This is a genomic window from Ruegeria sp. YTSA226 (genome assembly GCF_059609905.1).
Genome location: NZ_JBXWMQ010000017.1, coordinates 1 through 55,711, shown reverse-complemented (window position 1 = coordinate 55,711; position 55,711 = coordinate 1). Strand labels below are relative to the sequence as shown.

56 protein-coding genes, 1 tRNA gene and 1 pseudogene (1 of these 58 cut by a window edge) are annotated in these 55,711 nt (G+C 55.0%); 24 read left to right on the top strand and 34 right to left on the bottom strand.

The genetic code is table 11. The annotated features are described in order from the left end of the window. The 5 genes from mgrA to AC2FFF_RS17080 all read right to left on the bottom strand — a co-directional run. Window positions 1-853, bottom strand: the 5' portion of a protein-coding gene (mgrA, locus tag AC2FFF_RS17100) for an L-glyceraldehyde 3-phosphate reductase (RefSeq protein ID WP_142639603.1). The gene continues 215 nt to the left of window position 1, outside the view; 853 of the gene's 1,068 nt are visible here — the first part of the coding sequence; its start codon is at window positions 851-853; its stop codon lies beyond the left edge, outside the window. A gap of 125 nt (window positions 854-978) precedes the next feature. Then, window positions 979-1,503 (bottom strand): cysteine dioxygenase family protein, encoded by a 525-nt coding sequence (locus tag AC2FFF_RS17095; protein WP_246097323.1) that lies wholly within the window; start codon window positions 1,501-1,503, stop codon window positions 979-981. Between the two features lie 225 nt (window positions 1,504-1,728). Beyond that, window positions 1,729-1,998: an HlyU family transcriptional regulator gene (locus AC2FFF_RS17090; protein WP_281973667.1), complete on the bottom strand. Its 270-nt coding sequence runs from the start codon at window positions 1,996-1,998 to the stop codon at window positions 1,729-1,731. Window positions 1,999-2,295: 297 nt separating this feature from the next. After that, window positions 2,296-3,789 carry a DUF1254 domain-containing protein gene (locus AC2FFF_RS17085; protein ID WP_281973668.1) on the bottom strand — a complete coding sequence of 498 codons (1,494 nt, stop codon included), beginning with the start codon at window positions 3,787-3,789 and terminating at the stop codon, window positions 2,296-2,298. Window positions 3,790-3,821: 32 nt separating this feature from the next. Then, a complete protein-coding gene (locus AC2FFF_RS17080) occupies window positions 3,822-5,333 on the bottom strand; it encodes a DUF1214 domain-containing protein (protein WP_281973670.1) in 1,512 nt (503 codons plus the stop codon). Between the two features lie 111 nt (window positions 5,334-5,444). On the opposite strand from AC2FFF_RS17080, the gene AC2FFF_RS17075 reads away from it, so the two are divergent. The 3 genes from AC2FFF_RS17075 (at window position 5,445) to AC2FFF_RS17065 (ending at window position 8,047) form a co-directional block, all read left to right on the top strand. Further along, window positions 5,445-6,452, top strand: a complete 1,008-nt coding sequence (locus tag AC2FFF_RS17075; RefSeq protein WP_281973671.1) for a helix-turn-helix domain-containing protein — start codon at window positions 5,445-5,447, stop codon at window positions 6,450-6,452. Between the two features lie 250 nt (window positions 6,453-6,702). After that, on the top strand, window positions 6,703-7,062 hold the full coding sequence (locus tag AC2FFF_RS17070) for a YybH family protein (protein WP_281973672.1): 360 nt from the start codon (window positions 6,703-6,705) through the stop codon (window positions 7,060-7,062). A 205-nt stretch (window positions 7,063-7,267) separates the two neighbouring features. Further along, complete coding sequence (locus AC2FFF_RS17065; protein WP_281973673.1) at window positions 7,268-8,047, top strand: methyltransferase domain-containing protein; 780 nt, start codon at window positions 7,268-7,270, stop codon at window positions 8,045-8,047. A gap of 329 nt (window positions 8,048-8,376) precedes the next feature. Here the strand turns inward: AC2FFF_RS17065 and AC2FFF_RS17060 are convergent, their stop codons facing one another. Then, the gene (locus AC2FFF_RS17060; protein ID WP_271951927.1) at window positions 8,377-8,598 is read right to left on the bottom strand and encodes a hypothetical protein; all 222 of its coding nucleotides are present in this window, start codon (window positions 8,596-8,598) and stop codon (window positions 8,377-8,379) included. A gap of 22 nt (window positions 8,599-8,620) precedes the next feature. On the opposite strand from AC2FFF_RS17060, the gene AC2FFF_RS17055 reads away from it, so the two are divergent. Then, the gene (locus AC2FFF_RS17055; protein ID WP_142639591.1) at window positions 8,621-9,583 is read left to right on the top strand and encodes a LysR family transcriptional regulator; all 963 of its coding nucleotides are present in this window, start codon (window positions 8,621-8,623) and stop codon (window positions 9,581-9,583) included. Between the two features lie 164 nt (window positions 9,584-9,747). On the opposite strand, the gene AC2FFF_RS17050 is transcribed toward AC2FFF_RS17055, so the two are convergent. The 3 genes from AC2FFF_RS17050 to AC2FFF_RS17040 all read right to left on the bottom strand — a co-directional run bounded on the left by AC2FFF_RS17050 (window position 9,748) and on the right by AC2FFF_RS17040 (window position 12,099). After that, window positions 9,748-10,257 (bottom strand): MaoC family dehydratase, encoded by a 510-nt coding sequence (locus AC2FFF_RS17050; RefSeq protein WP_281996005.1) that lies wholly within the window; start codon window positions 10,255-10,257, stop codon window positions 9,748-9,750. Window positions 10,258-10,323: 66 nt separating this feature from the next. Beyond that, the gene (locus AC2FFF_RS17045; protein WP_281996004.1) at window positions 10,324-11,115 is read right to left on the bottom strand and encodes a class I SAM-dependent methyltransferase; all 792 of its coding nucleotides are present in this window, start codon (window positions 11,113-11,115) and stop codon (window positions 10,324-10,326) included. A 63-nt stretch (window positions 11,116-11,178) separates the two neighbouring features. After that, complete coding sequence (locus AC2FFF_RS17040; protein ID WP_142639587.1) at window positions 11,179-12,099, bottom strand: sulfurtransferase; 921 nt, start codon at window positions 12,097-12,099, stop codon at window positions 11,179-11,181. Window positions 12,100-12,365: 266 nt separating this feature from the next. Here AC2FFF_RS17040 and AC2FFF_RS17035 point away from each other — a divergent pair, with 266 nt between their 5' ends. From AC2FFF_RS17035 to AC2FFF_RS17025, 3 genes are all read left to right on the top strand, one after another. Next, window positions 12,366-13,646, top strand: coding sequence for a tetratricopeptide repeat protein (locus tag AC2FFF_RS17035; RefSeq protein WP_142639585.1), 1,281 nt, complete (start codon window positions 12,366-12,368; stop codon window positions 13,644-13,646). Between the two features lie 384 nt (window positions 13,647-14,030). Continuing rightward, the gene (locus AC2FFF_RS17030; protein ID WP_496883008.1) at window positions 14,031-15,677 is read left to right on the top strand and encodes a hypothetical protein; all 1,647 of its coding nucleotides are present in this window, start codon (window positions 14,031-14,033) and stop codon (window positions 15,675-15,677) included. A 186-nt stretch (window positions 15,678-15,863) separates the two neighbouring features. Continuing rightward, a complete protein-coding gene (locus AC2FFF_RS17025; RefSeq protein ID WP_496883007.1) occupies window positions 15,864-16,259 on the top strand; it encodes a rhodanese-like domain-containing protein in 396 nt (131 codons plus the stop codon). 57 nt (window positions 16,260-16,316) lie between these two features. Here the strand turns inward: AC2FFF_RS17025 and AC2FFF_RS17020 are convergent, their stop codons facing one another. Continuing rightward, window positions 16,317-17,189: a LysR family transcriptional regulator gene (locus AC2FFF_RS17020; RefSeq protein WP_185956738.1), complete on the bottom strand. Its 873-nt coding sequence runs from the start codon at window positions 17,187-17,189 to the stop codon at window positions 16,317-16,319. Window positions 17,190-17,375: 186 nt separating this feature from the next. On the opposite strand from AC2FFF_RS17020, the gene AC2FFF_RS17015 reads away from it, so the two are divergent. Further along, window positions 17,376-17,807 carry a GFA family protein gene (locus AC2FFF_RS17015; RefSeq protein WP_496883006.1) on the top strand — a complete coding sequence of 144 codons (432 nt, stop codon included), beginning with the start codon at window positions 17,376-17,378 and terminating at the stop codon, window positions 17,805-17,807. Between the two features lie 31 nt (window positions 17,808-17,838). Then, window positions 17,839-18,033, top strand: coding sequence for a DUF1059 domain-containing protein (locus AC2FFF_RS17010; RefSeq protein WP_271951912.1), 195 nt, complete (start codon window positions 17,839-17,841; stop codon window positions 18,031-18,033). A gap of 241 nt (window positions 18,034-18,274) precedes the next feature. On the opposite strand, the gene AC2FFF_RS17005 is transcribed toward AC2FFF_RS17010, so the two are convergent. Genes AC2FFF_RS17005 through AC2FFF_RS16995 form a run of 3 tightly spaced genes read right to left on the bottom strand, consistent with a single transcriptional unit; the run spans window position 18,275 to window position 21,065 of the window. Further along, complete coding sequence (locus tag AC2FFF_RS17005) at window positions 18,275-18,952, bottom strand: GntR family transcriptional regulator (protein WP_142639574.1); 678 nt, start codon at window positions 18,950-18,952, stop codon at window positions 18,275-18,277. Further along, window positions 18,949-19,980, bottom strand: coding sequence for a Gfo/Idh/MocA family protein (locus AC2FFF_RS17000; RefSeq protein WP_271951910.1), 1,032 nt, complete (start codon window positions 19,978-19,980; stop codon window positions 18,949-18,951). The genes AC2FFF_RS17005 and AC2FFF_RS17000 overlap by 4 nt, the downstream gene beginning before the upstream one ends. Then, window positions 19,977-21,065: an isocitrate/isopropylmalate dehydrogenase family protein gene (locus AC2FFF_RS16995; RefSeq protein WP_271951908.1), complete on the bottom strand. Its 1,089-nt coding sequence runs from the start codon at window positions 21,063-21,065 to the stop codon at window positions 19,977-19,979. The genes AC2FFF_RS17000 and AC2FFF_RS16995 overlap by 4 nt, the downstream gene beginning before the upstream one ends. Before the next feature lie 136 nt (window positions 21,066-21,201). On the opposite strand from AC2FFF_RS16995, the gene AC2FFF_RS16990 reads away from it, so the two are divergent. The 7 genes from AC2FFF_RS16990 to otnC are packed head-to-tail and all read left to right on the top strand — an operon-like array spanning window position 21,202 to window position 27,525. Beyond that, complete coding sequence (locus AC2FFF_RS16990; RefSeq protein WP_271951906.1) at window positions 21,202-22,209, top strand: Bug family tripartite tricarboxylate transporter substrate binding protein; 1,008 nt, start codon at window positions 21,202-21,204, stop codon at window positions 22,207-22,209. Between the two features lie 57 nt (window positions 22,210-22,266). Continuing rightward, window positions 22,267-23,016 (top strand): hypothetical protein, encoded by a 750-nt coding sequence (locus AC2FFF_RS16985; protein WP_496679665.1) that lies wholly within the window; start codon window positions 22,267-22,269, stop codon window positions 23,014-23,016. 4 nt (window positions 23,017-23,020) lie between these two features. Beyond that, window positions 23,021-24,532: a tripartite tricarboxylate transporter permease gene (locus tag AC2FFF_RS16980; protein WP_271951903.1), complete on the top strand. Its 1,512-nt coding sequence runs from the start codon at window positions 23,021-23,023 to the stop codon at window positions 24,530-24,532. Beyond that, window positions 24,532-24,819, top strand: a complete 288-nt coding sequence (locus AC2FFF_RS16975; protein ID WP_142639562.1) for a putative quinol monooxygenase — start codon at window positions 24,532-24,534, stop codon at window positions 24,817-24,819. The genes AC2FFF_RS16980 and AC2FFF_RS16975 overlap by 1 nt, the downstream gene beginning before the upstream one ends. Continuing rightward, entirely contained in the window at window positions 24,816-25,613 is a 798-nt protein-coding gene (locus AC2FFF_RS16970) for an N-acyl homoserine lactonase family protein (RefSeq protein WP_281973683.1), read from the top strand. The genes AC2FFF_RS16975 and AC2FFF_RS16970 overlap by 4 nt, the downstream gene beginning before the upstream one ends. Then, a complete protein-coding gene (gene otnK / locus AC2FFF_RS16965) occupies window positions 25,610-26,887 on the top strand; it encodes a 3-oxo-tetronate kinase (protein ID WP_496883005.1) in 1,278 nt (425 codons plus the stop codon). The genes AC2FFF_RS16970 and otnK overlap by 4 nt, the downstream gene beginning before the upstream one ends. Beyond that, entirely contained in the window at window positions 26,884-27,525 is a 642-nt protein-coding gene (otnC, locus tag AC2FFF_RS16960; RefSeq protein ID WP_281973685.1) for a 3-oxo-tetronate 4-phosphate decarboxylase, read from the top strand. The genes otnK and otnC overlap by 4 nt, the downstream gene beginning before the upstream one ends. A 435-nt stretch (window positions 27,526-27,960) precedes the next feature. Here the strand turns inward: otnC and AC2FFF_RS16955 are convergent. Further along, window positions 27,961-28,619 (bottom strand): annotated as a pseudogene (locus tag AC2FFF_RS16955) (transposase); the annotation flags it as partial. 215 nt (window positions 28,620-28,834) lie between these two features. Next, complete coding sequence (locus AC2FFF_RS16950) at window positions 28,835-29,203, bottom strand: hypothetical protein (RefSeq protein ID WP_142639554.1); 369 nt, start codon at window positions 29,201-29,203, stop codon at window positions 28,835-28,837. A 621-nt stretch (window positions 29,204-29,824) separates the two neighbouring features. On the opposite strand from AC2FFF_RS16950, the gene AC2FFF_RS16945 reads away from it, so the two are divergent. Together AC2FFF_RS16945 and AC2FFF_RS16940 are read left to right on the top strand one after the other, a co-directional pair. Next, on the top strand, window positions 29,825-30,421 hold the full coding sequence (locus AC2FFF_RS16945) for a TetR/AcrR family transcriptional regulator (RefSeq protein WP_281973686.1): 597 nt from the start codon (window positions 29,825-29,827) through the stop codon (window positions 30,419-30,421). A 122-nt stretch (window positions 30,422-30,543) separates the two neighbouring features. Beyond that, on the top strand, window positions 30,544-31,650 hold the full coding sequence (locus AC2FFF_RS16940; RefSeq protein ID WP_281973687.1) for an alkene reductase: 1,107 nt from the start codon (window positions 30,544-30,546) through the stop codon (window positions 31,648-31,650). A gap of 471 nt (window positions 31,651-32,121) precedes the next feature. On the opposite strand, the gene AC2FFF_RS16935 is transcribed toward AC2FFF_RS16940, so the two are convergent. The 7 genes from AC2FFF_RS16935 to AC2FFF_RS16905 all read right to left on the bottom strand — a co-directional run bounded on the left by AC2FFF_RS16935 (window position 32,122) and on the right by AC2FFF_RS16905 (window position 39,659). After that, complete coding sequence (locus tag AC2FFF_RS16935) at window positions 32,122-33,633, bottom strand: mannitol dehydrogenase family protein (RefSeq protein WP_496883004.1); 1,512 nt, start codon at window positions 33,631-33,633, stop codon at window positions 32,122-32,124. Then, window positions 33,633-34,406 (bottom strand): L-iditol 2-dehydrogenase, encoded by a 774-nt coding sequence (locus AC2FFF_RS16930; protein ID WP_281973689.1) that lies wholly within the window; start codon window positions 34,404-34,406, stop codon window positions 33,633-33,635. The genes AC2FFF_RS16935 and AC2FFF_RS16930 overlap by 1 nt, the downstream gene beginning before the upstream one ends. Further along, window positions 34,403-35,407: an ABC transporter ATP-binding protein gene (locus AC2FFF_RS16925; protein WP_281973690.1), complete on the bottom strand. Its 1,005-nt coding sequence runs from the start codon at window positions 35,405-35,407 to the stop codon at window positions 34,403-34,405. The genes AC2FFF_RS16930 and AC2FFF_RS16925 overlap by 4 nt, the downstream gene beginning before the upstream one ends. Before the next feature lie 12 nt (window positions 35,408-35,419). Next, window positions 35,420-36,250, bottom strand: a complete 831-nt coding sequence (locus AC2FFF_RS16920) for a carbohydrate ABC transporter permease (RefSeq protein ID WP_142639541.1) — start codon at window positions 36,248-36,250, stop codon at window positions 35,420-35,422. Between the two features lie 12 nt (window positions 36,251-36,262). Beyond that, window positions 36,263-37,129, bottom strand: a complete 867-nt coding sequence (locus AC2FFF_RS16915) for a carbohydrate ABC transporter permease (RefSeq protein WP_142639539.1) — start codon at window positions 37,127-37,129, stop codon at window positions 36,263-36,265. Window positions 37,130-37,236: 107 nt separating this feature from the next. Next, window positions 37,237-38,538, bottom strand: a complete 1,302-nt coding sequence (locus AC2FFF_RS16910; protein WP_271951885.1) for an ABC transporter substrate-binding protein — start codon at window positions 38,536-38,538, stop codon at window positions 37,237-37,239. 95 nt (window positions 38,539-38,633) lie between these two features. Continuing rightward, on the bottom strand, window positions 38,634-39,659 hold the full coding sequence (locus AC2FFF_RS16905; protein ID WP_142639537.1) for a LacI family DNA-binding transcriptional regulator: 1,026 nt from the start codon (window positions 39,657-39,659) through the stop codon (window positions 38,634-38,636). A 114-nt stretch (window positions 39,660-39,773) separates the two neighbouring features. On the opposite strand from AC2FFF_RS16905, the gene xylB reads away from it, so the two are divergent. Beyond that, window positions 39,774-41,210, top strand: a complete 1,437-nt coding sequence (gene xylB, locus AC2FFF_RS16900) for a xylulokinase (RefSeq protein ID WP_281973691.1) — start codon at window positions 39,774-39,776, stop codon at window positions 41,208-41,210. 8 nt (window positions 41,211-41,218) lie between these two features. On the opposite strand, the gene AC2FFF_RS16895 is transcribed toward xylB, so the two are convergent. From AC2FFF_RS16895 to AC2FFF_RS16860, 8 genes are all read right to left on the bottom strand, one after another. Then, window positions 41,219-41,737, bottom strand: a complete 519-nt coding sequence (locus AC2FFF_RS16895; protein WP_281973692.1) for a GNAT family N-acetyltransferase — start codon at window positions 41,735-41,737, stop codon at window positions 41,219-41,221. Next, window positions 41,734-42,288: a helix-turn-helix domain-containing protein gene (locus tag AC2FFF_RS16890; RefSeq protein WP_271951877.1), complete on the bottom strand. Its 555-nt coding sequence runs from the start codon at window positions 42,286-42,288 to the stop codon at window positions 41,734-41,736. Before AC2FFF_RS16890 ends, AC2FFF_RS16895 begins: the two co-directional genes overlap by 4 nt. 112 nt (window positions 42,289-42,400) lie before the next feature. Continuing rightward, the gene (locus AC2FFF_RS16885) at window positions 42,401-43,417 is read right to left on the bottom strand and encodes an extracellular solute-binding protein (RefSeq protein ID WP_281973693.1); all 1,017 of its coding nucleotides are present in this window, start codon (window positions 43,415-43,417) and stop codon (window positions 42,401-42,403) included. 247 nt (window positions 43,418-43,664) lie between these two features. Next, window positions 43,665-44,231, bottom strand: a complete 567-nt coding sequence (locus tag AC2FFF_RS16880) for a hypothetical protein (protein ID WP_271951874.1) — start codon at window positions 44,229-44,231, stop codon at window positions 43,665-43,667. Between the two features lie 20 nt (window positions 44,232-44,251). After that, complete coding sequence (locus tag AC2FFF_RS16875; RefSeq protein ID WP_281973694.1) at window positions 44,252-44,773, bottom strand: hypothetical protein; 522 nt, start codon at window positions 44,771-44,773, stop codon at window positions 44,252-44,254. After that, window positions 44,763-45,149 carry a hypothetical protein gene (locus tag AC2FFF_RS16870; RefSeq protein WP_281973695.1) on the bottom strand — a complete coding sequence of 129 codons (387 nt, stop codon included), beginning with the start codon at window positions 45,147-45,149 and terminating at the stop codon, window positions 44,763-44,765. Before AC2FFF_RS16870 ends, AC2FFF_RS16875 begins: the two co-directional genes overlap by 11 nt. Before the next feature lie 184 nt (window positions 45,150-45,333). Then, window positions 45,334-45,459, bottom strand: a complete 126-nt coding sequence (gene ykgO / locus AC2FFF_RS16865; RefSeq protein ID WP_008562923.1) for a type B 50S ribosomal protein L36 — start codon at window positions 45,457-45,459, stop codon at window positions 45,334-45,336. 90 nt (window positions 45,460-45,549) lie between these two features. After that, a tRNA-Val gene (locus AC2FFF_RS16860) sits at window positions 45,550-45,624 on the bottom strand. Window positions 45,625-45,772: 148 nt separating this feature from the next. Between AC2FFF_RS16860 and AC2FFF_RS16855 the strand changes: the two genes are divergently transcribed. Continuing rightward, window positions 45,773-46,633 carry an N-formylglutamate amidohydrolase gene (locus AC2FFF_RS16855; RefSeq protein ID WP_281973696.1) on the top strand — a complete coding sequence of 287 codons (861 nt, stop codon included), beginning with the start codon at window positions 45,773-45,775 and terminating at the stop codon, window positions 46,631-46,633. 2 nt (window positions 46,634-46,635) lie between these two features. Here the strand turns inward: AC2FFF_RS16855 and AC2FFF_RS16850 are convergent, their stop codons facing one another. Together AC2FFF_RS16850 and pyrF are read right to left on the bottom strand one after the other, a co-directional pair. Next, window positions 46,636-47,889, bottom strand: a complete 1,254-nt coding sequence (locus tag AC2FFF_RS16850; RefSeq protein ID WP_281973697.1) for a DNA polymerase IV — start codon at window positions 47,887-47,889, stop codon at window positions 46,636-46,638. Between the two features lie 359 nt (window positions 47,890-48,248). Continuing rightward, window positions 48,249-48,953 (bottom strand): orotidine-5'-phosphate decarboxylase, encoded by a 705-nt coding sequence (pyrF, locus tag AC2FFF_RS16845; RefSeq protein WP_281973698.1) that lies wholly within the window; start codon window positions 48,951-48,953, stop codon window positions 48,249-48,251. 139 nt (window positions 48,954-49,092) lie between these two features. Here pyrF and AC2FFF_RS16840 point away from each other — a divergent pair, with 139 nt between their 5' ends. Next, entirely contained in the window at window positions 49,093-49,425 is a 333-nt protein-coding gene (locus AC2FFF_RS16840; protein WP_142639515.1) for a hypothetical protein, read from the top strand. Between the two features lie 125 nt (window positions 49,426-49,550). Beyond that, window positions 49,551-52,169 (top strand): ATP-dependent chaperone ClpB, encoded by a 2,619-nt coding sequence (gene clpB / locus AC2FFF_RS16835; RefSeq protein WP_281973699.1) that lies wholly within the window; start codon window positions 49,551-49,553, stop codon window positions 52,167-52,169. A 290-nt stretch (window positions 52,170-52,459) separates the two neighbouring features. On the opposite strand, the gene AC2FFF_RS16830 is transcribed toward clpB, so the two are convergent. Next, window positions 52,460-52,846 (bottom strand): class I SAM-dependent methyltransferase, encoded by a 387-nt coding sequence (locus tag AC2FFF_RS16830; protein WP_496883003.1) that lies wholly within the window; start codon window positions 52,844-52,846, stop codon window positions 52,460-52,462. Between the two features lie 46 nt (window positions 52,847-52,892). Then, the gene (locus AC2FFF_RS16825) at window positions 52,893-53,708 is read right to left on the bottom strand and encodes a cyclase family protein (RefSeq protein WP_142639511.1); all 816 of its coding nucleotides are present in this window, start codon (window positions 53,706-53,708) and stop codon (window positions 52,893-52,895) included. Window positions 53,709-53,962: 254 nt separating this feature from the next. Here AC2FFF_RS16825 and msrP point away from each other — a divergent pair, with 254 nt between their 5' ends. Both msrP and msrQ read left to right on the top strand, forming a co-directional pair. Continuing rightward, window positions 53,963-54,865, top strand: coding sequence for a protein-methionine-sulfoxide reductase catalytic subunit MsrP (gene msrP / locus AC2FFF_RS16820; protein WP_142639509.1), 903 nt, complete (start codon window positions 53,963-53,965; stop codon window positions 54,863-54,865). Window positions 54,866-54,869: 4 nt separating this feature from the next. Next, window positions 54,870-55,493 carry a protein-methionine-sulfoxide reductase heme-binding subunit MsrQ gene (gene msrQ / locus AC2FFF_RS16815; RefSeq protein ID WP_142639507.1) on the top strand — a complete coding sequence of 208 codons (624 nt, stop codon included), beginning with the start codon at window positions 54,870-54,872 and terminating at the stop codon, window positions 55,491-55,493. Window positions 55,494-55,711: the final 218 nt, after the last annotated feature.

Genomic DNA, 55,711 nt, shown 5'->3' with positions numbered 1-55,711 from the left:
GTGACGCCGCTATGTCGTTTAGAGCCCTGACACTCGTCAATGAACGTTCGTTGATCATGCCGTCCAATAAAGACTTGCCTTGGGTCGCACGACTGTCTTCGGGAATGCCGTTCAGATACTTCGATGTCAAAATACCCTGGGCAAGTGGCGTGAACGCAATCGATCCCACGTTCAATTCGTCAAGCGTATCCAACAGCCCGTCCCGCTCAACCCAACGGTTGAGTAGGTTATACGACGGCTGATGAATCAGGCACGGCGTGCCAAGGTCTTTCAAGATGGCCAGCGCTTCGCGCGTTCGTTGCGAGTTGTAGCTTGAAACTCCGACGTAAAGTGCGCGCCCAGAGCGCACTATATAGTCTAAGGCCCCCATAGTTTCTTCCAGAGGGGTATCTGGATCGTAACGGTGGGAATAAAAGATATCTGCGTATTCTAACCCCATCCGCTTGAGCGACTGATCACAAGAGGCCACAAGATACTTTCGTGATCCCCACTCCCCATAGGGGCCCGGCCACATATCATACCCTGCCTTGGTAGATATGATGAGTTCGTCCCGATAGCCTGCGAAATCAGTTTTTAAAATTTCACCGAATGCTTCTTCCGCCGATCCCGGTGGTGGGCCATAGTTATTTGCTAAATCAAAGTGCGTTACACCCAAGTCAAAAGCAGTGCGGCAGAGATCGCGCTTTGTCTGGTGCGGGGTATCCCCACCAAAGTTGTGCCATAGCCCAAGGCTTATCGCGGGTAGCTTTATGCCAGACTGCCCACAACGGCGATAGACCATTTGCTCGTAGCGGTCCGGATTAGGAAGAAATGGGCGTGGCCGAGGCTTCGGGGGGCGTTGTAATTTGCTCATCTGTCCATAATCCGAGATCATCACCCCGTGTCAATTCAACGAGATAGTAATCGGCTATCAGCGAAGCCTGATGTATAGACGGAACATGCCTAAGGCATTGCCAGCGCAGATTGTCAAACTGCAAACTAGTCCTCGAATAACGCGCGAACCTTCGACATGTCATAGGCATGTTCCGTCAGGTTTTCAGGATCCCATTCGCTTCGCTCAGCTTCAAAAAAATCCCCGCCGTATACGTGGATTGCTCCGGTCAACTTGGGGATAGGGTTTGTAACCGAGTGAATGAGGTCCTTACCAAGCGGAGCATATTCACCCGTCGACAATGCTCGAGCCCCCGCCGCTTCAATGCGTCCGTTAGGGTCATCTGCTACGCGCCGCCAAAAAATGTTATCTTCTCGGCCACCATAAATACCGATCACGGCCCACATTTCGTGATTGTGGGGCATTATGGTCATTCCTGGCTTCCATACGACGTTGACGATTGTCAGATCACCTGACTTGTAAATGGGAAAGATACCGCTTTCGGTCGGCTCTCCCAAGGCTTGCGTCACGCCCGCGGGATCGCGCATCGCCCGGTCCACCACCTCAGCCACCGATTTGTGAGACGCGTCCTGATCTACTGCGGTCCGGCAGTCCGCTACAAACTGTTCCATGTTCCACATATCTTCAGCCCTCAATTGCATACGATAAATGCAACAGGGTAGCACATGCTGTAAAATAGACGAAATTGGGACCCAGATTGCAGCTGCATGTATCGGGCATCTAAGACTTCCAATGACTGCTTGGCTTGCTTAGCGTTCTTTCGCCAGATCGGGGCGGATGTCTAATTTGCGGAACCATCCGTCGATTGCATCGCATAAATTAGGCTGTCTGTTTGCTTAATCGAAAATGCGGTTGCCCTGCTCGTCGATCACCTGTTTCGCCTTTGCGATGCTGAAGCTTTCGCCCTGATCCCGGGTCTCAAAAACATCCGCCCGGATCACTGTATGGGTCTTGCGATTTCCGCCGATGGTCTTTTCGATACGGGCTAGAAGGCGGTACTTGCCACCTTCGGGCATCAGGTCCGGAAAGATTTCGAACCCTCTGTAAGAGACTGGCTCCGGCTCCGACTTTTCACCACCACCGAAGAGTTTAGAGAAGAGGGACATTGGGCGGCTCCTTTCAGCGTTGCTATGACGGGAGACTAGCGCCGCTTAGGACAGGCGTGAAGCATGTCGTGCTATCACAACATTTGCCTTCGATCCGTTGGCACGCTCCTTGCGTTGCCTAGTACGTCCAGATCCGCGGTAGAAGTCCATTCCCCACACCACGCTCCCTTGTAAGACTGTCCAGACCGCCATTCTGACACGCCGCCGCCGACGACCGCTTTGAGCCCAAAACCGACACCGAAGAAAATGCAAGACGACGCCAAAAAGTAGCGTCGCCCGATAGTCGCGGCTGTCGCTTTATTCTACCAGTTCCAGATCACCAGGACGCCAGGTCTTGTCGAACCAAGGCTCGAGCGGTCCGTAGAGGCGCATCATCACGTTGAAGCTTTGCCCGGGCATGGTTTGCGTCCAGTTGTTCTCCCAACCTTCTGGGGCTTCCGGGCCAAAATAGATGCTGGTACTCCCATCCTCATTCGGCTTTATCCCCAGTCGATTAGAGTCGATACCACCGGATTCCAGGTCAGTTTCAAGGATCGACCGTGTCTGTCCGCTATACAACATAAACGACGCAAAGTTTTTCGCGGGAACGGGTGCCGGGAGAGTTACCTTGTAGGTTTTTGAGCCATCCAGGTACTGTCCGTTGTTGTCTCGCGCCGTCATCGCATAGACAGACCCCGTACCGACCGGTGGCGAGGTCATCGCAGGCGTTATGCCCGTCGCCATATAGAAAAAGTATGAACGGTCATCGAGTATGCGTGCACCGTCCTCAAGAAACAGATAGCTCTGACGTTGAAACGGTGAGTTCCATTGCCGGTCTTCATAAAAGAAAACTCCCGGATCGCGCGAGGCATACGTAATCGCTCGCGCCGTGGCGTTTGCTATCGCTGCCGCCTCCTTGAAAATGGCCTGCATACGGGCATCGGGTTCGAAGGGCTCGCCCTTCCTGATCCCTATGGAAGCAAACGTTCCTACAATTTCCGGACTGAACGCACCAATTGGATTGTTTTCGAGCGCGACGTGGATCTCTTCAAAAAAGTCTTCGTTGTTCGCGTGAACGGTGTTGTGTTGGACGCCTGAGATATTCAGGAAAGTTTCCGCGGGTGGATTATCTGCTTCACTAAGCGGATATACATTCAGACCCGCCTTGATCTCGGCAACGGGCCCAGCTGTATCTCCGTCTGCGTCCGGTGAGCGTCTCAGCAACAACCAGTGCTCGTTTGTCTTGGTGCGAAGCTCGAAGAACCCGTCGGGCACCGGCGTTTTATCATCGTTGTGCAAGAGTAGGTATTTGCCGCCTTCTCCCTTATCCGCGCCGAGCGCCCCGATATCCGTCACGTAGTCAAATGCGGCATCATCCAGCAACCCAAGCAGACCTGCCGGAACCTCAATCACCATCGGGCCATCAGAGATATCGACATTCGAACCAATGTAGATTGTGGTGGTATTGGGCGTCAGCCAGATGGATCGCGCGTCCAGCAGGTCTTCTGCAATCACGACGTCATTAGGATTGACGCCTAAGTCCTCGTACCCCTGAAACATAGCCCGAAGCGAAGCGATTTTCATACCATCTAAGAACGCCGTCGTAGCCCTAATCAGATCAAGGTTATCGAAGACCTTCTCCACCGTCTCGGGCGATGGCATACCATCGAAGAATTCAAGATCACCAAGCGTCTGGGTCTCGACTCGGTCTGGAGTTAGAATATTGTCAGGCACGTCGGCTTTGAACTCTTGGGCTGTAGATTGCGATCCGACTACTAGTGCGAACAGCAAGGCAACTGACTTTGCTTTCACTATTACCTCCATTGGTTTTTTTGGTTTTGTGGTCAGTTTACTTTTTCGAGATCTCCCAACATCCAGCCACTTTCCAACCAACCGTCTTGCGGCCCGTAAAGGCGGAATAACAGGAAGTACGGCTCTGTGGTTGGTATCCAGTTGCTTTCCTTTCCGTCCGGAGCCTCTGGGCCAAAATAAATGTCGTAGGAGCCGTCTTCATTAGCCTGCATCGCATCAGTGTCGCGCTCGGACAAACCGACAGGATCAACGTTCCGAATGAAGCTCTTGGTCTCCATCGAATAAACAATCACGGACCAAAAATCGTCGGCAGGTGTGTCCGCTGGGACGTTCAGTCTATAGGTCTGATTGTGATCGTACATTTCTCCGTCGCTGTCGCGCAGACCTGTCAGATAAAATGTACCTCCGCCCAGTTGTTTCGGCAGGTATGTAATCCAGAAATAACTGCCGCCCGCACGCGCATCCACAAGGACTTCGGTCTCTGTCTCATACGGGAAACCAGCCTCCGGTTGACCTTCGGCGAAGTCCCAAATCAGCCACTGGCTCCTCATCTCGCCGCTATCGTCGACCCAAAGTGGGATCATGGCTTTCCCAGGCGTCACAAAGTAATTCTGCATCGAGGCATATGCGAGCAGCAAGCCCTCGTTCATTGCCTGCATCTGAAGTTCACTTGGCTCGAAAGGCTTTCCCTTTTCGATCCCGAGATCTTTCAAAAAATTCACCATAACCTTGTCTTGTGGACGTATCGGGTTGTTTTGAACGTAATCGTTCAAGTCCTGAAAGAAGGTCTCGTTGTAGTAAGGAAGCGAGTCGTACGGGACTTCGGACGCTTCGAAATAGTTGTTTGGCGGTGGATTGTCGGCCTCAGACAAATAGTAGACCTTTATTGTCTGAGCGTAGTCGGCCGCATCGGCGTCCGTTCCGCCATTCGTCAGTTTTGGCCGGAACGAAAAACCATACTCGTAGGTATCTGTTTCAAAGGGAAGGTATCCCGCCTCAGTTAATTCCTCTAGGGACATATCCCCTTCGTAGCCTGGGGGTAGCATGAGGTACTTGCCGCCGGCACCTTCATCGAAACCATCGGGACCAACGTCCACGATAGGAACATCCCAAGCATTCACGATTGTACCGAAGTAGTTCACCTTGTCGGTAGCTGCGGGCACTTCAATGACAAGGGGACCGGGTTCGGAGGTCATTGAAGCCCAAGCATAGGCCGTAACATCGTTAGCCGTAAGAAACCCATGTTTGGAATCGAACGGCTTGTTGAGATAAATGATGTCGTTGTAGTCGCCACCGAGGTCGCGGCGAATGCCCTTCAGAAAATCGATCATACCAGCGGCGGGCATTCCCCAGATGGCCGTCTGAGTGGCGCGCTGCACCATGATCTTGTACTCGATGTCCTCGACCTCGGCTGATCGTGCAAGGATGTCGCCCGTGTCGTTGAAGGACTGGGAGAAAACTGGTGAAGCAGAAATACCTGCGCCGAGCACCATTCCCAAAAAATGCATCGAAAAACCGCCGTGTAATGGCCGAAGTATTTTCATATTGCAATGCTCCCTGCTGTTTAGGGAAAGCTTGCACATCCGTTCAGCCGATGCGTATCATTTCACGACACGCGGGCAAACAAGCGGGTTGACGGATTGAACCTACCACCGATGATTTCGGCCAAGGCCTTGGGCGCGATGCCCCAGTTTGTGCTTGAGGCCGCAGGGGAAAGGCGCCTGTTGCGTGCTTTTGACTCGGCCGATCTTCCTGTTCACTTCATTGAGGAAAGAGGCGGTTACATCTCGGAGCATGCCTTGGCGACCTTTGTGCACGAAGCCGCACGATCCGCGGGACAACAAAACATCGGATTGTTGTGGTCACCGTATCTCACCGTCGCTGATTACGGCGCCTGGGGGAGCTACGTTCTTTCTGCTCCAACGCTGGGGGCAGCGCTAATACGAGCTTCTGCCGTCATGCCATTTCATTCGTCCGCGGATCGCGCGTGGCTTGAAACTACGGGCAGTAGCGCGCGTTACTGTTATCGTTTTGGACTTCGCTCGCATTTCGCGTATCCGGACATCGGTTTCTCGGCCGTTGGGGTTTTTCTGAGCATATTCCGCGCGTATTTAGGAAACGACTGGAAGCCATCGGCCGTGCTCTTGGACTTCCCGAAGGTTCCTGGATTTGTCGAGGCAGAAGACACCTACGCTTGTCCTGTAATCTGGAACGCCACCCGGCTTGGGGTTGAGTTAGATGCATCGACTTTGCGAGCCGAAGCCACGCCCAAAAAACTTAGCGGCGGCTCGACAACTGTCGGAGATATTTCTCGTGAACGATTGGGCGGCCCCCCCCAAACACTTCGAGGACAAGTCGAAGAGGTGGTTTGGCAACAACTTCATCGGGAGGAAATGTCGATTGATGCCACCGCGCGTTCGCTCGATCTTGGCGTTCGCACACTACAACGGAAGTTAGCAAGCGAAGGGGTTCGTTTTCGCGAAATCGTCAACGATGTTAGGGTAGCAAGGGCCGAGGAACTCCTAACGGATACGCGCGAGACAGTCTCCAGTATCTCCTCCATGCTAGGATATGAAACCGCAAACAATTTCAGCCGCGCATTTAGGAATTTGACGGGACTGGCGCCCTCTGACTATCGCAAGATGAACTCCGACCATAGTTGACATGTGGGTCGCGAGACCAGTCTTCGAATGCCTGCTTTGTCCGCATAGCAGTCATTTATGCCTTGTACAGCGATTGTCTACTTGAGCCCAAAGAGTCATATGCTGCATCTTGCTTAGATGTCAGTTCCCAGGCGCAAAACCAAAGACGGGTTTGTCCTAGGTAGAAGCGACGCAAACAATCTGATCGAGGTTGATTTGACAGTAGAATTGCAGAACCTGATGCTAGGACAGCGAAATTAGGAGTGTTTGTATGTCCTTCAAACAACATTGCCAGGAGGTATTCGACCACTATGTCGCCTGCTACCGACAAGGGGACGCCAATGGATGCGCTTCCGTGTTTGCAGCGCAAGCAGAGATGTACTCTCCCTTCGGCCCACCTTCCATTGGAAGGCAAGCTATTGAAGACACACATGCAGAGTGGGTCGCGGAAGGTGGAGAAGACAAAAAAATCAATGTCTCTAGTGCAGGTCGAGACGGCGAACTCGGCTGGTGTCTTGCAGAATTTAGCGAAGGCACGACAGGTGAAGGCGTTTCGCTGAATGTGCTTGAGCGACAACCAGATGGTCGATGGCTAATCACACTATGCAGTCTTAATGAGACGCATCCCTAGAATTTAAACAGCTTGCTGCCGTCTGTTCCCATGCGTCGAATTGCCGATGTTAAATAGTTTTTATCTAAACCAACCGAGCCGAGCTAAATTGAAAGGAATCTACCATACTGAACCTCGAACTTGCCAAGAAGCTGTCTAGCCCCCATGTTGTGGGCCATTTCGGACTAGAGTTTCGGGGACTGGTGGGCTTTGTAAGGGTGGAGAGTTGCTTAAGTTTGACGCTGAAACAACGAAATTACTAGAAACCGCCTATCAGGGAGCCGAATTGACGCGGCGACGACAGGTGTCATTTGATGCGCTGTGCCCTTCTCCCGGTGAAACTATTTTGGACATCGGATGTGGCAACGGGCTGTTGACAGCAGAGTTGGCTCGCGCAGTTGGCTCGGATGGCTGTGTCATCGGGATCGACCCAAGCACTGACATGACAGCGGCCGCTAAAGAACGATGCAGCGACTACGCAAACGTGGAGTTTCGTGCTGGTGCTGCAAATAGCTTGCCCATTGAGAATGAGAGTGCTGACAAAGCGGTCTCGGTACAAGTCTTTGAGTACATCGAAGACGTAGACGGTGCGTTGGCTGACACGCTGCGGTGCGTCAAACCCGGCGGGCGGCTTGTCATCAGTGATCTGCACTTTGGTAGCTTGATTTGGTTCAGCGATGAGCCCGACAGAATGCAAAAGATGCTGACTTCCTGGAACCAGCACTTTGTGAGTGGTTCCCTCCCGGAAAGACTGCCCGCACTGATAAAGGCTCGCGGCGACCATGTGGAAGATGTCTTGTCGTTCACTATGACAGATCACCAGCTAAAGCCTGATGGCCTCGCAATCATGATGATGCACCTCATGAAGCAATACGCTGTCGCAAATGACTATGTTGATCCCGCAGTTGCGCAATCGTGGTTTGACGAACAGTTCAGCCTTGCAAAAGTTGGACGCTTCTTCTTTTCGATGACCCAATTTGTCGTCGTGGCGCGTAGAAAAGGGTGATCGAGCGAAGTAACTCGGCCTAGGTTCTTCCGCAGGCTTCCTGAAAGTCGCGGTTGAAGAGACCCCCATTGGTGTCACAGTCGCCCCAATTGGTGCTGCAAATCTTTTGTCCATACTTAATTGTCGTCGGTGATGCCCCAAGGAAGTGCCAGACGTGCAGGCATTGATCAGACGTTCGAACGACCGCAGCGATAGGTGTGATGACAGAAGGTCTCGTGTTGCTACTTACTCTATGGCGACAACACAGGTGCGTGGCTGTCACTTCCAGCTTGCAGCTGCATTTTGGTGCGATCTAATCGCCTTATTCGGCCGATTGTCACCAAGTGTTGTCAGAACTTTCCTGGATACAGGTTCATCATGTTCTGCACGTCAAGCTCACTCGAAAACGCATCGGGATTACTCCAGATCACGTCATTAATATAGTCGCGTTCCGCGTGAAGATCGTTGGCTGTAGGCCGCAGCTTCCGGGTTTCGGGGAAGGCTCTTTTGGTCCAACCGAACAGTCCACCAAATACGGCCCAGAGGCTGGGTGACATTGTATGGGAAGCCATCTCATGGTCCTTTCCGAGTTAATTGCGCTGTCGCAACAACAGTAACTGTTCTCCCGTTTTTCTGGTATCCGGCACAAAATTGTGCTGTTCTACAAAAATGAAGAACGGGTTCCGAAATTGGTCGGATATTCGTGTGTTCCTCTCTGTCTTCAGAGAAGGGTCGACGCTTGCGGCCTCTAGAAAGCTAAAGGTCTCCCAACCAACGGTTGCCCGACGCATTGATGTTCTCGAAAGAGAAACAGGCTTGACGCTTTTTGAGCGCGGTACGCACGGGTTCAAACCGACCCCAGAAGCCCTTCGCCTCGTTCCCCTCGCCGAAGCAATCGAGACTTCAGTCCTTGAATTTGCCGATTGCGCGAAAGAATTGACGTCGACACAACCCATCCGTATCACCGCTTACTCAGCAAACTTCTCTGCACGCATGATTGAAATCGTAAACGAGTTTTCCGCCGACAATCAGGATGTCGCATTCGAGTTTTTGTCCAGCGTTCGGGCGCTGGACCTGATGGCGGGCGAGGCCGACATTGCTTTGCGCCTTGCAAGAACTGAACCTGATCCTGACCTGATCTGTCGTAAGATCAGCACGGCCCGCTGGTCTTTGTTCGGCAGCAGAAATTACGCGGACAAATTTGGCTTACCGGGGTCAACGAATGATCTGGCCGGGCATCAGTTTGTTACCTTTCAGCGGGACGATGTACCAAATGTATTCCACGAATGGTTGACCAATCACGTGGAGCCGGACCAGATCGTCATGTCTTTCACCGAACTGGAGCTAATGCATGCGGCGATCAGGTCAGGGCAAGGCCTTGGGATCAGCAATGTCAAGCTGGTGGAAACAGACATGTCTTTTATCCGATGTTTCGACGAAATCCCCGAACTTGCGGTGCCGCACCTAATGCTCATTTCGCCGGAAGCCTATCGTCGGCCAGAGGTTAGAGCCTTCGTTAAGTTCTTCGCACCTCGCTATGCGGCAATCTACAAGTAGTTATTTAGGCAAAAAAGGATTGAGAACACGCGAACAAGCTAGTTTGCATGTACGCCACGACCGCAATTGCGAATAGAAGCCTTATGTGGCGAGCCCAAGGATACTTTTGAAGATGACAAAGGGAGGTCGAATTGATCGCCGCGCCCAAGTCGCTGCAAACCGCCTTAACTCCGACATGCCATCACGTGGTGCATGACCAGGTTAAGAACTTCAACATCGTTCTGGTTAAATGTCTGGTATCGGAATTTGACCGTTCCCCGGTCTGGCTTCGAACGTGATGGTGTAATTGCCTCAACCGTGACGCGCACGCTGATCGTGTCACCGGAATACACCGGAGCCAGCCACCGTACCTCGTCCATACCATGTCCACCCAGATTGGTGCCGGTAAGTACACCAGTGTCGCGGAACAACCTGAAAGTAAGCGCTATTGTTTGAAATCCACTGGCGATGAGACCGCCGAAAATCGACTCTGCGGCAGCCACTTTGTTAACGTGGAAGGGCTGCGGGTCATGAACCAGTGCGAAGTCAATAATCGCTCCCTCGGTCAGCGTAACGCCACCGGTTTCGAAAGTTTCGCCAACCGACAAATCGTCGATGTATTTTCCGCTGGCCATGGCAAAAGTATAGTTTGATGCACACTCAACCGTCAACGCGGAGCCACGCTCGGCAGCCACTAATGCCGCATTGTCATTCGACTATGGCAAAGATCGTAATTGAGAACTGAGCCAGTGGTCTTTGACCTATGCCGCGGCGACAAAAAGGTGCGCTTCTTGCGGTACGTGCAATACGCCTTCATTGTCATATCTAGACAAAACGTCTGCAACCTCTTCCACGACCTTGTTGGTGACGTCAGCACCTGCATCCCTAAGATCAGTTTCGATTGGCAGCGCCATGATTTGCGCACGAAGGTCAATAAATCTTCGCTCTAGTACCAATGGCTCGTGACGAGCTATCTTAAAGCCTGCATCGACCAACAAGTTCGAAATGAGGTCCCCATCTCGAAACGAAAAAGGCGCTCTGGCCTTGACTGCGGCATCTGTTCCAACATGCTGTTCGAGAGCTTTTGCAAGTGCTCCATTGAAGGGCGACACAGCGCGCCAACATGTCAAAAACAGCTGACCGTCATTGCGCAAGATCCTATGAACTTCTTTCAACGCGGCGGATTTGTCGGGGAAGAACTGAAGCCCCTGTTGTATGAAGGCATAGTCAAACGTAGCGTCTCCGAAAGGTAACTCGGTTACATCTGCTGCATACCACTCGAGCACATGACGACAATCCAGCTGATTGGACTGCGCGACCTCAATCATGGTTTCGTTCAGATCTACGCCAACAACCCGGCCTTCGCCCGTCAGTTTCCTTGCAATCTCTCGCGTCAAAGCCCCGGTGCCGCATGCAATGTCGATAACACAAGTGCCGCTTCGAAGCTGAACCTTCTGCATTGTTGCTTCAGCCAATGGGCCGAACATCGCAGGCACACTATGGTTGTTGTACTTCTGCGCAGCTTCTTTGGTCAGCCGGAAATTGTCCGTCATCAAAATATCCTCCTAGCAACGCGTCAATAATTGGATCACCCAAAGTGACCCAAAATCGTAGTCTCACGAGGTTTCAACCGGAAGGCTCTCATCGGCGCTCCATTCAGCCCAGGAACCATCATAGAGGCGCGACTTGTCGAACCCCATGTGGCGAAGCGCAAGGAGACCGCAAGAGGCGGCAATACCGCGACCGCAATACGCGATAACCTCGTCGTCGGTTTGAATTCCCTTGTCCTGATAGTGCTGAAGGAGGCGGAGGCGATCCGCCAACCTGAATGAGCCTCGTTCCTTTAGTTTCGCTGCCCGCTCAGCAATGGGTGTGTGTGCCAAATCCGGATCGATGTTCGATATCGCCGGTATGTTAACTGCACCGGGGATATGTCCCGAGCGACCTCCCCATGTGTGAACACCGTCGCCTCGGAAGAGGTCGTTTGGCAGAAAGTCCACAACTCTGACCTCAGGCATTCCTATCGCGTCCAGAACGTCAGTTTTGCTGGCAATCCAATTGCTCTGCACCTTGGGAGCGAAGTCGCCAGGCTCAACGGATGGATCGCCAGTTTCAGTGGGTCGACCTTCGAGTTTCCATTGCTGCAAGCCGCCGTCCAAGACCTGCGCGTTTTTATGGCCATAGTGCGAAAGTGCCCACCAAAGACGCGCTGAAGCCAACGGAAGCCCGGAATCATCGTAGACCAAGACATGACTGTCGTTGGAAACACCCAACTCGCGCATCTTTTTCCCAAAATCCTCTGGCCCGAGCATCATATCGGGAACGTTCTGATTGCTGTCTGCAAGCTCCGTCGACATGCCTACATACACGGCGCCGGGAATGTGCTCGGCTTGGAACTCGCTCCTATCGTCATAGGCTAAGCCCTTGCCGTTTTCCTCCCTAAACTTCCAGCGAACATCAATGATGCGTAGTTTCGGGTCAGTCAGGTTATCTGCCAACCAAGCCGTATCAATGAGCGGGCGAGTTTGGGTTGTCATACCTACGTTCTCCTCTAACCGGACGCGGGCCGGGCCGTATGGAATAATCCCCAAAATTGCTTTCGGAGTCCAATTTTAGGAAATTGGGATTTGATGATGCAACTATGGTTTGATTGGCATTTCGATGATTTCATGAGACTTCTGAAAGAAACGGATGCTGAAATCAGGGCGCCTCGCAACGTCGATTTCCTTTGACTCGTTTATGGCTAGGCATGCTCATATAGCTCACTGACGGACAGGTTTGGTACAGATAGTGGAAGGTTTGGATGCTTGAAGATCGGTACGGAAGCCCGCTAACGACCACATCACAAGCTGCGCGAGACGCCTACGTTGAAGGCATCGATCGTTTTCTGGGTGCTTTTGATGATGTTGAAGAAGCTTACCGTTCTGCAATGCAGGCAGATGATAGTTTTGCCATGCCCCATGTTGGGCTTGCGCGATACCTTGTTACCGTCGGGCGTGGACAAGATGCAAAGCGTGAAATAGCCGTCGCAAAGGAACTGTCGCATGGCGTCAGTTCGCGCGAAGCCGCCCAGATCGACATTATCAGCGATCTCATTGAGGGGCGTGCACCGCAGGCTTACAGGCGCATCCGGGATCACGTCGCTGACCATCCACGAGATATTTTGCTTGCTCAGACCTGTACCAGCGTATTTGGCTTAATAGGGTTTTCAGGTCAGGCTGGACGCGAGGCGGAGCAGCTTGCGTACACGACCATGTTAAAGCCACACTATGGCGACGACTGGTGGTTTCTCTGTCAGCATGCATTTGCCCAGATGGAGGCCGGACAGATTGGCCCGGCCGCGGAAAACATCGAGTGCGCACTTGAGTTGAAGCCAGACAGCGCACACACTGCACATGTCAGGGCCCATCTCTACTATGAGAACGGTGAGACGGACGCTGGCTACGCTTATCTGCGCGAGTTTTGGCAAGACTATCCCTCCACAGCGTATCTGCACTGCCATCTCAGTTGGCACGTCGCTCTGTGGGCGCTTGAGAGCGGCGATGTGGCGGGTATGTGGAAGCTGTTCGATGATTATGTTTCCCCCGACCGACCTCCTGCGCCACCACTGAACGTTCTGACTGATAGTGTGGCAATTGTTCACCGCGCCTTTTTGGCTGGCGAGCAAATTCCCCAGGAGCGTTGGCAACAACTCAGCGACTATGCTGTTGAGTTCTTTCCTTCACCTGGCTTGGCTTTTGCGGATGTTCACGCTGCTCTTGCGCATGCGATGGCTGGAAACAGAGAGCGTCTGGAATCAACCATTGACGGCGCAAAGGGACCCGCAGGCCCCACCGTTGTTTCTGTCGCAGGCGCATTCCGTGCGTTGGCGGATGGAAATGCGGATGAAGCGATTGAGAAATTCGTAAGTGTCATGTCTGAGCACGAACGCCTTGGTGGTAGCCGGGCGCAACGCGACATTATTGAGTTTTCATTGGCGCATGCGCTGGCAATTTCGGGACAATCGAATGAAGCTCAACGCATTCTCAACATGCATCGACCGCATACCTCTCACGACCATGCAGTTGCCACGCTAGAAGAATAGGGTCCCCCGTATTTTTGACGCCCGCAATGAGCGCAAATTACAGGTTTTCAACGCCACTTTGAACGTAAGCTGTCGCACGACGCTACTAGGTCCCAAAAGTGTTAGTTGGCGGAAAAGAACAATCTGACTGCTGACATCAGCTTTCTCAAATGCCCGTCTTAGGTGTGCAAGCGGTGATTGTGGTCTTGTCGGCGGGCTACTGTGGAGGGATTGGACCGCCCGTCACTCACGCGGCCGACAAGTTGATCAGTTGCCAAGAAGAGTGCTTCGATCAAATGGGGCTCATATAAGTCGGGTCTATGCCTTAGGTCGGCTTTGATGTCGCCAGTATCGAGAAACAGCCCATTGTGGTAAACTCCTCCCTTTAATTAGGGGGTTATTGTGATGGAATACTATGATCTCGGTCGCTACAGCCGAAAGATCACAACCTCGTCGGACGAAGCCCAGCTTTGGTTTGATCGTGGTTTGGCTTGGACTTACGCGTACAACCACGAAGAAGCGATTGTATGCTTTCAGAATGCCGTGGCTGCGGATCCAAATTGCGCAATGGCGCACTGGGGCATCGCGTATGGTATTGGGCCGAACTACAACAAGCCTTGGGAAACATTCGAAGAAGACGAGAAGCCTGACTGTATCGCCTTGGCGAAAGCGTCAATCGAGGCTGCTGCGTCGTTAAAGGACCGGCTGACGCCTGTTGAACGCGCGCTAATCGATGCCATTCCAGCGCGTTATCCACCCTCGTCGGATATTGAGGATTTCAGCCCGTGGAATGACGCCTTCGCTGATGCGATGCGAAAAGTTCACACCGAATTCGATCAGGACCTGGACGTGTCTGCGATTCTGGCCGAGTCGCTCATGAACCGGACACCCTGGCAGCTTTGGGATTTGCCGACCGGAAAGCCCGCCGAAGGGGCCGATACGCTCGAGGCAATATCCGTGCTCGAAAATGCGTTCGATACACTTTCCGGAGCATGGGAGCACGCAGGACTATTGCACATGTACATTCACCTTATGGAAATGTCGCCCCACCCCGAACGGGCACTGCGTCAGGGCGATGTGCTCAGCACGCTGGTGCCCGAGGCCGGGCATTTGTTGCACATGCCGACCCATATCGACGTGTTGTGCGGAGACTATATGAACGTGGTACTGCGCAATCACAAAGCCATATTGGCAGATCGCAAGTTTCTGAAGCGCGAAGGCCCTGACAATTTCTATTCCGTCTATCGGTGCCACAACTATCACTTTAAAATATACGGTGCGATGTTCTTGGGGCAACCATCGGCAGCAATCGAAGCTGCCGATGAGCTGATCGACACCTTGCCGTCAGACACTCTTCAGCCGATGGCGGACTGGTTTGAAGGCTTCATTCCAATGAAGCAACATGTGCTGATCAGGTTTGGTCGCTGGCAGGATATTCTCAATCAGGATCTGCCAGAGGATGAAGAGCTTTACAGCGTGACCATTGCCATGATGCGGTATGCAAGGACGGTTGCCTTGGCCAACCTACACAGGGTCGCCGAAGCCGAGAGTGAAAAAGCCAAGTTCTATGATGCTCTGGCCAGAGTTCCTGAGACCCGAATGCTGTTCAACAACACATGCCGGGACATTCTGAAGGTCGCTGAGCAAATGATGCTGGGTGAGTTGGCCTATCACACAGGAGAGCACGAAACGGCCTTTGACCACCTGCGAAAGTCAGTCGAGATCGACGACAACTTACCATACGACGAGCCCTGGGGCTGGATGCAACCCACCCGTCATGCGCTGGGTGCTCTTCTTCTTGAACAAGGCCAGATGGAGGAAGCCGAATCTGTTTACCGTGCAGACCTTGGCCTGGATGCAACGCTTAGCCGGGCCTGTCAGCATCCGGGCAACGTCTGGAGCCTGCATGGTTTGCACGAATGTCTCACCCGGCGCGGTGAAACGGTCGAAGCCGCCCATATTAAGCTACAACTGGACAAGGCCGCTGCCCGCGCCGAGGTGCCGATAAAGGCGTCGTGTTATTGCAGGCAGAAGGCTTTGGCCGCCGAGTAATCTCGGATCAACAGCAATGGCTGGGGCATTTGCGAGGCCCGCTTCTGCCGTTGATCGGGACTTGTTTAACTTCGTTGATGGCAACCGTCTGGGCGACCAGAAGACTGCCAAGCATCGCTTGGATGCCGTTTTGCGGTAAATCAGCCGCATGGTAGCATAGCGTAAGATTTGCAGTCGGGGGGCAACATGGTCTTAACATTCGCACAAATGGAAGCTCAGGAAATATCCAAAGCAAATCCGATTTCAGCAACTGACGCGCTGGCAGTACTGATCGAAGACCCCAACGCACTTGTGGTGGACGTGAGGGATAGCGCTGAAATGGCGGCTACAGGTATCAACCCTAGAGCAATTCCGGCTCCTGGTCGCGCCGTCGCTTGGATGGCAGACCTTGAAAGTGAATACAGATCTCAAGAGTTACAGGATCGTGGAAGGCGAATTTTCACCACTTGTGGCGGAGCTCCGAGCTACCGAGGCGCGGCAGCGGCAAATGTATTGGCTGCTATGGGTTTTCAAAACGTGCAGTTCATCGATGGAGGGATGGCGGCTCTGATCGCAGCTGGCTCCTCCACAAAGCAGCCTTAAAAAACGGCGAAACCAACGGTCTTGAGCAAACAGAGCAGGCGAGTAAATAGATACTTCTCAGCTTCCAGAGTTGTGTCTAGATACGACTTGCGACTGAGATATAAGCCAGTTGACGAACACCTTAGCCTCGGGACGCTGAAATTCTGCTTGAGTCTGGATGTAATAGACGCCGAAGAGTGGCTCAGAGAACAACTCAATCATCCGACCAGATGACAGATCGTCCTCGAAAAAAGCTCGGGCAGAATACGTGATACCGTCACCCCGGCGAACCGCAGTCATGATCAGGTTCCCAGGCATGTGATTTATGGTCAATGGCTCGGGAGGTACGACCCCATGATAGGTGAGCCAGTCGGCCGCCTCGTTGGTGCCTAGTTCCTGCAACCAGGGCAGCTTCGTTAATGAGGCCGGGTCACGCAGATCTTGGCCTTCCACCAGTGAAGGTGCTCCGATCACGACCATGTCGGATACAAGGACAGTATCCTCTTCTTTTCTTGGCATGCGTCTATCGTGATACCGAATGGCGACATCGATACCACCTGGCTTAATCTGAACCAGTTCAGAAGTTGGGTTCAGCATCAAAGTGATCTCTGGATGTTGTTGTTGAAACTCTGCCATTCTCGGCAATAGCCACTCCACCGCGAATGCTGGTGACATGGTCACTTGAACGGGACGGTGTGCTGCATGTTCCGCCAGTCGTTCGACACCCCTTCCGATAATTTCAAAGCCGATACCCAGTTCACGTGAAAGAATGATGCCTGGCTCTGTCAATTCAATGCTGCGCCCACGTCTGGCAACGAGAGCTACACCCAAATGTCTTTCCAACGATTTCACCTGCTGGCTGACAGCCGCTTGGGTCACGTTCAAGCGTTCAGCCGCCACTGTGTAACTCCCTGCTTCCGCAACTGCTGAGAAAGCGCGCAAAGCGTTCATCGGGGGAAGGTGCAACCAATCCATACTGTAGATTTTCTAATGCTTGGTTAAACTATTTGAGTCGCATGATATCGGTTTTCTTGACAATATTCATATCAAAATCTGTTTATAAGTTCCAAGAAAAATAGGCATAGGCATAGGCATAGGCATAGGCATAGGCATCATCATGGATGTCAGCCTAGCCGCATGCCAGGAGATCTTCATACGATGGAAAAACTTCAAGGTGGATGCTACTGTGGTGCGGTTCGATACCAGATCGCGACACCACCTGTCTGGTCGGGACATTGCCATTGTCGTTCATGCCAAATGGCCCTTGGCGGCGCCTTTGTAACTTGGGCTAAGGTAGCCGCCGAAGACTTCGCCGTTATCAAAGGCGAAATCCAACACATTGAGAAAACTCCGGGTATTCGCCGCGGGTTTTGTCGGGACTGTGGAACGACGTTGACCTATGCCGCCCTAAATGAAGTTGAGGGCCAAGACTGGAGCGCTGACGCTTGGTTTTCTGCTGTAACGTTGGACGACCCATCGATTGCGAAACCCAAGGCCCACGTCTTCGTGTCACATCAGCAGCCATGGATAAAACTCGACGACGGTCTGCCGACGTTTCTTGAGTTCTAACCAACTTTCCGAGCGCACGGAGGAGAAAGCGATGAACACTGCATACTCATATGCCTGCAAGGATTGCGAGGGCATGGAGGCCTGCCCAGGCAAAGTGGTTGCAGCGACTAAGGACGAAGTATGGAAAATCATGGAACTGCACGCGGTAGTCGCCCATGGAGAAGATCCTAGTTCGTGGGACGCCGATACTCGAGAATATCTGGAAACACTGATAAAGCCCGCGTGATCAAATAAATTAGGCTTCAAATTCCTGCGGATAAGCGCCACAGCTCACATCGCCAGCAATTCCTGATGAATTGCGACCATTGCCCAGGTGTCGCGCGTGCAATACGCCACAAGATCAGCATATACCTTAGGGCTGCAGCCGGACACACCTGCGGACTGCCGTTGAAGACAAGTATTCGGAGCGCCTTTAATGCCGAAAATAGGCAGTTATTTTAGGTGATTAACGACCGGATACGAGAAGATCAGAGGCTGTTGAGCCGATGCTTTTCGAGTATCCCGCAAAGCATAGCCTGTGCTTGCAGCCTGTGTTCTCGATGACGTTCACGGGCGGCATCTGGACGACCTTCACTGATCGCTTGAAAAACAACCCGGTGATCTTCATTAGATTTAACGGGCAGGGGCCGGATGAACAACGTCGTTGCGCGCGCGCGACGTACCTGGTCGCTCATCATGGCGACAATCGCTTCGACTCGTTTGTTGCCGCCTAACCGAACGAGCTCCTGGTGAAACAACTCGTCGGCCTCGGCCCAGGCTTCAAGGTCTTCGGCTTCGATGGCTTGGTCCATCTTTGCAATTGATCCGGCAAGTACCGCCAGTTCATCTTCGCAGTAGCCCGCTTCGGCAGCGCGCTGTGCTGCGAGACTCTCGAGTTCCGTTAGGATGTCGTAGATTTCGCGCATATCATCTGATGAAACAGGCAGTATCCGAACGCCCTTTCGGGGCCGCATTTCAAGCAACCCTTTACTTTCCAACATCAGCGCAGCTTCCCGTATCGGGGTGCGGGACATGCCAAGGGTTTCGGCGAGTTCCGATTCCAGATGATCAGTTCCGGCCGCAAGTTCGCCGGACAGGATCATCTGTCGCAAATCCCTGACAGCGCGTTGCGTATTAGAAAGAGTTTTTGCGTCCTGATCCTTCACGGGGTCTCCAGGTTGATTTTTCGTCCTTCCGCAGCTGAGAGATAGATATTCTCTTCAATGCGGATCACATCCAAATATTCTCGGGCCGTGTTTTCCAGCGGCGTGCCCCGTAGAAGGCCCGAAATGACGTGACTTTGCAAGGCGTGGACGCAGTCTCCTCCAAATCCATCATGATCGCTTGGAGGTAGAATCTGCTGTCGCTCCTGTTTTCCAAAACCGCGGAGTTCTACTGAACCATCGCCATTAAGAACCAGTGATCCTTCCGTTCCTTCGATGAGCGCTTCGCCCATGGTCTGACGCAGGTTTTTGGCGCTGTGGTCAAGGCATCTGTTGCCATCGAACAGAGCATTCAAACCGTTTGGGTGGTCAAACAGGATGAAACCTGCATCCTCGCCCGTGATAACGGGGTTAATTTGGCGCAAGTCCGCATAAACGGCGCTTGGCGCATCGAATAGAAACCGGAACGTGTCTACCCAGTGAACCGCTGTTTCATGAACCAGGAAACGCGGCATTTCCTGAAAGTACGGCTGCCGGTCAAGGTAGGCTCGTGGTCCCTGTCCGTCGCCGGGCCGAAGCCGGAAAGTAGCTTGGAGAGGTGTACCAATTCGACCCTCGGTCATCGCCACCTTGATCGCACGATACCAGGGCTGAAAGCGAAAATTCTCATGCACGACAATAGTTGCACCTACCGCCTCAGCCTCTGAAACAATCTTCTCAGCTTCATCCAGAGATAAGCAAAATGGCTTTTGGCAGATCAGCCACTTGATACCAAACCGCAATGCCGAGCGGATTGCCTCGGCCTGCGCCACAGGCGGAAGGATGATGTCCACGAGATCTGGTTTTTCCGCCTCCAACATTCTTGACAGATCATCGTAAGCGGCCAGTCCTGTTTCTTTCGCCTTGTTGATATCACGGTTGCAGGATGCAATCGGAACCGCTCCGGGCATTCGGGACCAGCTTTCGTAGTGGAACCTGCTGAAATACCCCGCACCCACACACGCGACACTGATGGCTTGTTGAGTATTCATGTCCGCATTGCTTCCAATACCGATGCGGCGGCACCCTTCGTTCCGGCCGTTCCACCTAGGTCACGGGTCAGGTTCTGTCCGTTCGCCGTCACCTTTTCCACGGCTTCACGCAATCGTTCGCCGTCGCTGGACAGGTCTGGATGATCATGGGTGAACCCCAACCATTCAAGCATCATTGCTGCGGACAGGATCATCGCAAAAGGGTTTGCAATACCCTGTCCCGCAATGTCCGGGGCGGAACCATGGCAGGGTTGGAATACAGCGTGATTCAACCCGATATCCGCTGATGGCGCCAGTCCTAGACCACCCATGAGACCCGCACCAAGGTCTGAGAGGATGTCTCCGAACATGTTCTCAGTGACCAAAACGTCAAATTCCCAAGGCTTTTGAACCATCCATAGAGCGGTGGCATCAACATAGGCATGGTCAGCTTTCAAATCGGGATGGCGTGCGGCCTCCATGTCAAAGATAGATCTGAAGAATGCAAAGGCCCTGAAAACATTGGCTTTGTCGACACATGTAACCCGTCCTTGGCCGCGACCGGATGCCTTGCGGTTCTTGGCGAGTTCAAACGCGAAACGGAACAGTTTTTCGGACACCTCACGAGTGATCAGCAGAGTTTCACGTGCTTCGTGTTCCGTTACTTCGCCAGCGCCTTGGGTGAAGAACAGTCCTTCTGTGCTTTCGCGTATCAAGACAAAGTCGATCTCTTTTCCGGGGGGCAGCGTCAAGGGGGTCATTTGTCCGCTGCTTACCTTTACTGGTCGTACACCAGCGAAAAGTCCCAGTTGCTTTCGCAGATCAATCTGAGGTGAAATCTCGGTTCCGTCAGGATATCGAACATCCGGCAAGCCCATTGCAGACAGCAGAATTGCGTCAGCATTACGTGCAGTTTCGAGTGATCCAGCCGGAAACGATTCTCCAGTTTTGGTGTAGTGGCCTGCGCCTGCTGGTGCGTCTGTAAACGCCAGCTCGTAGCTGGGATTGTTGCCCGAAAGCTGGCGCAGGATTTCAAGCGTAGGGGCCATAATTTCCGGGCCGATCCCGTCCCCGTGGAACACTGCAACATCGTACATCTTTTTCATCTTTGCCCATTTCCTTCCCGTTTCGCATTCATAGCGCGATAGCAGCTTCCACTACAGTACGTTGACAATGCATTCTTTAATGTATACGCAAATAAATGCAATAATAAACGCGAAGTAGTTTTGGGAGGACTTGGAAATGAAACTAAAGCTAGGGCGGTTGGCGGCCGCAGCCGTGGTGGCGACCGGGATTACAGGGGCAGCTATTGCGCAGGATTATCCCTATCGTGATATCACCACAGCTGTGGTCTGGGGGGCCGGTGGTGGCACGGACACGATCAACCGAATGATCATGGCCGAGATGGAAAAACACCTTCCGGTCTCGATCAATGTGATCAATCAAACAGGTGGTGTCGCAGGCTCCAACGGTATGGTTTACGTGATGAACCAACCAGACGATGGTTATACATTGGTCGGTTTGTCAGAGTCGAACGTCACCGCTGCTGTGCAGGGTGGTTGGGATAAGAAATTTGATTTTTGGTATCCGTTCATTGTTGGTGGATCACCTGATCTGATCTCGGTCCCGGCGGACAGCCCTTACAATACTCTGGAAGAACTGGTCGACGCTGCGAAAGCAGCTCCTGGCACTATTCCTGCGGCGGCTTCCGGCGCAGGTTCGATCCACCACTTGAATCTTCTGGCCATCGAAAAAGGGGCCGGTGCAGAATTCAAGTTTGTTCCATACAAAGGCTCAGCGCCCGGTCAGGAAGCTGCGATAGCGGGCGAAGTCGCGTTGGTTGTGACGTCACTGGCTGAACAGGCTCCGTTGATTGAAGGCGGTCAACTTAAACCGCTCGCGATGTTGACGCCCGAAGATGCGCAGATTGCAGGGGCAACAGTGCCTTCTGCCTTCGGCATCTATGACGGTCTCGATCAGTATTTGCCGCTCAAACAGGCCATCGGGTTTGCAGTTCACAGCTCAGCCGGGGACGATGTAAAGGCCGCGCTTGGTGATGCCTTCGAGCAAGCTATTGCCTCCGACACCGTCGCCGAATGGGCCTCTGCAAACAATTATGATGTCGGTGGTCAACACGGTGAAGAAGCTCAAGAACTGTTTGCGAACCTCGAGGCTACTTTTGCCTATACCTTGCAAGACCTTGGCGCTGCCACAGTGGACCCGGCCTCGCTGGGTATCGAGCAGCCCTAATCCGATCAATTTTGAAGGGGCGCGCATGATCGCGCCCTTTCCCTCAGGAGGCAGGCAATGGACAAACCTGACGAAACACTGGTCATGCGGTCGCGCGACTTTTGGGCAGCAATTGTTCTTATAACAGTGTCCGTCTTTTTTCTTTGGAAGACATCGGACATTCCACTTTGGGGCGAAAACCGCGCAGGTGTAAGTGGATCGGATTGGTACAACTCGGCTGCAATTGTACCGCTGTTCATCTTCGGTGGATTGCTTGGCTTGTCCTTCGTTTTGCTTGCTATTTCAATCCGCTCAGGTGGTGCCCAAAACGCGCTTAGTGCTTTGGGCATCGGATGGGATAAGTCGGAAGCCTATCGAGCTTCAACAATAGGCCTGATCCTTCTTGCATATGTCGTCGGACTGGTTCCCAGAGTGGACTTCATTCTGTGTTCTGGGTTGCTGATTACAGCTTCGACTTACGGCTACTACGGGGGTCATGCGCGGCGTGCTTTGGTGGCCTGTAGCGCGGTTGTCTCTGCCGGGCTATTTGCGTTTGCTGTTTTCCCCGCGCAGGCGGACTGGAACGCACTCAGTGACGATTGGTTTACACTGGCTCTATGGGTCTCGCTTACACTTTTGGTGTTGAGCAAGGCGGCTTCCGAACACGTTTTGCGGTTCGTTCCGTTGGTGGCAATACTTGCCCCGCTCATCCTCGTTTGTGCGATGGCCTTTGTTTTCCGACAGAACGTGCCCGCGCGCGGCGGGCTGATCTTCAAGCAAATCGAGTACCACTACTACGTGACGCTTCGTCCGCTATGGAAAGATTGACCGGATGGACTTTATCCTTTCGCAACTGGCTGGATTTGGGACCACATTCGTGGGCCTGGCAGTAGACCCGCTGACCTATCTGTATTTGATTGCATCCGTGTTCCTGGGTATAACGTTTGGCGCATTGCCCGGCCTGACCGCAACGCTGGCAGTGACGATCCTGACGGGTTTCTTCGGCAACAAGATCCCATTGGACTATTCGCTGATCGCTTTGCTCGGGGCCTATGTCGGCGCGATTTACGGCGGCTCTTATCCGTCAATCCTGCTGAACATTCCGGGCACGGCGGCCAGTGCGGCGACGGCCATGGATGGATACCCTCTGGCTAAAGCGGGTCGAGGGGGCGAAGCACTAGGGCTGACCACAACGGCCAGTTTCATTGGTACAGTTATCGGGACCATCACGCTTTTGATCTTTGTCTGGGCGTTGCTTTTGGTTTCAAAAAACATCGCAAGCCCGGAGAAAGCACTGCTGGCCCTGTTCGGCATTCTGCTTTCTGGCACTTTGATGAGCGAAGACCTGGTGATCAAGGGATGGATCGCCGGTCTGATCGGCCTTGCGATGTCCATGGTGGGGCTTGACCCTCTGTTGTCTGAACCGCGCTATACCTTCGGCTGGTCTTACTTGATGAGCGGGTTTCAGGTCGTGCCGGTTTTGATGGGGGCATTTGCCATTCCCCAAATCATCGACGGTTTAAGGCACGTTGAGGCCGGGAAAGCTCTGGCCCTGAAAGGTCGCATCCTTCCGAATCTACGCTCCATCCGACGCTACCTGCCCACCATTGGCCGGTCAGGGGTGATCGGGACAGGGGTAGGAGCACTTCCCGGCGTCGGCGAAGATGTCGCCGGTTGGGTCAGCTACGGTGTCGGTAAGACCGTATCTGCTGAGGGCGATAAGTTTGGAAAAGGGTCATTGGAAGGTCTGCTGTGCTCTGAAACGGCAAACAACGCCTGCATTGGGGGCGCACTAATCCCGCTTTTGGTGTTGGGCATTCCCGGTTCACCACCCGCCGCGGCTTTGATGGGGGCTTTCAAGATCAACAACGTGATCCCAGGTCCGACGATAGACCCCGAGATCATTCTGCGCGTGGTTGCAATACTTGTGTTGGCCTCCCTGACAATGTTCCTGATGGGCCTGTTCACTGCTCGGGTTTTCATCAGAATACTCGCCATCCCGCAGACTATCTTCTTGCCGGTTGTGATGGTTCTAACAACAATTGGGTCTTTCAGCGTCGGTGGTGGCATCAATGATCTTTACCTGATGCTTGGCGTCGGCGCCGTTGCCTATTTCATGAACCTGATGAAATACCCAATCGCGCCATTGGTTATCGGGGTTATTCTGGGCAGCCTGTTTGACGAAACCTTCCGCCGGTCGCTGTTCTTGTCGGACGGGGATCTTTCGGTCTTCTTTTCACGCCCGGGTGCGGCCATTCTGCTGGTGCTCAACATTGGCCTGATCCTCAGCCAACTGCCCGTTGCGAAGCGCGCTTTCTCACGTCTGAAAGGACTTTCCGTCTGATGTTTGTGGTTACTGTCACCTTCACTCTCAAGCCCGGTACGAGAGACACCTTTTTGCCGCTGATGGTCGAAAACGCTTCGACCTCTTTGTGTGAAGAAGCCGGATGCCAGCAGTTTGACGTTTGCCTCGGCGGCAATCCCGATACAGTTTTTCTCTATGAGGTTTATGATGACAGCGCTGCGTTCTCCGCCCACCTGGAAAGCGCGCATTTTCAGGCCTTCGATACGGCAGTGGCTGATATGATCGCTACCAAGGTAGTTCACCAGTACTCCGAGGTCATCCGATGAACGATTGGGAAATCCACGCCGTGAAATACGCGGATCGAAATGCCCGCACCCGACGGGACAGTTTCATCTTGGATGACAATCATGACGCACCTCATGCGATGGACTATTTCATCTGGGTATTGAAGCGCGGGAACGAAGTCATTCTGGTCGATACCGGCTACGATTCCGATGAGGCAGTCGCCCGTGGTCGTCCCATTGCGATGGACCCGCGCGAGGCTTTGCAGCCCATAGGCATTGCGCCGGAAGCGGTAACCGAGGTTATCGTGACCCATCTTCATTATGATCACGCGGGGGGGCTGCATATGTTCCCGAACGCGAAGCTGCATATGCAATCGGCGGAGATGGCCTTCGCCACAGGCCCCTGCATGTGCCACGACCATCTGCGCGCACCTTTCACGGCTAGCCATATTTGCGAGGTCGTAAAGCGTCTCTATTCAGGGAACGTCGTGTTCTACGATGGAGAAGCCGAGATTATAGATGGGGTCACGGTGCACTGCATTGGTGGGCATTCGCGAGGGTTGCAATGCGTTCGCGTAAGGACGGAAGCCGGGTGGATGGTGCTCGCCTCTGATGCCTCGCATTACTATGAGAATTTCATGGCGCGCAAAGCCTTTCCCATTGTCGTCGACCTACAGGACATGATGGATGGTTTCGAGACACTCGAGAGGTTGGCCTCGCATCCTCGACTTATCGTGCCCGGCCATGATCCACTTGTGCGTGAGGTTTTTCCAGTCGGTGCAGCGCCGCATATCTATAGGCTAGACCCAGGGCCGACGAGGGACATCGAACTATGAAAATAGGTGTCATAGCGGATGATTTTACTGGTGCGAGTGATATTGCGAACACCTTGGCGAAGGGCATGGAGCCAGAAGGTGGGATACGAACCGCGCAGTTTCCGGGTGTTCCTAATATCCCGGTCGACGAAGAGATCGAAGCGGGTGTGATCTCACTCAAAAGCCGCACTGCACCGGTTGAAGAAGCCATTACAGACAGTCTGAGTGCTTTGCGGTGGCTCGCGGATCAAGGATGCCAGCAGTTCATCTTCAAGTATTGTTCGACCTTCGATTCCACGACGGAAGGAAATATCGGCCCAGTTGCGAAAGCGCTTGCCGACGAGCTGGACGCGCAAAAGGTGGTTTTCTGCCCGGCCTTTCCGACAACCGGGCGCACCGTCTATCACGGTCACCTATTTGTGCAAGGTAAGCTGTTGCACAAGTCGGGGATGGAAAATCACCCTCTTACTCCGATGACGGATGCTAACATCAGGCGATGGTTGCAGTATCAGACCCAAGAAGCGGTCGGGTTGGTGTCAATTGACGCCGTGGAGCAAGGATCAGAGGCGATTGCTGATGCTTTGCAGAAGGCCGGCGAACGATTTGTAATTGGCGATGCGATTTCGGATGAAGATTTGTTGGCCTGGGGAGAAGCTCTAAAGGATGCCAAGCTCATTACTGGGGGATCGGGTATAGCACTGGGACTACCAAGAAACTTCCTGAGAGAGACTTCATCCAAAAGTGCTGGCACTGTGTTCACTGGTATCGCAGGGCCTGCCGCGATCCTTGCGGGTTCTTGTTCAGGTGCGACCCGCAGGCAGATTGAAATTCACGCGAAGTCCCATCCGACTTTCGCAATTGATGTTTCGGGTGTTATGTTCGGGGATGTGACCACGCAAACGCTTCTGGATTTCTTTGAAGAGCATTCGGGTCAGGCGCCGCTCGCGTATTCATCGGGGAGCCCGGATGATGTGCGTGCGATCCAAGGTCAGTTTGGTCAGGAAGCCGTAGCGGAAAAGCTGGACAATCTCTTTGAAGATACCGCGCGAGAACTTGTCCAAAAGGGCTACAAGCGGTTGGTTGTAGCTGGAGGTGAGACGTCGGGAGCTGTCGCCCAGGCTGTCTCTGAGGCACTGGGGTCACCGGCTATGTCAATCGGGCCAGAGATTGACCCGGGCGTACCTGTCCTGAGCGTTGGAAAAACTGAACCCATTGCAATGGCTTTGAAATCCGGCAACTTTGGCGCTCCAGATTTCTTCTCGAAGGCACTGAGAATGATGGAGGCAGGCAAATGAGTTCTGAAGAACAGGCACTGCGACGGCAGATGTCCGAGCTGTGCGCCTCGCTGTTTGTGCGTGGCTTTTCCGTTGGCACTGCGGGCAATGTCTCTGCGCGTTTACCGGACGGGATTCTCATGACGCCAACGAATTCGACTTTGGGCAATGTTGACCCCGAGCGAATTGCCAAGATTGATTTGGATGGCAACCACCTGTCCGGTGACAAGCCGACCAAGGAGATCTTTCTGCACCAAGCCTTCTATGAGACGCGACCTGAAGTGGGCGCCGTGGTTCATCTGCACTCGACCTGGGCGACCGCGCTGTCGTGTCTGGAAGACACCGATCCCAATGAATGTATTCCGCCGCTTACACCATACGTGGTCATGCGCGTAGGCACGGTTAAACTGGTTCCATACATTAAGCCGGGTGACCCAAAATCCGGTGATTTGATCCGCGAACTGGGCGGCAAGTATAGTGCTGTTCTGCTGGCCAACCACGGTCCCGTCGTATCAGGAAAGGATCTCTTTTCAGCAGTCTGTGCAGCGGAAGAGTTGGAAGAAACAGCCAAGCTGCTCGTGGCACTGCAGGGTATGTCAACCCGGATGTTGGATGTAGAACAAGTCGCAGAACTCAAAGAGGCTTTCGGAAGGATGTAGTTGGACACAGATAGGGAGAGTGTGCAAACTTTTGGGTAAATCGTGCAAAATTATGCGCAAATACCACGCAAAGTTATGGGCAAGAACATCTGAATTTAATGATTGAAATCAATAGCAGAAGCGCAGCGTTATGCGCGTCCCTACAATTTTTGTTGGTGCGCCCATAGCTTTGCAACTCGCCCAAAACATTGGGCGCATTAACCTACAACTTTTTTGGTTTGAGGTTCGATATCTTCGGGTCTCATTCTTGGCTGGTTTCGCAGCATAATCGTAGTACCGGGGAAGATTTTCGGATAGCCGCTACTAGCCCGAAGCGGACATCCAAAACTAGTCTTTGCAGTTTCCGAGATGCGGACTTTTCTGCGGTTCGTGGCAATCTGCCGAACTGGTGTTTCGGCCCTTACCGGACATTCACCCTTCTATCGGAATGGTGCAGCGCGGCCCGTCGAAGCGAACAGCCAACTCACGCGGGGAAAGCTCACTTTCCTTCAGGGCCAGATCCCTGATCTTCTCGCGCACTGGCGTGGGAATGCGGTTCCAGACCCGTGACGGCCGGGGGCAGCGGTCTTCAAGCGCCTCAGGACCACCGGAAAGATATTGGTCGTACCAGCGTTAGAATGTAGTCTTCGGGATACCCAGCTTTTCCAAAGTGCGTTTGGTCGGCAGATGGGATTGTTCGACCAGCTGGATGATCTCCAGCTTCTCAGATGCGGGGTATCTCATTCGTCGTCGTCCCCATCCGCGATCATGCTTTTTTTGAGAAGCCGCAGCTCAAGGGCCTGTTCAACAAAAACCTCCTTCAGATCGCGCGCCTCACGGCGCAGATCCTTGACCTCGGTTGATGTCGCAGCACGTGCCGTGTCGCCAGCCAAACGTTTCTTTCCGGCTTCCGGGAACTCCTTGGACCAGCTGAAATACAGGCTCTGAGCAATGCCTTCGCGACGACATAGTTCTGCAATGCTGTCCTCGCCCTTCAGGCCATCCAGAACGAACCTGTTCTTCTCTTCGGCAGAATACTGTTTGTGCGTCGCGCGGCGGATGTCTTTAACAATCTTCTCGCCGTGGCTCTGCTTGGTTCCGGGTTTCTTTCCCATCTCCACTCCTCGGCGGTTACGATGAGCCAGAAACCCTCTCTTATCAAATCAACCTAAACTGTCCCATTGGCGCTGACGTCAGACACTCAGTTAAGTACGCTAAAGAGTGCTGCGTTGAGTGCCCTGATCTTGCTTTTCTTGCCGGTGGCAGAAAAAGCAGGGGAGTCACGAATTTGCCAGATGTTGTACGACGTATGAGTGACCAAAAGCTAAAACTAAGCTGCCATCAGACAACCAGCTTCGCCTGCGATATCGACTATGCAGTCATCGCCGGTCTGAATGCGAATTGCCGGGCTTTCCCCTCCGAGTTCCAATTTGGGTGAGGTTAACCAGAACGCGCATTGCCACGGCGTCATTTCACGTGGCAGGGCTTTCAACACTTTTTCCATCAAAGGAAGCGGGGTTCCATCCTCAGCAAACTGGAAAGATGGATAGGCGTTGGCCCCTTTGTAAGGCAAAGAAAGTACCTTCCCGGTTCTTGTCCAGATATCGGCTATCCGCGTGATTTGCCAGGAGCCATTTTGCCATTGTGCGTGCACGCCGGCATCGTCCAACAACGGATACTCAAGCGCAAAATCATCCATCCGGATGTCATCGACTGCGCTACAATGTCCCTCGAAACTATGCAAATACATCTACTTACTCACCGAACTCACTAACAACTCATGAAACGATACTGACAAGAAATCGTTCTAGCCAAAGTTAAGAAGTTCACATTGGGCGAATTAAACTTCAGCTAACCTCGCTATTTTAACCTAGCGCGCTGAAATTATTGTTGGTTTGCTTACAACGGCCCGCCGTACTGATGCTCATAAAACCAGTTCTGAATTCGTGGCTTTGTTACTCATTGGGGTAGTAATCCTCACAATTTGAGGGCATTGGCCATGGATCTACCGAACCAATCTCTGGTTTGTGAGTGATCAACATCTACGTATTGGACAAAGCCGCCAGTCACTCTGTCAAGTGTTGGAAACGAGTACCGAGCGTGGCCTCTCTTTTCTACGAACACGATCCTCTTCGTCTGACACTCCCGCAAGAAGACTAACAGTCCTGATCCTAAGATTAGCGTGACACCAAGCGCGCCGGGGAGGTTTTGCATTTCCACGGACCTAAATTCCTTTCTCTGGTCACAATACGGACTGACCATTCCAAAAATTCCCTACCGCCACCTTGAATTTCTGGGCCAACCATTCCACATCTTGCTCATGAGCAAAGAAACTCTCGCAGTTGGCGACATCAAATCACCCGCAGGCCCGGGTAGGCCTCGCGCCTTTGACGAAGCTGAGGCTTTGGAAAAAGCCTTGTGCGTTTTTTGGCACAAGGGCTACGAGGCCGCATCTGTGGATGATCTGACCAAGGCCATGGGTTTGAGCCGGTCCAGCTTCTATGGAACGTTCGTCAACAAGCAGACTTTATTTCACAAAGCCCTCAGCCACTATTCCAGGCGTGGTTTGAATACTCTGCGCGACGTCGCGGACGCGGGCGGGGATGATCCCGTTGGTGCGATAATGGAAGCTTTGGCGAACCCGCAAGGAGGTCGTGACGGCTGCATGCTGATCAATTGCCTAACGGAACTTGCCCCGCATGACAATGAAGTGGCGGCTCTCGGACGGCACCATTTGGAGAGTATTGACGAGATTATTGCGAGAGCGCTTGAGCCTTCGGATCCGGGACAGGTACTCGACAAGGCACGCGCCTTTGCCTCCCTTGCAATTGGCACGCTAGCCTTGCGCAAGGCGGGCATTCCCTCTGAGCAGATTTCGCAAACCCTGAAACAAGCCCGGTTGGTGATTTCGCCATAAGGCCTCCCGCCACAACAAGGAAATGAAACCTAACACAAACTCAATCAAGAGACAGTGACCCTAATATTGGACTAATTGGTCCAATAATATCTGAACGAAGTTTACCAAAGAAGGAAGCAGCAATGGCTGATGAAAAACTGTTCTCCGGCATCAAAGCTGGTGCAATCGAGCTGAAAAACCGCGTTGTCATGGCGCCACTGACCCGCAACCGGGCAAGAGCCGAAGATGACAGCGTCCATGAATTGCAGACCAAGTACTACGTGCAACGGGCGGGTGCTGGATTGATCATCACGGAAGCTTCGCAAATCTCGCCCCAAGGCAAAGGCTATGCCTGGACACCTGGCATTTATTCCGAAGCACAGATTGACGGCTGGAGAAAAGTGACTGAGGCCGTCCATGCTGAGGGCGGCAAGATCGTGATCCAGCTTTGGCATGTGGGCCGGATTTCGCATACCAGCTTACAGCCGGATGGTGGTGCCCCTGTTGCGCCATCTGCGATCGGCGCTAAGGCCAAGACCTTTGATGGTGAGCAGTTCGTCGAAACATCCGAGCCGCGGGCTCTGGCCGTCGAAGAAATTGCTGGCATTGTTGCTGACTACCGGAGGGCCGCGGAAAACGCCAAGGAGGCCGGTTTCGACGGTGTCGAGGTCCATGCAGCCAACGGATACCTTATCGATCAGTTCCTGCGGGACGAATCCAACAAGCGTGAAGACGAATACGGCGGTCCTGTCGAGAACAGAGCACGGTTTCTGAAAGAGGTCATGGACGCAGTTGTTGACGTGTGGGGCGCCGACCGTGTTGGTGTCCGCCTAAGCCCGTTCTCGGACGCCAACAACATCTCCGACAGCGACCCGCAGGCGACATTCACTCATGCGGTCAAATTGCTGAATGGGTATGGGCTGGCCTATCTCCATCTTGTGGAGGGGCAGACCGGCGGCCCCCGCGAAATTCCGGAAGGTGGCGATCTGAAGGCGCTCTATGAGTTGTTTGACGGTGCGAAAATGGGCAACAACGCTTATGACCGGGAAATGGCGGTTGAAGCGGTTGAAACCGGAGCCGTCGATCTGGTGGCCTTTGGCCGGCCGTTTATTTCCAACCCTGATCTTGTCAACCGGTTGGAGAAAGGCGCCGCGCTAAATGAGCTGGATCCAACCACGCTCTACGGCGGCAGTGAAAAAGGGTACACCGACTACCCGGCATTGGAAGAGGAAGCTGTTGCCGCAGAGTGATACATCGCTCTTAACTCCGTAGTGACAAGCAATACCAAGCAAAGTGAGCGCGTCGGTTTGGACGCGCTCACTTGGCAATTACGGAGATATCCATTCTTGAAGCGAGGATCTATCACAAGCCCTCGAAAGAACTGCTTCCCTATGATCAGGGTCGAATATTTCCAATAAGAATTTACTCTTGATTGAGAAACGCCCGGTTCTAGTTGAAGAAGATGTGTGGTGACTACGATCAATTGAGCGCGTTTCTCGAACCGCGCTATGTTATGGGCAAATCGTGCAAACTTGTGCGCAAAAGTCTTCAATTTTTGTGAGTAAAATCGATGGCGGCGATGCAGCGTTATGAGAACACCTACAATTTTTATGGGTGCGCGCCAATTTGCAGTGTCAGAACCCCTGCGCCGCGTTTGCACGTGATACGTCACGGAACTGCGCGGTCTTGGCCCGCGACTGATCTCCATGTGTTTTGACCGGTTACTCTGACGTGGACGTCTGCGCGACGTAGTCTGCTATCGCAGCGCGGCTACCATGTCTCCAGATCTTGGTCAGCCAAAAAGAAAAGTCCTGACCAAAGCGGGTATCACGGCCAATCTCGCCGTAATATTGATCCTGCTCGATCCACAGTTTCGGATCATCTCTGGACGCCAGCGCGATGTGCTGAAGAGCGTCCCAATGGGGGTCGTTTGGCGCAATTTCAGACCCATCCTCGCGCCTGCCTGCACACATCCGGCACCAGAATGCCTCGGCCAGGGCCAGCCCGCTGGGGGCAGGGCCCGAGGCAACTGCGTCACGCAGCGAAGGCAGCAAGAACCCGGGATGCCGTGAGGATCCGTCAAACGCGACACGGCGCGTGGTGTCATGGATGGCAGTGTTTGCAAATCGCTTTTCGACCAGATCAAGATATTCACTTGGTTTAGCGCCGGGGACAGCAGCGACATGCGGGAGGATTTCTTCTGCCTGAACTTTAGCGAAAAACGCCAGGATATCAGAGTCCTGCATGCATCGTGAAATCGTCGGGACGTTCAGGATTTCTCCGACATTCGCAAGCAGCTGATGACCGCCGTTCAAAATACGCAGTTTCATCGTCTCATAGCTATGAACATCGTGGGTCAGTGTGACACCGACTTGTTCGAGCGGCGGACGCCCTGCGCAAAAATTGTCCTCGATCACCCATTGGCGAAAGTTTTCATGTGAGACAGGGGCGCGGTCATCGATTCCAAGTCCGTGGCATTGCGAAACAACCTGCTCTGTCGTAGCAGGCACAATGCAATCCACCATCGAATTGGGAAATGCGCCATATTGGTCGATCCAGTTGGCTAGATCCGGGTCAGACATACGCGCCAAACCAACAATGCAGTTTCGCAGGATCACCCCGTTGCCCTGAAGGTTGTCGCAGCTGAGCGTGGTAAAGGGTTTCAAACCCTCCTTCTTGCGCTGTCGAAGAGCTGCGACAATGGCGCCAAACGCGGTTCGGGGTTGGTTGGGATGTGCGGCATCGTATCGAATGTCTTCGTGATCGGCGTTGAACGCGCCGGTATTGGCGTCCAGAAAATAGCCGCCCTCGGTCACTGTAAGCGACACAATCCGGATGGACGGATCGGCCATCTGCCGGATCAGCGTCGCATTGCCCTCTTCGATTGGCAGGTAGTCGATCATGGCTCCGACAATTTCGGCGGATATTCCCTTTGGGTCCAGCTCGATCAGTGTTGTCAGACAGTCCTGCGCCAGCAACCTCTCTCGCATTTCGGCATCATAGCTGCGGACACCGGCCCCGATGATCGCCCAGTCCAGTGCTTGGCCCTGTTGCATCAACTGGTGGATATACCAGGCCTGATGCGCGCGGTGAAAATTGCCCAGCCCGATATGGACTATGCCGGGTTTCAGGTCTGTGGGCAGGTAATTCGGTGTCCTGACAGTCGCAGGCATATCTGCAAGGCTGTCGCGCCGCAGCCGCACCGGGGGATTTGCGTTTGCCAGAGGATCCATCAGCTCATCCAGTTCCCGCCGTCGACATTATAGGTTTGCGCGACAATATACTGCGCCTCATCTGAGGCCAGAAACACGGCCATTCCGGTCAGGTCCTCGGCACGGCCCATCCGACCGTGCGGCACCGCTGCGGCTACTTCGCGTTTCTTCTGCCCGGGCTCTTTGCCCTCATGCTTTGCAAAAAAGGCGTCCACGCCATCCCAGTGTTCGCCATCGACAACCCCCGGAGCAATGGCATTTACGTTGATGCCGTGTTGGATCAGGTTCAGCCCTGCAGATTGGGTAAGCGAAATGATAGCGGCTTTGCTTGCGCAATAGACGGCGACCAGAGGCTCGCCCCGTCGTCCGGCTTGCGATGCCATGTTGATGATCCGGCCTTTGGTCCCGTGTTCGATCATGTGGCGCGCGACGGCCTGCATCGTGAACAAGGCGCCTGAGACATTGATGTCGAAAACTCGGTTGTAGTCGGCACGCTCGATTTCAACGATTGGTGCTGCAGTAAAGATGGCGGCGTTATTGATCAGAATGTCGATGGGACCGAAATGTGAAGCCGTCTTTGCCACCGCTGCATCGATGCTCTGCTGGTTGGTCACATCCATCTCGATAGCCAAAGCGGCCTCACCGATTTCGGCGGCCGCGGCTTGCACGCGCGCGCCGTCAATGTCGGCCAGCGCGACACGGGCCCCTTCGGCAACATAGGCTTTGGCAAAGGCCAGTCCGATGCCACGCGCGGCCCCGGTAATCAGGGCGGTTTTACCGACCAGACGTGTCATTCGATCCGCAGGCCCTTTGCGTCAAACCGATGGATCACATCCGCGCGTGGCGTCAGATAGATACGGTCGCCATGGTTGAAGCCAACTTCACCCCCCGCTCGTACGGTGATCGTGTCCGCAAGGCCGGTTTCGTGAATGTGGAAGAACGTGTCCGAGCCCAGATGTTCGGAAACCCCAACCACCCCGGACCAGGTGCCGGAACTGTCGGATACCTCCAGATGCTCGGGGCGGACCCCGATCGTGTGGGCGTCATGTTTCGCGGCCTCTTCGCCCGCAATGAAGTTCATTTTGGGTGATCCGATAAAGCCCGCGACGAATAGGTTTCGAGGAGTTTTATACAGCTCGAGCGGGCTGCCCACCTGTTCGATCACACCGGCCTGCAGCACGACGATCTTGTCGGCCATCGTCATCGCCTCGACCTGGTCGTGGGTCACATAGATCATCGTGGTTGCAAGGCGCTTGTGCAGCTCGCTGATTTCAAGCCGCATTCCAACGCGCAAGGCGGCGTCGAGGTTCGAGAGTGGCTCGTCAAACAGAAACGCCGCAGGTTCACGTACGATGGCGCGGCCAATGGCAACGCGCTGGCGTTGACCCCCAGACAGTTGGCCCGGTCGGCGATCCAGATAATCGGTCAGGTTCAGAACATCGGCAGCGCCCTCGACGCGGCGGTCAATCTCGGCCTGATCCAGTTTGGCCATGCGCAGCGGAAAGGCGATGTTCTTGCGCACCGTCATATGCGGGTAGAGCGCGTAGGATTGGAACACCATGGCCAGACCGCGCTTTGCGGGCGGGACATCGGTGGCGTCCGCCCCGTCAATGTCGATACTGCCCGAAGTGATGTCCTCGAGCCCGGCAATCAGCCGCAACAAGGTGGACTTGCCGCAGCCAGAGGGGCCGACGAAGACAGTGAACTCGCCATCTTGAATGGTCAGGTCCAGCGGCGGAATGACTTCAACGTCGCCAAATTTCTTGGTCACGGATTTGAGTTGAATGCGTCCCATGCGGAGTTTTCCTTATTTCACGGCGCCGAAGGTCAGGCCGCGGACAAGTTGTTTCTGGCTGAACCAGCCAAGGATCAGGATTGGTGCGATTGCCATGGTCGATGCAGCGCTGAGCTTGGCAAAGAACAGGCCCTCGGGGCTGGAGTAGCTGGCGATGAAGGCCGTCAGCGGTGCCGCGTCAACCGCGGTCAGGTTGAGGGTCCAGAACGCCTCGTTCCAGGCGAGGATAAAGTTCAACAGGATGGTCGAGGCGATACCGGGCACCGCCATGGGCGTCAGCACATAGAGGATTTCCTCTTTCAGCGTTGCCCCGTCCATGCGGGCGGCTTCCAGGATCTCGCCGGGGATTTCGCGGAAATAGGTGTACAGCATCCAGACAATGATCGGCAGGTTGATCAGCATCAGAACCACAACCAGACCTGCGCGACTGTCCAAAAGCCCAAGCCGGATGAACAGCAGGTAGATCGGGTATAGAACACCGACCGCAGGCAGCATCTTGGTGGACAGCATCCACAGCAGGATGTCCTTGGTGCGTTTTGATGGTACAAAGGCCATCGCCCAGGCGGCGGGCACCGCGATGATCACGCCCAATATGGTCGAACCGCCCGCGATGATGACCGAATTCCACAGGAACCGCATGTAATCCGAGCGTTCCTGCACGATGGCATAGTTTTCCAGCGTCCAGTCAAAGTTCAGAAACAGCGGCGGGCTGGCGATGGCCTGTGCTTCGGTCTTGAAGCTGGTCAGGATGGTCCAGAGGATCGGGAAAAAGATCAGCAGCCCAACGGCCCATGCCAGGGCGGTGTTAAGCGACTTGCGACGGGGTGTAACTGAGCGGCTCATATCGTTACCTCCTCACGCGTCCAGGTTCTTGCCGACGATGCGCATCAGGAAGATCGCAACGATATTGGCAAGGATGATTGCATAGACACCTCCGGCTGATCCAAGGCCGACGTTCTGGCCCTCTAGCACGCGCTGGAAGATCAGGTAGGTGAGTGTACGGGTGCCGAAGGCGCCGCCGGTGGTCACGAAGATTTCGGCGAAGATCGACAGCAGGAAAATGGTCTGGATCAGGATCACGATGGTGATCGCGCGGCTTAGATGCGGCAGGATGATATGGTAAAAGCGCTTGAGCGGTGGCGCGCCGTCCATTTCCGCGGCTTCCAACTGTTCACTGTCCAGCGACTGGATCGCGGTCAGCAGGATCAGCGTCGCAAATGGCAGCCATTGCCACGATACGATCATGATGATTGACGTCATCGACGCCTCGGATAGCCAGGAAACTGGCTCAGCCCCGAAAAAGCGCCACAGATGGGCCAGCAACCCGTTGACCGGGTCCATGAACATGTTCTTCCAGACCAATGCGGAAACGGTCGGCATCACAAAGAACGGTGCGATCACTAGGATGCGGACAACGCCTTGGCCCCACATCGGCTGATCCAGCAGCATTGCCAGAAGGATGCCCAGAACAACCGTGATGGCAAGCACACCGCCGACGATCATCAGCGTGGCCTGAACCGCGGGCCAGAAGGAACTGGAGGAGACGAAACGGACGTAGTTGTCCAAGCCGACCCATCCCAGATCACCGCCGCGCAGGGGCAGGTATTTCTTGAAGGAAAAATACAGCGTCATCGTCAGAGGCACGAGCATCCAGCCAAGAAGCAGGATCACTGCAGGTGCCATCATCAGGCGTGCAACTGATCGGGAATGTTGAGTAGCCATGACGCAAAACCTCTCTGTTCAGGCATAGCTCAGCCTGCGAGAAAAACGCGAGTTGTGGAAGGGTGAAGCGGGGGACAGACCTCTGTCCACCCGCTGGGAAGGAGGCCTTAGTAGCCTGCGGCTTCCATTTCTTCGGCAGTGAAGGCTTGCGCTTTGGCAAGAGCTTCTTCTACCGTTTGTTGCCCTGCATAAACTGCCGAGAACTCCTGGCTCACCTGCGTGGCGATACCTGCGAATTCCGGGATCGCTGCAAACTGAATACCAACGTAAGGCACTGGCTTTACAGTCGGATTGTTCGGATCAGCCGACAGGATCGAGTCCAACGTCATCTTGGCGAACGGAACCGCCTGATAGTCCGGATTTTCGTACAGTGACGTACGTGCGCCCGGAGGCACGTTGGCCCAACCTTCGTTCTCGGCTACGAGTTCGATGTAGTCTTTCGACGTCGCCCATTCGATGAACTGTTTGGCCGAGTCTGCCTGTTCCGTACCAGCCGGAATTGCCAGAGCCCACGCCCACAACCAATTCGAGCGCTTGCCAAGCCCAGTGTCGGGTGCAAGTGCAAAGCCAACGCTATCCGCGACTGTCGAGTCTGTCGGGTTGGTCACGAAAGAAGCCGCGACCGTTGCGTCGATCCACATGCCGCATTTGCCCTGCTGGAACAACGACAGGTTTTCGTTAAATCCGTTAGTGGCGTAACCTGCGGGGCCGGACTCGTTCATCATACCCACGTAGAAGTTCAATGTGTCAGCCCATTCGGGCTGATCGAACTGCGGCTTCCAATCTTCATCAAACCAGCGCGCACCAAAGGAATTGGACATCGCTGTGATGAAAGCACCGCCTTCGCCCCAACCGGCCTTGCCGCGCAGGCAGATACCGTTGATATCAGCGTCGCGATCGGTCATCGCAGCAGCCGCTTCGCGGATGAACTCCCAAGTCGGAGCGTCCGGCATTTCCATACCCGCTTTTTCCATCAGGTCAGTGCGATACATGATCATCGAGCTTTCGCCGTAGAACGGAGCCGCGTAGAGCGTTCCATCATGGCTAAGGCCGCCTGACATGGCGGGCAGGATGTCACCTACGTCGTATTCATCCGACAGCCCGTCTAGGGGAACCAACCAGCCGTTCGCGCCCCAGATCGGCGTCTCGTACATTCCGATGGTCATGATGTCGAATTGGCCACCTTTGGTGGTGATATCCGTTGTCACGCGCTGGCGCAGCACGTTCTCTTCCAACGTAACCCACTCGACATCGATGCCGGTCGCTTCGGTGAATTTATCGGTATAGCCCTGCATCCGGATCATGTCGCCGTTGTTCACGGTCGCTATTGTTAAGGTATCCGCTTGGGCTGCTGCCGTGGCGACGAAAGTCATTGCTGTCGCCGCACGAAGTGCGTTCTTGAGATACATCCCTGTCCTCCCTGAGCTTGGATGTCGTGCAGAGAAGGTAGTTTTAAAATTGTCGCGCCGTCAATAAAAACTTTACGCGCGTTAAAAATATGAGGTCACGCGGAATCCCTTAAAACCAACCTTGCGGGGAAAAGAGTCTCGGTTCGAGTGTCAAATTTCCCCCCGTTTTCAATGAGTTCAAACAAAGTCTCCACACTGCGCCCGGCTACGTTGTCATAATCATGTGCTGCTGTAGTCAGGGATGGGCATGTGAATTTTGCAAAGGGATGGTCATCATTTGAGGCCAAGCGCAGCGTAGAATCGTCTTTGCGACCGACCCGAATCCCCTGTTCATAGCAAGCAGCAAGAAAGCCGATGGCCAAACGGTCGTTGCTGCACAAGACCGAGTCCGTCCTCAGCTCGCGATCTGACAGAACTTTCAGCGCCCCCCTGTGACCGATTTCCTCAAATGCCCAACCCTTGCCGTCGACTTTGATGATATGAGGATCGAACCCAAGGCGCTCCATCACTTCGATATAGGCCTTCCGTCGCTTGTTGGCGTTTGGGTTGGCGGGGGTGCGCATTTCGAAGAATGAAGGCGGTTCGCCGGTGCGGGTCATGTATTCGACTGTCTGCGAGACAAAACTGAAATTGTCCGATCCAATAAAGGCTGCACCCAAACCTTCAAGATTGCTGTCAAACAGGACTGTTGGAACATTGGCGCAGAATTTCTCGATCGCCGTCCGATCCGAGGTGCGCCCCAAAGGTGCCAACAGCACTCCGGCGGGCTTCATGGATTTCAGGCCGTCGAGAATTTCGTTTTCCAGCTTGGGATCGCCATGCGAGCTAAACAGGGACGGGCGATACCCCGCAGCAATACAGCTTTGTTCAAGATAGCGTGCGATTTCGGCAAAAAACGGATCGGCAAGATAGGGGACCACGATGCCGATATTCTTGGTCAGTTTCCGGTTCTGGTTCACCGCATAGATGTTGGGGCGATAGTCGAACCGTTCAAGCGCCTCTTCGATACGGAGCCGTGTTGTGGGCCGAACACTGTCTGGGTCCTGGAAATATTTCGATACTGTGGGCCGAGAGATGCCGCTGAGGGCCGCAAACTCTTCCATGTTCCTGATCTTCGTCATGCCAGTCTGTTCGTCCGCCTTGATCTTATCATAGTTTTACATATTCTTTGCGCGCGCAAAAAAAATCAATAGCCTGGCCGGTGATATCGGAATTATGCAAGGCAAGGGGTGTGAATGTATCTTGGGATCGACATCGGAACGTCAGCGGTCAAACTTGTCTGCGCGGATGCCGGCCGAATTCTTGCGACCTCGTCAGTCGGCATCGGGACGTCGTCGCCACAGCCCGGCTGGTCCGAGCAGAACCCGGAGATTTGGTGGCAGGCGACGCGCGATGCGTTGGGCCTGCTTGCTGGCGAAATCTCCCTGTCGGATGTGAAAGCAGTCGGATTGTCGGGGCAGATGCACGGGGCCGTGCTGTTGGACCGCGACCAATGCCCCATCCGTCCGGCAATTCTGTGGAATGACAGCCGCGCGGTCCGCGAATGCGACGACATTCGCGCGGCACAGCCACAGGTTGGTCACATCGCAGGCGTCCTGCCTTTGCCCGGCTTTACGGCCCCCAAGATTGCCTGGCTGAAACGGCATGAACCGCACAATTATGCCCGACTCTCCCATATCCTGCTGCCCAAGGATTATGTCGGCCTACGTCTGCATGGAGAGCTTGCAACCGATACTTCCGATGCCGCAGGAACAATGTGGCTCGATCAGGCTTCACGCCGCTGGCATACCGGAATGGCGGAAGCCACGGATGTCGCTGTTGACTGGCTGCCGCAGATGTTCGACGGCCACAATGTCGTTGGCACGGTAACAGTTCGGGCTGCAGCTGAGACCGGATTGAACTCGGGCGTGCCTGTCGTGGCCGGGGGAGGGGATGCGGCAACCGGTGCGGTGTCATTGGGCGCAACCGAACCTGGACGTGGGTTTATCTCGTTGGGGACATCTGGTCAGTTGTTTGTTGCGGATCGTAAATACAAGCCCAACCCCGAACGCTATGTCCATGCGTTTGCGCATACATTGCCCGACCGCTGGTATCAAATGGCGGCGATGCTGAACGGGGCAAGGCCCATTTCGTGGATTGGTGATCAGCTGGGGCTGTCCGCTGCCGAGGTTGTCGGGCTTGCTGAAACCGTCAGTGGTGATCGTGTGCCCATATTCCTGCCCTACCTGACAGGTGAGCGCAGCCCCCTGGGGGACCCGCATATCCGAGCCTGTTTCTTTGGCCTTGAGGACGCCACAACGCGTGCCGAGATCTGCCGTTCGGTGGTCGAGGCAATCGCCTTTTGTTTCGCTGATGCGGCGCAGAGTTTTGGCGACACGGTAGACAGTTTGCCAGAGCTTGCCGCGATAGGCGGGGGCAGTCGATCTGATCTGTTGCTGGGTCTGATTTCAGCCGTAACCGAGAAGCCCATAGTGCGTTCAGTGGGGGCGGAATCCGGCCCGGCCTATGGCGCCGCCCGGCTGGCGGCCTGTGCTGACGGTGCGCTGACCATAGCTGATCTGGCCGAGCAACCTGCGACGACGGACAGGTTCGAGCCTGTAGAAATGCATGCGTTATTTGAACGCCTGGGGCGGTTTCGGCGGCTTTATACTGCCGTTAGCACCGTGGACTGATCGCCCTCTCAGCTAAGGTCTTTGAACATGAAGGTTGTTGGTTCCAGCCGATCATTTTCCGGGCTGCGGCAGTAGTTCGGAATCTCTCCGGCAATTTCAAACCCAAGGCTTTGATAGAGGAGGAGCGACGGGTCCGTGCTGCGCGTGTCCAGCACCAAAAGGGACCGCCCCAGTTCGCGTGCCCGCGCCTCAACCGCCGCCATAAGCGCCCGCCCAATGCCCCGCCGTCGCGCGCGGGGATGAACAAGCAGCTTGGACACGTCGGCGCGATGCGCTTGGTTGGGCATCGCGGCAGGCACCAGCTGTGCGGTGCCGACAATCCGTTCGCCATCACGATAGACGAATATCTCGGCCGCGCCGGTCTGGATGTTTGGCCAGACATGGGACTGCCAATAGCGCTGCGCGTCGTCCGACGGAAATGGCTGAATGAACCCGATACTCGCCCCGTCATGCACGCAGGCGTGCAGTATCTCTGTCAGGTCATCCAGAGCGTTGTTCAGGTCATTGGCTGTCAGTCGCGATATCATATCAGCACCATCAAATACCGCGCACCGCGCTCGGCGTGGGTTTCGAAACGTGTCGGGCCAGACAGGTGATAGCGCAGGCAATCCCCGCTGGTCAGATGATGCGCGGTTCCATCCACGGTCAGGGTCAGGCCACCGTCCAGCATGATCAGGTGATGCTCCTGCCCGTGTTTTGGCGGCGTGTCATAGGTGATCACAACGCCAGGGGGCAGATGGCCTTCCATGACCTCTCCGCTCAGGCCCGCGGCCGGAGGGGAGACGGACCGGCGGGTAAAGCCGGTTTCGGGGTCGCGCCATTCGGGTTGATTTTCGAAGGGAACGCGCGGGGCGAAACTGTCCTCGACCATCATCAATAGACGCGACATCGGCAGCCCATAGGCGGCACATAACCGGCCCAGAGTTTCCGCGGTGGGGCTGACATCCCCCTTTTCCATACGCGACAGGGTGGCTCGGCTGACACCGCTGTGTTCCGCCAACTGATCCAGCGACCATCTCCGCGTTTGGCGAAGATGATTCAGGTGGTTTGCAAGGCGGTCGGATAGGGTATCAGGCATAGCTCGTATATGGGAAACATTTCCGTATATGAGATTATTGACCAGAAAACATAACTTCACAATAGAAAAAGGGCGCAGAAAACTGCGCCCTTCTGCTCGATAGAATGAAAGATTACTTCCAGCTGGCCTCGTTAAAGATCTTCTGTGCCTCGGGGATGTTCTTGGCAACCTCGGACAGGTTGATCTCGTCGGCTTTGAACTCACCCAGCGCTGCCACGTTATCCGCAAGGGCGACGCCTTCGACCGCCGGGAATTCGTCATTTCCGTTCGAGAAATAGACCTGCGCCTGATCGCTGGCGAGGTATTCCAGAAACTTGATCGCGTTGTCCTTGTTCGGGGCATTTGCGGCAACGCCAGCACCGGACAAGTTCATATGTGCGCCTTCGGCGTCTTGTGCCGGGAACTGGACGCCGATCATGTCAATCTCAGCGCTCAGGCCTTTGACGTCTTTACGCATTGCACGGGCAAAGTAATAGGAGTTCGAAACGGCGATCTCGCATTCACCCGAAACAATGCCGCGCAGCTGGTCAGTGTCGCCGCCTTGCGGTTCGCGCGCCATGTTCGCGACCATGCCTTCGGCCCAGGTCTTGGCGGTTTCCGCACCGTGGTTTGTGATGATCGAGGCCAGCAGGGTCTGGTTATAGGTGTTGCTGGACGACCGGATGCAGACCAAACCTTTGTATTCGGGCTTGGCCAGATCCAGATAAGACGCGGGCGGGTTGGTCACATCGGCCTTGTCAAAGAAGATGATCCGCGCGCGCTGCGAAAAGCCATACCACTGGTTGTCTTCGTCCTGCAGGTTGGCGGGAATACGTTCTTCCAGAACCGCGCTTTCGACCGGCTGCAGGATACCCGCGTTCTTGGCACGCGCCAGACGCGAGGTATCAACGGTCAGCAAGATATCCGCGGGTGAGTTCGCGCCCTCGGCCTCCATCCGAGCAATCAGCTCGTCCGCTTTGCCTTCGATGCGGTTGATGGTGATACCGGTGGCCTCTTCGAAATCGGAATAGAGGCGTTCGTCGGTGTCGTAGTGGCGCGAAGAATAAAGGTTCAGTTCGCCCTCGGCAGCGGCAGAGGTCGCGATCAGGGCCGTAAGGGCGGCGGCAACGCAGGTAGAGGATTTCAGCATCATGTGTCCCAACATTGAAAATCGGCGCGGGTAATAACCCGACTGAAATGGTCAATTAAACGATTCTCAGGGGGATGCAAGAAATTCCGACAAAATTAGTTGGTCAAATCACTGCCAACATGTCGCTGGCCCCGACCAAGTGGTGCGGCACAGCGGGGCCTTAGGGTCGGCAAAGCCCATCCTGGCTACGCCGTCATGGCTGGCCTAGTCGTGTTGATTTAAAAACTGAAAGATCGAGAGATGCTGCTTAGCGCTTTCTCTGTCTTTTTTCAGGTTCAGGTGGAGACGGGTCCGGGACAGGTGCGGGGGCCGGCTCAGGGTCTGGGTCGTCGGTCAACACCGGTTCTTTTTTCAGCATGACCTGTGTGACAGCTTCCATATATTTCTGCAGCAAGACCGGAGGATCGGCCGGGGCCAGTTTGATGGTCAGCCTGCTTGCACCTTCTTGGCTGTAAGCATAGCGCGAGGAATAGCTGGCATTGACCTGCGCTGCGACAGGGCCCCAACCACCTTTGACCGAAGCGCTGCCCGCTTTTTCGGTTTGCTTAGTCATTGAGATCGCCATTTTGACCTCAATTTCGGCTTCTTGCACCGCGTAGAATGCGGGTAGAAAGCCCATGGAAACCAAACTGAATTCTTTGGGGGGGCCATTGGGATTGGACAGGTCCGGAAGCTGGATCTTCTGATCGGCCATATATTTGGCGACATCTGTAGAATGTCGATCCAACTCGGTCTGCGACTCGGCAACGGAAAGCGCAAGCTTTTGAACCATTTCCGCAAACGGGACGTTTAGCAGTTCCTGCCCGATACTCATTTCCAATCTCCTCTGTTAATTCAGTCTTTCTCAATAATTTGCGTGGCGGTCCGCCTCCTGACGGAAAAAGTGACTTTGGATGCGTTCTGGCTGATCGCCTGCTTTCGGGCATTCGTCGCGATTTGGGCTTTGGTGCCGTCCTGACCCAACCCAACAACCGCTTCGACTTTGACGTTGTCGATGGTGAAATCACTGCTCCCATCAGACCCGGCGAGGATCTGTTCACCCAGGGCTTGCGAGAATTCCTGCGCGTTGACGACCTGTGTGCCAGGATCGTCCGCTCCCATTGCCGCGCGGCCCTCGGCCATCGGGTTCATCACCGGGTTACCCGCGCCCATCAACATGCCGCCGCTGCCTTCTTCCAGATCGTCGATCCGTTCTTGCAGGTCGTTGATCGTCTCGAGCAGCGCGACTTCGCGCGCCTCCATTGCCGTCATGCGGTTTTCAAGTGACTGAAGCAGAGTGGTGAATGCCTCGGGCATCTCGGTGACGCGGACATCTATGGGCGCTCTTTTGGGGGCTTTGACTTTCTTAGTTGCCATCATTGCCATCCAAAGATCTGCTCTCATCTACAGGACCGGGCGCGAAACGCATTCGCATCGTCGACGCGCTTTTGGAATCGAGCGTGTCTGTCTGAGTCAGCTTCGGGCCAAAAATAAAGGTGCCAATCCTGCTGCGTTGGCCTTCTTCGGTGGAACTGCTCATCTCCATGACGACCTTCAGTTCCACATCGACATCCTGCATGTGATAAAAGACCGGCGGAATGCCAAGATCGCGCAGTTCCTGGGGGTAGTTCTTCAGCGCTTTCAGCTGATCAATGCTAAGCTGTTCGGCCGCCTGGGCCACACTGCGGCCTATATCGGCTACCATGTCGGTCAGAGTTGTTCCGAATATCTTGTCCAGATCATCGTCGGCCAATCCGACCTCCCGTCATAAAATCACGGAAAGCGTAGCACGAGATCGCCCTATCACAACGTTGAATCTTAGAACCGAACTTTCTGAGCGAATTCCTGCAGTTCCGTCCGCATTACATCTGGTTGAAATGCCGGGCAAAAAAACCGCACCCGAAGGCGCGGTTCTTTGAAATCAGTATGTGCAGTTCTTAGCCCTGACGAGCTTTGAACCGACGCTGCGTCTTGTTGATCACGTAGACGCGGCCTTTGCGACGCACAACCCGGCAATCACGGTGCCGGTTCTTGAGCGAGCGGAGCGAGTTCTTGACCTTCATGGGTCTGTCTCCAATCTGCGGCGCCTTCATCAAGGACGTGGCCAGCGCCTGGGTTTGCGGGTGCCCCGGAAATCCGAAGCAGTGAGTTCATGGTGGGCGGTACAAGGATCGAACTTGTGACCCCTTCGATGTCAACGAAGTGCTCTACCGCTGAGCTAACCGCCCATGAAACCGTCGCGTGGCCAACCCCATAACGAAATGGGGCGCGGAACCCCGCGCCGGTAGCGGGGTCTATAAAAGGAGTCGCAAAAGGGTTCAAGGGGTTTGGTAGAACTATTTTCCGGTCTATGTTTGGTGCGAACAAGGAGTCGCCATGCAAAACGCTGCTTACCTACTGGATATGCCTGACAAGCGCACGTCCTGTGTGGTTTTTTCCTCTCCGCATAGCGGTCGAAACTATCCAAATGGGCTGATGAAGCGATCGATTCTCAGCCAAGATGTGATTCGTTCTTCCGAGGATGCTTTTGTGGATCAGTTGTTTTCATCAGCGGCGGACCATGGTGCGCCACTGATTTCGGCGATGATGCCACGCGCCTATGTCGATCTGAACCGCAGCGCAGAAGAGCTGGATCCAGCCCTTATTCAGGGCGCGCGCCGCCAAGGCCATAACCCGCGGGTAGCGTCCGGGCTGGGGGTGATTCCGCGTGTGGTCGCCAATGGTCGAGAAATCTATCGCGGTAAGCTGACCATGGATGAGGCGCGTCTGCGAATCGATACCTGTTGGCGTCCCTATCATGCCCGGATCAAATCGTTGCTGGCAGAATCGCATCAGGAATTCGGGCAGGCGATTCTGATCGACTGTCATTCGATGCCGCACGAAGCCGTGGCGCTTGCGTCCACAGTCAATTCCAGACGTCCCGAGATCGTGCTGGGGGATCGGTTCGGTGCCTCTGCAGCGCCAGAGGTCGTCGAACAGATAGAGGCCGCTTTCGTCTCGGCGGGTCTGAGCGTGGCCCGAAATACGCCGTTTGCCGGGGCCTATGTGACCCAGACCTATGGACGCCCCAGCCGCCACCAGCATGCTGTACAGATCGAGATCGACAGATCCCTGTATATGGATGAAAGCAGGATCGAGCCGAATGACAATTTCGCTGCCTTCAAAGAGACCCTGGGCGAAATCATCACGGATATTGCGCGGATCGGACCTGAGCCGCTGCAGCTCGCAGCCGAATAACCTCAGCGCAGGGCACGTCCTTTGACGATGGCATCCGTCCCAAAACGGCGGCGAATCTCATCCGTGGCGCGTTCGGCCTGCGACCTGCGCGAGGCATCCGGATCCAGCAGATCCCCTGAAATATCCGCCTGATCCTCGGGGCACAGATCCGACAGGCCACACCCCAACAGCCGATAGGGGCCCTGATCACCAACCTGATCGAACAGCGCCCGTGCTGTGCGATAGATCCGATCGGCAATCTGTGTGGCATCGCGAAGAGAAACGCGTCGCGTAATGAGTTTGTGATTGGCCCGTTTCAGTTTGAGCGTCACAACCCGCCCGGCCAGCCCCTTGGCCTTGGCCCGATCCGAGACTTTTTCCGCCATCCGCCAAAGGTGCCCATCCAGAATGTCGGCATTGGCCGTATCCTCAAAAAAGGTCGTTTCGTTGCTGATGGACTTCATCGGTTCATGTGCCGAAACCCGGCGCTTGTCCTGACCGCGGGCCAGATGCCACAGCCGGTAGCCCATGGAGCCAAACCGCGCGGTCAGATCCTCTTGGTCCCAGCGCAACAGGTCCGAGAACAGGCGTATGCCTGCGCGGTCCAGCGATTCCTGCGCCGCAGGGCCTATGCCCCAGATCAGGCGCACTGGCTTGTCGTTCAGAAACGCGGATGTCTCTTCCTTGCCGATCACCGAGAAACCGCGTGGCTTGTCAAGATCGGATGCGACCTTGGCCAGAAACTTGTTATGTGACAGCCCGATTGACCCAGTCAGCCCCAACTCGTCCTTCATCCGATTGACCAATCGTGCAAGCATGACGGCGGGGGGCGCACCGTGCAGACGTTGCGTGCCGGATAGGTCCATGAACGCTTCGTCCAGGGACAGCGGTTCAACAATCGGCGTCAGCTCGTCCATCATCGACCTGATTTGGCGCGAAGCCTCGGCATAGACCGACATGCGCGGTTTGATCACGACAGCGTCGGGGCATAGTTGCAACGCCTTGAACATCGGCATTGCCGAACGGACGCCGCGAATTCGGGCGACATAACAGGCCGTAGACACAACACCGCGCTTGCCGCCCCCGATAATGACGGGTTTGTCAGCCAGCTCCGGATTGTCCCGTTTTTCGACAGAGGCGTAGAAGGCATCGCAATCCATATGTGCGATGGACAGGTCAAACAATTCAGGATGCGTTTTGACGCGCGGGCTGCCGCAAACCGGGCAGCGGCGTTCCTTGGTCAGTTCTGTCAAGCAATCTCGGCAGAGGCCGGGCATTTTCTTTTCCCGTCTTCCATGCGGTCCGTAAGGTTCGGTGACTATATCATTCGCATGCCACGGGCAAAACCCGCACAGTGAGGGTAGGAACCAGATCTGCCAAAAGAAGGCCCCCCGCAAAGTGGCGGGGGGAGGTGACGGACCTCAGGAAGAGATGGTCCGCGGGGAGTATCACCTACTTAGATTCTCTCAAAATCGAATTTTTCGATAGAACCCAGTTCACACAGTGGAAACTCGTGTTTTGCATGTGTGTTTTGGGGCACAGGGACGATTTGGCGCGGATCGGGTGAAAAGTGACCTGAGGTCAACTGTTTGCGGGTTGTTCTTGCGAAAATTTAGCCTGATTTAGCCGGATTGCCCTAGTGTCGGGATAAGGAATTTAACTCTGCAAGCACCGCCTCTGCGGCGGCTTTAGGGTCTTGCGCCTGATAGATTGGGCGCCCGACGACGATGTGATCGGCACCATCACCGATGGCATTTGCCGGGGTTGCGACCCGTTTCTGATCTCCCAGAGCGGCACCGGCGGGCCGAACACCGGGTGTCACGATCAAGCGGTTTTCGGCTTGGGGCAGGGCACGGATCAGCGCGGCCTCTTGCGGGCTGGCGATGACGCCATCGGCACCCGCCTCCAACGCTTTGGCCGCGCGTTCGACAACCAGGTCCTGGACATCGCCCGACTTCAGCAGGCTGGCATCCAGATCATCCCGGTTCAACGAGGTCAGGATGGTTACGGCCAGGATCTTGAGGTCTTTGCCAGACGCACCCTCTTTGGCGGCCCGCACCACGTGTGGGTCACCATGAACGGTCAGGAAATCCAAATCGAACTGTGCCAGACCACGCACCGCATTTTCCACCGTATTACCGATGTCGAACAGTTTCATGTCCAGAAAGATGCGCTTGCCCTGATCCTGCTTTAACTCGTTCGCCAGGGCTAGCCCGCCCCCTGTCAGCATTCCCAGGCCGATCTTGTAGAATGAGACACTGTCCCCCAACCTCTCGGCCAAGGCCAGACCGTCCAGGGCGTTGGGGACATCAAGGGCTACAATCAGGCGGTCATCGGACATTGGGGGCTCCTTTTTGGCAAACGTCTGCGTCCTAACGGTTTCGTGCGCTTCTGTCCATGCGCGCCTTGCGTGATTCAGATCACGGCAGAGGTTTCCGACTGTGCTATTATCGCGTTGTGCAACTGGGACGGAATTCGGAATGAGACAGTTTACGAAACCCACTATCGCAATCTGCGCGGGGCTGATGCTGGCCGGGTGTCAGGACATGGCGCTGGAAAAAGAGGCTGCTGATACAGTCCTGAGGTCTCCGACAAACGACAACCTCCGGCTGATTGGCGGTTATCGTTCGATGGATGATGACTGTCAGGTTACAGGGGAATCCGCCTTTACCGTGGATTTTCTGGATGACGCCGCCGATCTGGTTTCCTGCCCGACGGGCAGCGATGCAGCGCAATCGCTTGTCGATATGTACGGTGCGCGTTCTGTGGCGAAAACTGGGGGGTATACAGTTTATTCTGTGCCGCGTCGGTAGGTTGGATTCTGTTGGCAGACCCCTTGAACCGCGCAAGATATTTCCCAGATTGAATGTGAGGCCCAGACCGACGCGCGCTGCCAGGCGGGCGCGTCAAAACCGGGCGCTTAGAGAAGGAGCAAAATATGGACTTGAACAAGTTCACCGAGCGGGCACGAGGTTTCGTGCAGGCAGCGCAAACGATTGCGATGCGCGAGGGGCACCAGAGGTTGACCCCTGAACATATACTCAAAGCCTTGATGGACGATGATCAGGGGCTGGCCAGCAATCTGATCACCCGCGCAGGCGGAGCGCCCAGCCGTGTCGTTAACGCACTGGATGCGTCCATGGCCAAAATTCCCAAGGTCAGTGGCGATGCGGGCCAGGTTTATCTGGATGGTCAGACCGCCAAAGTTCTGGATGAAGCTGAAAAGATCGCCACCAAGGCAGGCGATAGTTTCGTGCCGGTTGAACGTATTCTGATGGCGCTGTGCATGGTGAAATCCAAAGCCAAGGATGCTTTGGAAGATGGCGCGGTGACGGCGCAGAAACTGAACGAAGCCATCAATGACATCCGCAAGGGTCGCACGGCTGACACCGCATCGGCGGAAGAAGGCTATGACGCGCTCAAGAAATACGCGCGTGACCTGACCGAAGCCGCAGCTGAGGGCAAGATCGATCCGATCATCGGGCGCGATGAAGAAATCCGCCGCTCGATGCAGGTTCTGTCGCGTCGCACCAAGAACAACCCGGTTCTGATCGGGGAGCCCGGCGTGGGTAAAACCGCGATTGCCGAGGGCATGGCCCTGCGCATCATCAACGGTGACGTGCCGGAGTCGTTGAAAGATAAAAAGCTGCTTGCGCTCGATATGGGTGCGCTGATCGCCGGTGCGAAATATCGCGGTGAGTTCGAAGAACGCCTCAAGGCCGTTCTGACCGAGGTCACCGAGGCCGCCGGTGAAATCATCCTGTTCATCGACGAGATGCACACGCTGGTCGGTGCCGGGAAATCCGATGGCGCGATGGACGCCGCCAACTTGATCAAGCCTGCGCTTGCCCGGGGTGAGTTGCACTGTATCGGTGCGACCACGCTGGATGAGTATCGCAAGTACGTGGAAAAAGACGCGGCCCTTGCGCGCCGGTTCCAGCCGGTTGTGGTACAGGAGCCGACTGTCGAGGACACGATCAGCATCCTGCGCGGCATCAAGGAAAAGTACGAGCTACACCACGGTGTGCGTATTTCAGACTCGGCTTTGGTGTCGGCAGCGACCCTGTCGCATCGCTACATCACTGATCGCTTCCTGCCCGATAAAGCTATCGACCTTGTCGATGAAGCGTCGGCTCGCTTGCGGATGGAAGTGGACAGCAAGCCCGAAGAACTCGATCAGCTGGATCGCCAGATTCTGCAGATGCAGATCGAGGAACAGGCGCTGAAGCTCGAAGATGATGCGGCATCGAAGGATCGTCTGGAAACCTTGCAAAAGGATCTGGCCGATCTGCAGGAGCAATCCGCTGAGATGACTGCACAGTGGCAAGCCGAACGTGACAAGCTGGCTGGTGCGCGCGATCTGAAGGAACAGCTCGACAAGGCACGGGCCGACCTGGAAATCGCCAAACGCGAAGGCAACCTCGCCAAGGCGGGTGAGCTGTCCTATGGCGTCATCCCCGAGCTTGAGAAAAAGCTGACCGAGGCCGAAAACGCCGAAAGCAGCCAGATGATGGCCGAGGAAACGGTGCGTCCGGAACAGATCGCTTCGGTGGTCGAACGCTGGACCGGTATCCCGACCTCGAAAATGCTGGAAGGCGAGCGCGAAAAGCTGCTGCGGATGGAAGACGATCTGCATTCACGCGTGATCGGTCAGGATGCAGCGGTGACCGCCGTGTCCAACGCTGTGCGCCGTGCTCGTGCAGGTTTGAACGACGAAGGCCGTCCGCTGGGTTCGTTCCTGTTCCTCGGACCAACCGGCGTGGGGAAAACCGAGCTGACCAAGGCGGTGGCGAACTTCCTGTTCGACGACGACAACGCGATGGTGCGCATCGACATGTCCGAGTTCATGGAGAAACACGCGGTTGCCCGTCTGATCGGGGCGCCTCCGGGCTATGTCGGCTATGACGAAGGCGGTGTGCTGACCGAAGCCGTGCGGCGCAGGCCCTATCAGGTTGTGCTGTTCGATGAGGTCGAAAAGGCGCATCCGGATGTGTTCAACGTGCTGTTGCAGGTACTGGATGATGGTGTGCTGACCGATGGTCAGGGCCGTACGGTGGACTTCAAGCAGACGCTGATCATCCTGACCTCGAACCTCGGCTCTCAGGCGCTCAGCCAGTTGCCCGACGGTGCCGACAGTGCACAGGCACGGCGGGATGTGATGGATGCGGTCCGGGCGCATTTCCGGCCCGAATTCCTGAACCGTCTGGACGAAACGATCATCTTCGACCGCCTGAAACGGGATGATATGGATGGCATTGTCGATATCCAAATGGCACGCCTGCAAAAACGCCTGGCCGCGCGGAAGATCGAGCTGGTTCTGGACGACGGGGCTAAGGAATGGCTGGCCAACGAGGGCTATGACCCGGTCTTCGGTGCTCGCCCACTGAAACGCGTGATCCAACGCGCCTTGCAGAACCCGCTGGCCGAGGCGCTGCTGGCGGGTGAGATCAAGGATGGCGAGTCTATTCCGGTCACCGCCGGGGCCGAGGGCCTGATCATAGGCGATCGGCTGGGCACGTCTGAGCGACCACGACCGGATGATGCCGTGGTGCATTGAACCTAAACTGATTGTTGAATGGACCCGCTTGACTGGTGGGTCCATTCTTGAATTTACCCGCGTTTTTTTGCGACTAACCCCCGGCTTGTCCGAGAGGGTGGGCCAGATGGGAAAGAATAGACCGTTTCGCAATCAAAATCTGCTTCATCTAGCAGCTTTAAGATTTCCGCGCACTGAAACGTTCTATGTCGCCATTGCAACCAGATGATGGCGTTACACCAATGTGGCTTTGATACTACCAAAAACAGGCGACCACCCGGGCGCAGCAGTCTGTGAATGTCTTGCAAGGCTTAGGACGGATCTGCGCAATGTTCAATCACATGGGCCGCAAGAGCTACGCTCACGGGGTCTAGATTGACATTACCTAGCACCCCTTGGGCTAGTTCTGGTTCGACCCCCCGCGCCCGCAGAGCCTTTTGGCCTTGCCTGATCATCCCCGCGCTGGGTTCAAGTAAGGTTAACCTGGCCGGTTTTCCGTGGACCGCTACCCAGGCCTCGGCGAAGGACGCAGTGCCAGCCCCAATATCGACCACATGTGTCGCTTCGTCAGCGACAGGCAATCCCGAGGTCAGGAATTCTAGGTAGCCATCATAGTACCCAAGCGCGCGCATCTTGTCCCGCCACCGGGGCGCGGCTGTATCGTAACGATGCGTGATTTCGGCAATGGGTTTGGGCATCGGTCCGTGCTTTGAAGGTATGCTGCATCACTAGTGCATCGTGGCTTTAGACCAACGCGAATATCCGTGCCGGACCTCCGGTGCCGCCAGCATGTTTCGGTGCGCCGATGACCAGCGTGGCCCCCGCGGCCGGAACCCGATCCAGGCCCGCAAGGCATTCGATGCCAAACCGGCCCGAGGGCAGCCAGGCATAGTGGGTGGCGAAATCAGCAGACATGCCGTGATCCAGCGACAGGGTATCCACCGCAATCGACCGCGCGCCGGTGTCTTCCATTAACATCTGCGCCGCTTCGACGTGAAACCCGGGATAGTGCTGCACCTCACCGTCGAAATTGCGGAACCCGTCCGTGGCGGTCTTGCCGGACCAACCGGAATGCATCGCTACGCAAGCGCCGTCGGGGATGTCTCCGTTGGCCGCAATCCACGCCTTCAGATCGTCCGGGGTAACGCGGGTGTCGGCGTCTTCGACCGCGCGGGCGGCGATATTGACGACACAAAGCGGCGCGACCAGATCGGTCACCGGTATCTCATCGACCGACATGCCATCTGCGGAGAAATGCAGGGGCGCATCTATATGCGTGCCGGTATGTTCGTTGATCGACAGATTGAACAGGTTAAAGCCGTGATCCGCGAAGTTGAACGCCTGTTCGGCGGAAATGCCGGGTTCGCCTCCCCAGGTCGGAAAGTCGGGGCTGAGCGTATGGGTCATGTCCTCGACCCCGCCATGACCTGCGGCCAGCGCTGCTGGTGCAATCGCTCCGGTGGTCGCAGCCGCAACGCTCGTGGCGGCAGCAGCTTTGAAGAAACTCCGCCGCGACAGCATTCTGTCTTTGACGGCATTCATAACGCAGATGTCACACATTCTTCTTCTCCCACTGGTGGATTTCAATCGTTGGATGGGTCGTCCATCTTTTCCCTTGTTGGTAATACCTGCGGCCCAGCCTGCATTTTTGAGGCCTGCGTTGTAAAGGTGGTGACCACAGGTGGTGCCGCGACAACAGCCTCACCCCCTTGATACGTTACAAACTGGTCGCTCAATCGTGAGGCCTGTTTCCTTGGCTCTGTGCTATCAGCGGACTACCTCACCTCAGAGGATGTATGAAGACGGAGACTTAGATGGCGCATCGCTGGACCAACACATTGACACATGCCGACGTCACCCCCCGGGCGGCGTTTCTGAACCGGCGCCAGATGATGGTCGGGATGGCGGGTGTCGGATTGGCAGGGCTGGCGCAGGGGGCAGCCGCGCAAGAGGCGCTGGAGCCGAATATCTGGGAAGAGATCACCGGTTATAACAATTATTACGAGTTTGGTACGCGGAAAGAAGATCCTGCAAAATACGCCTATACTCTTGTTACTGAGCCGTGGAGCATCAAGATTGACGGTCTGGTGGACAAGCCCGGCGATTACAATTTCAAGGACATCCTGTCCGAAATGACCGTCGAAGAACGGATATACCGGTTTCGCTGTGTCGAGGCATGGTCGATGGTGATCCCTTGGAACGGGTTTGAACTGGCCGACCTGCTGAACATGGCCGGTGTTCAGGAAGGCGCCAAATACGTGGCCTTTGAAACCGCTTATCGTCCAGATGAAATGCCGGGTGTTCAGTATCCGGTTCTGGACTGGCCGTACCGTGAAGGTCTGCGGCTGGACGAAGCAATGCACCCGCTGACCCTGATGGCCACTGGTATTTATGGCCGGCCGATCCCGAACCAGAACGGCGCACCGTTGCGTCTGGTGGTTCCGTGGAAATACGGGTTCAAATCCATCAAGTCGATCGTGCGCATTACGGTGTCAGATGTTGAGCCGCCGACAAGCTGGAACATGGCCGGTCCGCGCGAATATGGTTTCTATAGTAACGTGAACCCCAATGTGGATCACCCGCGCTGGTCGCAGGCCTCGGAGCGCCAAATCGGCGGTGGGCTGTTTGCCAAGCGCATCCCGACGCTCATGTTCAATGGCTACGAGGACGAGGTCGCCGGGCTTTACGAAGGCATGGATCTGTCCAAGCATTATTGAGAGTATGAGCGCGCTGAACCAGATATTCCGTCGGATCCCTGATTGGGCCGTCTATTTGCTGGGGGTCCTGCCGGCACCCTGGCTGTTCTATCAAGGGCTGACCGGAGGTTTGGGTGCCGACCCGATTGAGGCTCTTGAGCATAAGTACGGCAAACTGGCATTGCAGTTTTTGATTGTTGTTCTGGCTATATCGCCCCTGCGCAGGTTTGTCGGCGTGAACCTGATCAAGTTCAGGCGGGCGCTGGGCGTTTTGACATTTATATATATCAGTCTGCATCTTTTGGTTTGGCTGGTATTGGATGTGCAGGCCCCCGGGCAGATCTGGGCGGACATCCTGAAGCGCCCCTATATAACTGTGGGTATGGCGGCATTTGTTCTGACGCTGCCACTGGCCGTGACGTCGAACAACTTTTCAGTACGGCAGCTTGGCCCGGGCTGGCGCGCGCTTCAGCGTTTGGTCTATCCGGCAGCAGTTCTGGGGGGCGTGCATTATGTAATGCAGGCCAAAGGATTTCAGATCGAACCCTTGATCTATTTGTCCGTGATTTTGGCTTTGCTTGCTTTGCGCCTACCGATCTCGACCCTGATGAGCCGATTCCGAGGTGCGATTCCGCCCGACTCGGCCTGAGTCTGCCAGCAAGCCTGTGCGAAACACAATTTTTCGTACGCATCTTGGCGGTTGGTCGCCGTATTTGGGCGCGGTTCTATTTGTAAGCATTTGTTTTATTTCAGTAAATAATTGTTTTGAAGATTTTCGAGAGTTTCGGGAATTTTCTGCTTGCGGTGTATGTTTGTAATGCTTAGAACCCCCTTCACCGGCGCTGCTGAGGCGCTTGTGACACACTG

Coding starts and splice junctions, on each gene's coding strand:
- AC2FFF_RS16995 (WP_271951908.1), bottom strand. CDS start 21,065: ATGAAAAAGATGTACGATGTTGCAGTGTTCCACGGGGACGGGATCGGC.
- AC2FFF_RS16895 (WP_281973692.1), bottom strand. CDS start 41,737: ATGATATCGCGACTGACAGCCAATGACCTGAACAACGCTCTGGATGAC.
- AC2FFF_RS17080 (WP_281973670.1), bottom strand. CDS start 5,333: ATGAAAATACTTCGGCCATTACACGGCGGTTTTTCGATGCATTTTTTG.
- AC2FFF_RS16980 (WP_271951903.1), top strand. CDS start 23,021: ATGGACTTTATCCTTTCGCAACTGGCTGGATTTGGGACCACATTCGTG.
- clpB (WP_281973699.1), top strand. CDS start 49,551: ATGGACTTGAACAAGTTCACCGAGCGGGCACGAGGTTTCGTGCAGGCA.
- AC2FFF_RS17025 (WP_496883007.1), top strand. CDS start 15,864: ATGGTCTTAACATTCGCACAAATGGAAGCTCAGGAAATATCCAAAGCA.
- AC2FFF_RS16875 (WP_281973694.1), bottom strand. CDS start 44,773: ATGGCAACTAAGAAAGTCAAAGCCCCCAAAAGAGCGCCCATAGATGTC.
- AC2FFF_RS16915 (WP_142639539.1), bottom strand. CDS start 37,129: ATGGCTACTCAACATTCCCGATCAGTTGCACGCCTGATGATGGCACCT.
- pyrF (WP_281973698.1), bottom strand. CDS start 48,953: ATGTCCGATGACCGCCTGATTGTAGCCCTTGATGTCCCCAACGCCCTG.
- AC2FFF_RS16840 (WP_142639515.1), top strand. CDS start 49,093: ATGAGACAGTTTACGAAACCCACTATCGCAATCTGCGCGGGGCTGATG.
- AC2FFF_RS16885 (WP_281973693.1), bottom strand. CDS start 43,417: ATGCTGAAATCCTCTACCTGCGTTGCCGCCGCCCTTACGGCCCTGATC.
- AC2FFF_RS17035 (WP_142639585.1), top strand. CDS start 12,366: ATGCTTGAAGATCGGTACGGAAGCCCGCTAACGACCACATCACAAGCT.
- AC2FFF_RS17045 (WP_281996004.1), bottom strand. CDS start 11,115: ATGACGGACAATTTCCGGCTGACCAAAGAAGCTGCGCAGAAGTACAAC.
- AC2FFF_RS17070 (WP_281973672.1), top strand. CDS start 6,703: ATGTCCTTCAAACAACATTGCCAGGAGGTATTCGACCACTATGTCGCC.
- AC2FFF_RS16855 (WP_281973696.1), top strand. CDS start 45,773: ATGCAAAACGCTGCTTACCTACTGGATATGCCTGACAAGCGCACGTCC.
- msrQ (WP_142639507.1), top strand. CDS start 54,870: ATGAGCGCGCTGAACCAGATATTCCGTCGGATCCCTGATTGGGCCGTC.
- AC2FFF_RS16930 (WP_281973689.1), bottom strand. CDS start 34,406: ATGACACGTCTGGTCGGTAAAACCGCCCTGATTACCGGGGCCGCGCGT.
- AC2FFF_RS17010 (WP_271951912.1), top strand. CDS start 17,839: ATGAACACTGCATACTCATATGCCTGCAAGGATTGCGAGGGCATGGAG.
- AC2FFF_RS16940 (WP_281973687.1), top strand. CDS start 30,544: ATGGCTGATGAAAAACTGTTCTCCGGCATCAAAGCTGGTGCAATCGAG.
- AC2FFF_RS16970 (WP_281973683.1), top strand. CDS start 24,816: ATGAACGATTGGGAAATCCACGCCGTGAAATACGCGGATCGAAATGCC.
- AC2FFF_RS16935 (WP_496883004.1), bottom strand. CDS start 33,633: ATGGATCCTCTGGCAAACGCAAATCCCCCGGTGCGGCTGCGGCGCGAC.
- ykgO (WP_008562923.1), bottom strand. CDS start 45,459: ATGAAGGTCAAGAACTCGCTCCGCTCGCTCAAGAACCGGCACCGTGAT.
- AC2FFF_RS16990 (WP_271951906.1), top strand. CDS start 21,202: ATGAAACTAAAGCTAGGGCGGTTGGCGGCCGCAGCCGTGGTGGCGACC.
- AC2FFF_RS17020 (WP_185956738.1), bottom strand. CDS start 17,189: ATGAACGCTTTGCGCGCTTTCTCAGCAGTTGCGGAAGCAGGGAGTTAC.
- AC2FFF_RS17030 (WP_496883008.1), top strand. CDS start 14,031: ATGGAATACTATGATCTCGGTCGCTACAGCCGAAAGATCACAACCTCG.
- AC2FFF_RS16905 (WP_142639537.1), bottom strand. CDS start 39,659: ATGACGAAGATCAGGAACATGGAAGAGTTTGCGGCCCTCAGCGGCATC.
- otnK (WP_496883005.1), top strand. CDS start 25,610: ATGAAAATAGGTGTCATAGCGGATGATTTTACTGGTGCGAGTGATATT.
- AC2FFF_RS17090 (WP_281973667.1), bottom strand. CDS start 1,998: ATGTCCCTCTTCTCTAAACTCTTCGGTGGTGGTGAAAAGTCGGAGCCG.
- AC2FFF_RS17040 (WP_142639587.1), bottom strand. CDS start 12,099: ATGACAACCCAAACTCGCCCGCTCATTGATACGGCTTGGTTGGCAGAT.
- AC2FFF_RS16925 (WP_281973690.1), bottom strand. CDS start 35,407: ATGGGACGCATTCAACTCAAATCCGTGACCAAGAAATTTGGCGACGTT.
- AC2FFF_RS16830 (WP_496883003.1), bottom strand. CDS start 52,846: ATGCCCAAACCCATTGCCGAAATCACGCATCGTTACGATACAGCCGCG.
- AC2FFF_RS16825 (WP_142639511.1), bottom strand. CDS start 53,708: ATGTGTGACATCTGCGTTATGAATGCCGTCAAAGACAGAATGCTGTCG.
- msrP (WP_142639509.1), top strand. CDS start 53,963: ATGGCGCATCGCTGGACCAACACATTGACACATGCCGACGTCACCCCC.
- otnC (WP_281973685.1), top strand. CDS start 26,884: ATGAGTTCTGAAGAACAGGCACTGCGACGGCAGATGTCCGAGCTGTGC.
- AC2FFF_RS16985 (WP_496679665.1), top strand. CDS start 22,267: ATGGACAAACCTGACGAAACACTGGTCATGCGGTCGCGCGACTTTTGG.
- AC2FFF_RS16880 (WP_271951874.1), bottom strand. CDS start 44,231: ATGAGTATCGGGCAGGAACTGCTAAACGTCCCGTTTGCGGAAATGGTT.
- AC2FFF_RS17095 (WP_246097323.1), bottom strand. CDS start 1,503: ATGGAACAGTTTGTAGCGGACTGCCGGACCGCAGTAGATCAGGACGCG.
- AC2FFF_RS16950 (WP_142639554.1), bottom strand. CDS start 29,203: ATGGATGATTTTGCGCTTGAGTATCCGTTGTTGGACGATGCCGGCGTG.
- AC2FFF_RS16850 (WP_281973697.1), bottom strand. CDS start 47,889: ATGCCCGGCCTCTGCCGAGATTGCTTGACAGAACTGACCAAGGAACGC.
- AC2FFF_RS16920 (WP_142639541.1), bottom strand. CDS start 36,250: ATGAGCCGCTCAGTTACACCCCGTCGCAAGTCGCTTAACACCGCCCTG.
- AC2FFF_RS17060 (WP_271951927.1), bottom strand. CDS start 8,598: ATGGCTTCCCATACAATGTCACCCAGCCTCTGGGCCGTATTTGGTGGA.
- AC2FFF_RS16975 (WP_142639562.1), top strand. CDS start 24,532: ATGTTTGTGGTTACTGTCACCTTCACTCTCAAGCCCGGTACGAGAGAC.
- AC2FFF_RS16890 (WP_271951877.1), bottom strand. CDS start 42,288: ATGCCTGATACCCTATCCGACCGCCTTGCAAACCACCTGAATCATCTT.
- AC2FFF_RS16910 (WP_271951885.1), bottom strand. CDS start 38,538: ATGTATCTCAAGAACGCACTTCGTGCGGCGACAGCAATGACTTTCGTC.
- AC2FFF_RS17015 (WP_496883006.1), top strand. CDS start 17,376: ATGCCAGGAGATCTTCATACGATGGAAAAACTTCAAGGTGGATGCTAC.
- AC2FFF_RS16945 (WP_281973686.1), top strand. CDS start 29,825: ATGAGCAAAGAAACTCTCGCAGTTGGCGACATCAAATCACCCGCAGGC.
- AC2FFF_RS17000 (WP_271951910.1), bottom strand. CDS start 19,980: ATGAATACTCAACAAGCCATCAGTGTCGCGTGTGTGGGTGCGGGGTAT.
- AC2FFF_RS17075 (WP_281973671.1), top strand. CDS start 5,445: ATGATTTCGGCCAAGGCCTTGGGCGCGATGCCCCAGTTTGTGCTTGAG.
- xylB (WP_281973691.1), top strand. CDS start 39,774: ATGTATCTTGGGATCGACATCGGAACGTCAGCGGTCAAACTTGTCTGC.